At 35.5% G+C, this 56,401-nt stretch carries 62 protein-coding genes and 1 pseudogene (2 of these 63 cut by a window edge); 30 read left to right on the top strand and 33 right to left on the bottom strand.

Going from position 1 to position 56,401, the window contains the following annotated elements:
- The 7 genes in view from HY04AAS1_RS04895 to radA are tightly spaced (at most 3 nt apart) and all read left to right on the top strand, a layout consistent with a single transcriptional unit that may run on beyond the window.
- A protein-coding gene (locus HY04AAS1_RS04895; protein ID WP_012514012.1) for an alanine--glyoxylate aminotransferase family protein crosses the window boundary here: on the top strand, positions 1-503 show its 3' end. It extends 622 nt beyond the left edge of the window; 503 of the gene's 1,125 nt are visible here — the last part of the coding sequence; its start codon lies off the left edge, out of view; its stop codon occupies positions 501-503.
- Positions 491-1,129, top strand: a complete 639-nt coding sequence (locus HY04AAS1_RS04890) for a histidine phosphatase family protein (RefSeq protein WP_012514011.1) — start codon at positions 491-493, stop codon at positions 1,127-1,129. The genes HY04AAS1_RS04895 and HY04AAS1_RS04890 overlap by 13 nt, the downstream gene beginning before the upstream one ends.
- Complete coding sequence (locus tag HY04AAS1_RS04885) at positions 1,104-3,776, top strand: tetratricopeptide repeat protein (protein WP_012514010.1); 2,673 nt, start codon at positions 1,104-1,106, stop codon at positions 3,774-3,776. Before HY04AAS1_RS04890 ends, HY04AAS1_RS04885 begins: the two co-directional genes overlap by 26 nt.
- A gap of 3 nt (positions 3,777-3,779) precedes the next feature.
- Positions 3,780-4,400 (top strand): MotA/TolQ/ExbB proton channel family protein, encoded by a 621-nt coding sequence (locus HY04AAS1_RS04880; protein ID WP_012514009.1) that lies wholly within the window; start codon positions 3,780-3,782, stop codon positions 4,398-4,400.
- A gap of 1 nt (position 4,401) precedes the next feature.
- Complete coding sequence (locus HY04AAS1_RS04875) at positions 4,402-4,824, top strand: biopolymer transporter ExbD (protein ID WP_012514008.1); 423 nt, start codon at positions 4,402-4,404, stop codon at positions 4,822-4,824.
- Positions 4,821-5,555, top strand: coding sequence for a YdcF family protein (locus HY04AAS1_RS04870; protein ID WP_012514007.1), 735 nt, complete (start codon positions 4,821-4,823; stop codon positions 5,553-5,555). Before HY04AAS1_RS04875 ends, HY04AAS1_RS04870 begins: the two co-directional genes overlap by 4 nt.
- The gene (radA, locus tag HY04AAS1_RS04865) at positions 5,555-6,895 is read left to right on the top strand and encodes a DNA repair protein RadA (protein WP_012514006.1); all 1,341 of its coding nucleotides are present in this window, start codon (positions 5,555-5,557) and stop codon (positions 6,893-6,895) included. The genes HY04AAS1_RS04870 and radA overlap by 1 nt, the downstream gene beginning before the upstream one ends.
- 103 nt (positions 6,896-6,998) lie before the next feature.
- On the opposite strand, the pseudogene HY04AAS1_RS04860 reads toward radA, so the two are convergent.
- The 3 genes and pseudogenes from HY04AAS1_RS04860 to HY04AAS1_RS04850 all read right to left on the bottom strand — a co-directional run.
- Positions 6,999-7,229 (bottom strand): annotated as a pseudogene (locus tag HY04AAS1_RS04860) (AAA family ATPase); the annotation flags it as partial.
- 32 nt (positions 7,230-7,261) lie between these two features.
- Positions 7,262-7,621: a hypothetical protein gene (locus tag HY04AAS1_RS04855; RefSeq protein WP_012514004.1), complete on the bottom strand. Its 360-nt coding sequence runs from the start codon at positions 7,619-7,621 to the stop codon at positions 7,262-7,264.
- 50 nt (positions 7,622-7,671) lie between these two features.
- The gene (locus HY04AAS1_RS04850) at positions 7,672-9,009 is read right to left on the bottom strand and encodes a porin (RefSeq protein ID WP_012514003.1); all 1,338 of its coding nucleotides are present in this window, start codon (positions 9,007-9,009) and stop codon (positions 7,672-7,674) included.
- A 64-nt stretch (positions 9,010-9,073) separates the two neighbouring features.
- Here HY04AAS1_RS04850 and HY04AAS1_RS04845 point away from each other — a divergent pair, with 64 nt between their 5' ends.
- Positions 9,074-9,406, top strand: coding sequence for a TonB-dependent receptor (locus HY04AAS1_RS04845; RefSeq protein WP_012514002.1), 333 nt, complete (start codon positions 9,074-9,076; stop codon positions 9,404-9,406).
- A gap of 10 nt (positions 9,407-9,416) precedes the next feature.
- Positions 9,417-10,025, top strand: a complete 609-nt coding sequence (locus HY04AAS1_RS04840) for a C40 family peptidase (protein WP_012514001.1) — start codon at positions 9,417-9,419, stop codon at positions 10,023-10,025.
- A gap of 100 nt (positions 10,026-10,125) precedes the next feature.
- Here the strand turns inward: HY04AAS1_RS04840 and HY04AAS1_RS04835 are convergent, their stop codons facing one another.
- Both HY04AAS1_RS04835 and HY04AAS1_RS04830 read right to left on the bottom strand, forming a co-directional pair.
- Positions 10,126-11,652, bottom strand: coding sequence for an ATP-binding protein (locus HY04AAS1_RS04835; RefSeq protein WP_012514000.1), 1,527 nt, complete (start codon positions 11,650-11,652; stop codon positions 10,126-10,128).
- 19 nt (positions 11,653-11,671) lie between these two features.
- Positions 11,672-12,202, bottom strand: coding sequence for an RsmG family class I SAM-dependent methyltransferase (locus tag HY04AAS1_RS04830; protein ID WP_012513999.1), 531 nt, complete (start codon positions 12,200-12,202; stop codon positions 11,672-11,674).
- A 64-nt stretch (positions 12,203-12,266) separates the two neighbouring features.
- On the opposite strand from HY04AAS1_RS04830, the gene HY04AAS1_RS04825 reads away from it, so the two are divergent.
- From HY04AAS1_RS04825 to HY04AAS1_RS04815, 3 genes are read left to right on the top strand one after another with little or no spacing between them, the layout of a single operon-like run.
- Positions 12,267-12,860: a 50S ribosomal protein L25/general stress protein Ctc gene (locus HY04AAS1_RS04825; RefSeq protein WP_012513998.1), complete on the top strand. Its 594-nt coding sequence runs from the start codon at positions 12,267-12,269 to the stop codon at positions 12,858-12,860.
- Complete coding sequence (pth, locus tag HY04AAS1_RS04820; RefSeq protein ID WP_012513997.1) at positions 12,860-13,426, top strand: aminoacyl-tRNA hydrolase; 567 nt, start codon at positions 12,860-12,862, stop codon at positions 13,424-13,426. Before HY04AAS1_RS04825 ends, pth begins: the two co-directional genes overlap by 1 nt.
- Positions 13,405-13,977: a FlgO family outer membrane protein gene (locus HY04AAS1_RS04815; RefSeq protein ID WP_012513996.1), complete on the top strand. Its 573-nt coding sequence runs from the start codon at positions 13,405-13,407 to the stop codon at positions 13,975-13,977. The genes pth and HY04AAS1_RS04815 overlap by 22 nt, the downstream gene beginning before the upstream one ends.
- On the opposite strand, the gene HY04AAS1_RS04810 is transcribed toward HY04AAS1_RS04815, so the two are convergent.
- Both HY04AAS1_RS04810 and carA read right to left on the bottom strand, forming a co-directional pair.
- The gene (locus HY04AAS1_RS04810) at positions 13,978-15,123 is read right to left on the bottom strand and encodes an MFS transporter (RefSeq protein WP_012513995.1); all 1,146 of its coding nucleotides are present in this window, start codon (positions 15,121-15,123) and stop codon (positions 13,978-13,980) included.
- On the bottom strand, positions 15,124-16,182 hold the full coding sequence (gene carA, locus HY04AAS1_RS04805; RefSeq protein ID WP_012513994.1) for a glutamine-hydrolyzing carbamoyl-phosphate synthase small subunit: 1,059 nt from the start codon (positions 16,180-16,182) through the stop codon (positions 15,124-15,126).
- A 175-nt stretch (positions 16,183-16,357) separates the two neighbouring features.
- On the opposite strand from carA, the gene HY04AAS1_RS04800 reads away from it, so the two are divergent.
- Positions 16,358-17,053: a LysM domain-containing protein gene (locus HY04AAS1_RS04800; protein ID WP_012513993.1), complete on the top strand. Its 696-nt coding sequence runs from the start codon at positions 16,358-16,360 to the stop codon at positions 17,051-17,053.
- Positions 17,054-17,110: 57 nt separating this feature from the next.
- Complete coding sequence (modD, locus tag HY04AAS1_RS04795) at positions 17,111-17,950, top strand: ModD protein (protein ID WP_012513992.1); 840 nt, start codon at positions 17,111-17,113, stop codon at positions 17,948-17,950.
- A 50-nt stretch (positions 17,951-18,000) separates the two neighbouring features.
- On the opposite strand, the gene HY04AAS1_RS04790 is transcribed toward modD, so the two are convergent.
- The 16 genes from HY04AAS1_RS04790 to amrB all read right to left on the bottom strand — a co-directional run bounded on the left by HY04AAS1_RS04790 (position 18,001) and on the right by amrB (position 29,253).
- Positions 18,001-18,228: an AbrB/MazE/SpoVT family DNA-binding domain-containing protein gene (locus HY04AAS1_RS04790; protein WP_012513991.1), complete on the bottom strand. Its 228-nt coding sequence runs from the start codon at positions 18,226-18,228 to the stop codon at positions 18,001-18,003.
- The gene (locus HY04AAS1_RS04785) at positions 18,191-18,439 is read right to left on the bottom strand and encodes a nitrogen fixation protein NifZ (protein ID WP_012513990.1); all 249 of its coding nucleotides are present in this window, start codon (positions 18,437-18,439) and stop codon (positions 18,191-18,193) included. The genes HY04AAS1_RS04790 and HY04AAS1_RS04785 overlap by 38 nt, the downstream gene beginning before the upstream one ends.
- Positions 18,420-18,737 carry a nitrogenase-stabilizing/protective protein NifW gene (locus HY04AAS1_RS04780; protein ID WP_012513989.1) on the bottom strand — a complete coding sequence of 106 codons (318 nt, stop codon included), beginning with the start codon at positions 18,735-18,737 and terminating at the stop codon, positions 18,420-18,422. Before HY04AAS1_RS04780 ends, HY04AAS1_RS04785 begins: the two co-directional genes overlap by 20 nt.
- Positions 18,734-18,946 (bottom strand): 4Fe-4S binding protein, encoded by a 213-nt coding sequence (locus tag HY04AAS1_RS04775; RefSeq protein WP_012513988.1) that lies wholly within the window; start codon positions 18,944-18,946, stop codon positions 18,734-18,736. Before HY04AAS1_RS04775 ends, HY04AAS1_RS04780 begins: the two co-directional genes overlap by 4 nt.
- Positions 18,947-18,949: 3 nt before the next feature.
- Positions 18,950-20,359, bottom strand: coding sequence for a nitrogenase cofactor biosynthesis protein NifB (gene nifB, locus HY04AAS1_RS04770; protein WP_012513987.1), 1,410 nt, complete (start codon positions 20,357-20,359; stop codon positions 18,950-18,952).
- 152 nt (positions 20,360-20,511) lie between these two features.
- Complete coding sequence (locus HY04AAS1_RS04765; protein WP_337954059.1) at positions 20,512-21,138, bottom strand: ATP-binding cassette domain-containing protein; 627 nt, start codon at positions 21,136-21,138, stop codon at positions 20,512-20,514.
- Positions 21,138-21,794: a molybdate ABC transporter permease subunit gene (gene modB / locus HY04AAS1_RS04760; protein ID WP_012513985.1), complete on the bottom strand. Its 657-nt coding sequence runs from the start codon at positions 21,792-21,794 to the stop codon at positions 21,138-21,140. Before modB ends, HY04AAS1_RS04765 begins: the two co-directional genes overlap by 1 nt.
- The gene (gene modA, locus HY04AAS1_RS04755) at positions 21,795-22,529 is read right to left on the bottom strand and encodes a molybdate ABC transporter substrate-binding protein (protein WP_012513984.1); all 735 of its coding nucleotides are present in this window, start codon (positions 22,527-22,529) and stop codon (positions 21,795-21,797) included.
- A gap of 11 nt (positions 22,530-22,540) precedes the next feature.
- Positions 22,541-23,332, bottom strand: coding sequence for a TOBE domain-containing protein (locus tag HY04AAS1_RS04750; RefSeq protein WP_012513983.1), 792 nt, complete (start codon positions 23,330-23,332; stop codon positions 22,541-22,543).
- A 14-nt stretch (positions 23,333-23,346) separates the two neighbouring features.
- The gene (locus tag HY04AAS1_RS04745) at positions 23,347-24,696 is read right to left on the bottom strand and encodes a hypothetical protein (protein WP_012513982.1); all 1,350 of its coding nucleotides are present in this window, start codon (positions 24,694-24,696) and stop codon (positions 23,347-23,349) included.
- Between the two features lie 140 nt (positions 24,697-24,836).
- Positions 24,837-24,968 carry an EAL domain-containing protein gene (locus HY04AAS1_RS08425; protein WP_012513981.1) on the bottom strand — a complete coding sequence of 44 codons (132 nt, stop codon included), beginning with the start codon at positions 24,966-24,968 and terminating at the stop codon, positions 24,837-24,839.
- A gap of 32 nt (positions 24,969-25,000) precedes the next feature.
- Positions 25,001-26,146 carry an outer membrane beta-barrel protein gene (locus HY04AAS1_RS04740; RefSeq protein WP_012513980.1) on the bottom strand — a complete coding sequence of 382 codons (1,146 nt, stop codon included), beginning with the start codon at positions 26,144-26,146 and terminating at the stop codon, positions 25,001-25,003.
- A gap of 21 nt (positions 26,147-26,167) precedes the next feature.
- Positions 26,168-27,469, bottom strand: coding sequence for an ammonium transporter (locus HY04AAS1_RS04735; RefSeq protein ID WP_012513979.1), 1,302 nt, complete (start codon positions 27,467-27,469; stop codon positions 26,168-26,170).
- Entirely contained in the window at positions 27,466-27,804 is a 339-nt protein-coding gene (locus HY04AAS1_RS04730) for a P-II family nitrogen regulator (protein WP_012513978.1), read from the bottom strand. The genes HY04AAS1_RS04735 and HY04AAS1_RS04730 overlap by 4 nt, the downstream gene beginning before the upstream one ends.
- Before the next feature lie 184 nt (positions 27,805-27,988).
- Positions 27,989-28,468: an AAA family ATPase gene (locus tag HY04AAS1_RS04725; RefSeq protein ID WP_012513977.1), complete on the bottom strand. Its 480-nt coding sequence runs from the start codon at positions 28,466-28,468 to the stop codon at positions 27,989-27,991.
- Positions 28,465-29,253 carry an AmmeMemoRadiSam system protein B gene (gene amrB / locus HY04AAS1_RS04720; protein WP_012513976.1) on the bottom strand — a complete coding sequence of 263 codons (789 nt, stop codon included), beginning with the start codon at positions 29,251-29,253 and terminating at the stop codon, positions 28,465-28,467. Before amrB ends, HY04AAS1_RS04725 begins: the two co-directional genes overlap by 4 nt.
- Before the next feature lie 45 nt (positions 29,254-29,298).
- Here amrB and fabZ point away from each other — a divergent pair, with 45 nt between their 5' ends.
- From fabZ to HY04AAS1_RS04645, 15 genes are all read left to right on the top strand, one after another.
- Positions 29,299-29,745 carry a 3-hydroxyacyl-ACP dehydratase FabZ gene (gene fabZ, locus HY04AAS1_RS04715; protein WP_012513975.1) on the top strand — a complete coding sequence of 149 codons (447 nt, stop codon included), beginning with the start codon at positions 29,299-29,301 and terminating at the stop codon, positions 29,743-29,745.
- On the top strand, positions 29,742-30,773 hold the full coding sequence (locus HY04AAS1_RS04710) for a biotin/lipoate A/B protein ligase family protein (protein WP_012513974.1): 1,032 nt from the start codon (positions 29,742-29,744) through the stop codon (positions 30,771-30,773). Before fabZ ends, HY04AAS1_RS04710 begins: the two co-directional genes overlap by 4 nt.
- Positions 30,766-31,377: a class I SAM-dependent methyltransferase gene (locus HY04AAS1_RS04705; protein WP_012513973.1), complete on the top strand. Its 612-nt coding sequence runs from the start codon at positions 30,766-30,768 to the stop codon at positions 31,375-31,377. Before HY04AAS1_RS04710 ends, HY04AAS1_RS04705 begins: the two co-directional genes overlap by 8 nt.
- Before the next feature lie 4 nt (positions 31,378-31,381).
- Positions 31,382-32,803 carry a Do family serine endopeptidase gene (locus HY04AAS1_RS04700; RefSeq protein ID WP_012513972.1) on the top strand — a complete coding sequence of 474 codons (1,422 nt, stop codon included), beginning with the start codon at positions 31,382-31,384 and terminating at the stop codon, positions 32,801-32,803.
- A 21-nt stretch (positions 32,804-32,824) separates the two neighbouring features.
- Positions 32,825-33,760, top strand: a complete 936-nt coding sequence (locus HY04AAS1_RS04695) for an RNA polymerase sigma factor RpoD/SigA (protein WP_012513971.1) — start codon at positions 32,825-32,827, stop codon at positions 33,758-33,760.
- The gene (truB, locus tag HY04AAS1_RS04690) at positions 33,761-34,612 is read left to right on the top strand and encodes a tRNA pseudouridine(55) synthase TruB (RefSeq protein ID WP_012513970.1); all 852 of its coding nucleotides are present in this window, start codon (positions 33,761-33,763) and stop codon (positions 34,610-34,612) included.
- A 94-nt stretch (positions 34,613-34,706) separates the two neighbouring features.
- The gene (locus HY04AAS1_RS04685; protein ID WP_012513969.1) at positions 34,707-34,922 is read left to right on the top strand and encodes a cold-shock protein; all 216 of its coding nucleotides are present in this window, start codon (positions 34,707-34,709) and stop codon (positions 34,920-34,922) included.
- A gap of 197 nt (positions 34,923-35,119) precedes the next feature.
- Positions 35,120-36,268, top strand: a complete 1,149-nt coding sequence (sucC, locus tag HY04AAS1_RS04680; RefSeq protein ID WP_012513968.1) for an ADP-forming succinate--CoA ligase subunit beta — start codon at positions 35,120-35,122, stop codon at positions 36,266-36,268.
- 12 nt (positions 36,269-36,280) lie between these two features.
- On the top strand, positions 36,281-37,156 hold the full coding sequence (sucD, locus tag HY04AAS1_RS04675) for a succinate--CoA ligase subunit alpha (RefSeq protein WP_012513967.1): 876 nt from the start codon (positions 36,281-36,283) through the stop codon (positions 37,154-37,156).
- 69 nt (positions 37,157-37,225) lie between these two features.
- A complete protein-coding gene (locus HY04AAS1_RS04670) occupies positions 37,226-37,438 on the top strand; it encodes a ferredoxin (RefSeq protein ID WP_012513966.1) in 213 nt (70 codons plus the stop codon).
- A gap of 1 nt (position 37,439) precedes the next feature.
- Positions 37,440-38,216 carry an MBL fold metallo-hydrolase gene (locus HY04AAS1_RS04665; RefSeq protein ID WP_012513965.1) on the top strand — a complete coding sequence of 259 codons (777 nt, stop codon included), beginning with the start codon at positions 37,440-37,442 and terminating at the stop codon, positions 38,214-38,216.
- On the top strand, positions 38,213-38,389 hold the full coding sequence (locus HY04AAS1_RS04660) for a hypothetical protein (RefSeq protein ID WP_012513964.1): 177 nt from the start codon (positions 38,213-38,215) through the stop codon (positions 38,387-38,389). Before HY04AAS1_RS04665 ends, HY04AAS1_RS04660 begins: the two co-directional genes overlap by 4 nt.
- 11 nt (positions 38,390-38,400) lie before the next feature.
- Positions 38,401-40,260, top strand: a complete 1,860-nt coding sequence (locus HY04AAS1_RS04655; protein WP_012513963.1) for an APC family permease — start codon at positions 38,401-38,403, stop codon at positions 40,258-40,260.
- Entirely contained in the window at positions 40,257-40,997 is a 741-nt protein-coding gene (locus HY04AAS1_RS04650; RefSeq protein WP_012513962.1) for a sulfite exporter TauE/SafE family protein, read from the top strand. Before HY04AAS1_RS04655 ends, HY04AAS1_RS04650 begins: the two co-directional genes overlap by 4 nt.
- A complete protein-coding gene (locus tag HY04AAS1_RS04645; protein ID WP_012513961.1) occupies positions 40,994-41,698 on the top strand; it encodes a polysaccharide deacetylase family protein in 705 nt (234 codons plus the stop codon). The genes HY04AAS1_RS04650 and HY04AAS1_RS04645 overlap by 4 nt, the downstream gene beginning before the upstream one ends.
- Positions 41,699-41,729: 31 nt before the next feature.
- Here the strand turns inward: HY04AAS1_RS04645 and HY04AAS1_RS04640 are convergent, their stop codons facing one another.
- The 10 genes from HY04AAS1_RS04640 to HY04AAS1_RS04595 form a co-directional block, all read right to left on the bottom strand.
- The gene (locus HY04AAS1_RS04640) at positions 41,730-44,798 is read right to left on the bottom strand and encodes a molybdopterin-dependent oxidoreductase (RefSeq protein ID WP_012513960.1); all 3,069 of its coding nucleotides are present in this window, start codon (positions 44,796-44,798) and stop codon (positions 41,730-41,732) included.
- Positions 44,795-45,979, bottom strand: a complete 1,185-nt coding sequence (nrfD, locus tag HY04AAS1_RS04635) for an NrfD/PsrC family molybdoenzyme membrane anchor subunit (RefSeq protein ID WP_012513959.1) — start codon at positions 45,977-45,979, stop codon at positions 44,795-44,797. Before nrfD ends, HY04AAS1_RS04640 begins: the two co-directional genes overlap by 4 nt.
- Positions 45,969-46,808, bottom strand: a complete 840-nt coding sequence (dsrO, locus tag HY04AAS1_RS04630; RefSeq protein WP_012513958.1) for a sulfate reduction electron transfer complex DsrMKJOP subunit DsrO — start codon at positions 46,806-46,808, stop codon at positions 45,969-45,971. Before dsrO ends, nrfD begins: the two co-directional genes overlap by 11 nt.
- 223 nt (positions 46,809-47,031) lie before the next feature.
- Positions 47,032-47,226 carry a DUF2892 domain-containing protein gene (locus HY04AAS1_RS04625; RefSeq protein WP_012513957.1) on the bottom strand — a complete coding sequence of 65 codons (195 nt, stop codon included), beginning with the start codon at positions 47,224-47,226 and terminating at the stop codon, positions 47,032-47,034.
- Between the two features lie 60 nt (positions 47,227-47,286).
- The gene (locus tag HY04AAS1_RS04620; RefSeq protein ID WP_012513956.1) at positions 47,287-48,513 is read right to left on the bottom strand and encodes a hemolysin family protein; all 1,227 of its coding nucleotides are present in this window, start codon (positions 48,511-48,513) and stop codon (positions 47,287-47,289) included.
- The gene (locus tag HY04AAS1_RS04615; protein WP_012513955.1) at positions 48,513-49,451 is read right to left on the bottom strand and encodes a polyprenyl synthetase family protein; all 939 of its coding nucleotides are present in this window, start codon (positions 49,449-49,451) and stop codon (positions 48,513-48,515) included. The genes HY04AAS1_RS04620 and HY04AAS1_RS04615 overlap by 1 nt, the downstream gene beginning before the upstream one ends.
- 71 nt (positions 49,452-49,522) lie before the next feature.
- Entirely contained in the window at positions 49,523-50,314 is a 792-nt protein-coding gene (locus HY04AAS1_RS04610; RefSeq protein WP_012513954.1) for a hypothetical protein, read from the bottom strand.
- Positions 50,315-50,380: 66 nt separating this feature from the next.
- A complete protein-coding gene (locus HY04AAS1_RS04605; RefSeq protein WP_012513953.1) occupies positions 50,381-51,436 on the bottom strand; it encodes a hypothetical protein in 1,056 nt (351 codons plus the stop codon).
- A 55-nt stretch (positions 51,437-51,491) separates the two neighbouring features.
- Complete coding sequence (locus HY04AAS1_RS04600; RefSeq protein WP_012513952.1) at positions 51,492-54,533, bottom strand: glycosyltransferase family 9 protein; 3,042 nt, start codon at positions 54,531-54,533, stop codon at positions 51,492-51,494.
- A 9-nt stretch (positions 54,534-54,542) separates the two neighbouring features.
- The gene (locus tag HY04AAS1_RS04595; protein WP_012513951.1) at positions 54,543-56,249 is read right to left on the bottom strand and encodes an ATPase, T2SS/T4P/T4SS family; all 1,707 of its coding nucleotides are present in this window, start codon (positions 56,247-56,249) and stop codon (positions 54,543-54,545) included.
- A gap of 23 nt (positions 56,250-56,272) precedes the next feature.
- On the opposite strand from HY04AAS1_RS04595, the gene HY04AAS1_RS04590 reads away from it, so the two are divergent.
- Positions 56,273-56,401 carry the beginning of an ATP-binding protein gene (locus HY04AAS1_RS04590; protein ID WP_012513950.1) on the top strand. Its footprint extends 1,587 nt past the window's final position, so 129 of the gene's 1,716 nt are visible here — the first part of the coding sequence; its start codon is at positions 56,273-56,275; its stop codon lies off the right edge, out of view.

The raw sequence follows: 56,401 nt of genomic DNA, 5'->3' as shown, positions 1-56,401 counted from the left end.
CTGAAAAAGCTAGTAAAAGATTGAGTCCTAAAGGATATTATTTTAACATCTCAAAGGAACTAAAAAAGCAAATAGAAGGTCAAACCGCTTATACACCAGCTATACCAATTATACTTGGTCTAAAAAAATCTTTGGAAATGATCTTAAATGAAGGGATAAAAAACATAGAAAAGAAAACCACAGCCATATCAAAAGCCACAATAAAAGCCTTTGAAAAGATGGGTTTTAAGGCTTTTAGCAAAAATCCTTCTATATCTGTAAGCGCCATAGAAACACCCAATATGGATGCGGAAGCCTTTAGAAAAGAGCTTTTAAAACTTGGTATAAGAACAGCAGGGGGACAAGATAAGTTAAAGGGTAAGATTTTTAGAGTATCCCATATGGGTCAAATAGATGCTATATCCACTTTTTCTGTAATACAAGCCGCCTCTATTATTACGAATACCTCTAAAGATGTGCTAGAAGAGTATATAAATACAGTAAAAGCTTTATGTGTAAATTGATCCTTGTAAGACACGCCGAAAGCCAGTGGAATCCCATAGGAAGGTATCAAGGGATTTTAGATCCAGATCTCTCACAAAGAGGTGAGCTTCAGGCAAAGGCTTTGGCCATCCATATAAAAAAAGAGTTTCCACACGTAGAGGCTATATATTCATCTCCTCTTACTAGAACAAGAAAAACCGCCCAAGCCATAGGGAATGCCATCGGTAAAGATATTATCTTAGATAAAAGACTCATTGAGATAGACCACGGAGAATGGGCTGGTGAGCTTGTGGATGATATAGAAAAAAAATACAAAGAAGATTTTGAAACTTGGATGAAGGCTCCTCATAAGATAAGATTTCCAAAAGGGGAATCTTTAAAAGAGGTTTTTGATAGGACGATAGATTTTATATCTTTCATAAAAGCCACATACAAGGATAAAACCGTAGTGGCGGTATCTCACTCGGTGCCTATACGTGTATTTTACTGTATGGTGCTTGGTATTGATTTATCTCATTTTTGGGCTTTTGGATGCGATAACGCCTCTTATTCTATTTTGAGTTTGGGGGAGCAAGATATAATTCAAAAGCTAAATATAAGCTGTCATTTAGGAGAATTATATGCTGAAGCGCATAGGGCTATTTAGCTTATTTATATTTTTTATAGTAGCGTCTTTTGCTACAGACTCCACAAAGGTAAACATAAAAGAGCTAAAAGAAGAACAAGCATCTTCCAACAAAACAGGAATCCCACATCAATTAAATTTAAACGTCCAGGTGATAAGCCAATTTAACATAGACAAACCACCCTTAGAACCCCCAGCTAAGCTAAGAGCCCCCTCTTTCAAAGAGCTTGATTTAAGCGGTGAGGTGCTCCAAGCCCCTGCTTATATGGAACTTACTCCAGTCCAAAAGCTAAAAAACTCATCTATTATAAGCTGTGGTGAGCCAGATGATGTAGCAGATTACTCAAGCATGGTATCTGATTATCTAAACGGTGATTATAAAGGTGTTGAGAGGAATTTTCAAAGGCTTTTAAAATATACTTATTCACCTTACCTTCCAATGGGATACTACGTAATGGGTATGACGAGGCTAAAAGAAAACAACGAACTTTCTGCAAGGGACATGTTTTATAACTCTTGTAAATACACTTCTATATATCAGCAAAGTGCCTGTGAAGGTTATTACGCTCTTAGTTTGAAGCTCAATCAAAAACCAGTTTTTATAAATTCCCCCACTTATCATAAAAAGCTTTGGGAAACTGTATTTGCTATAAAAAATGGCGGTAGGTACTCCGCTGTAAATTGTAGTGAGTTTGTTTTTAAAAATTACTGCTCTTATATAAACGATTTTATCCAAGGTATCATAATACCTGGTTATTATCAAAACAGCCTATTTTTTAGGTCTGGTATTATAAACTATTTTTCTAAAAAATACGACATAGCAAAGCAAATTTTTGAAACCATATACACAAACTACTCTCTTCCTTACAATCTAAGATATAAAGCCCTTTATTACCTTGCTTTAATAGATTTGAAGAATAAAAAATACGAAAAAGCCTTAGAAAAAGCTGTGATGATAGAAAATCTTTATCCTGGTTCTGACTTGGCTTTAAACCTATACGCTCTTATAGGTGAAGAAAATCCTAAAGGCGCAGCCGTTGCTTCTATTCTATCAAACAACAAATACAGTATCCTTACAAAGTTAGCGGCGGTCCAAGCTTACAACAACGGTGATTACAACTATGCCAAGCTTTTATTCCTAAAGATAAAAGATTATAAGGATGCAGTTTATGCTTGTGTAAAAGCCAAAGACTATAAGGATGCTATAAATATTTTACAAATGATGCCAAACCACGATGAGTTTTATTACAAATGGCTTGCAGAGAGCTATTATTATACTAAACATCTCATAGCCCTTAGAAATCTTTTAAGAAGCGAAGGTTTCAAACGCTATACTGAGCTTCACAACTACTATGAAGGATGGTATTATTTCAAGCTTGGAGACTATCAAAAAGCTTTAACTTACTTCACAAGCAGATACTATAGAGCTATAGTCTACTTCAACATGGGAGATTATAAAGACGTTATAAGGCTTTTAGAAAACCCATCTACCTACGACGAAAGAATTCTTCTTGCCAAAGCTTACCTATCTATAGATGAACCCGCTAAAGCAAGGGAAGTGTTAAAACCAACCACTGCTGAAGCCAAATATCTTTATGGGCTTTCTTACTTTATACAAGATGATTATCAAGATGCTATAAGATATTTTAAAGAAATAGTTTCTTCCAAACGCTTTGGAGCGAGGGCGCTTCTTAAGCTTGGCGATGCTTACTACAATTTAGGCGATATCAACAAAGCCATTTACTATTATCAAAAGGTAGTGGAAAACTATCCAAACTCAAAAGAAGCTATGGAGGCTTCTTACGATATTATATCTTCTCGCATTAAAAACCCTTCTAAAAATTTGGAAGTGGCCATAAAGCAGTTTATAGAAAGATATAAAAATAACCCGCTTTCTGAAGATCTAAAGTATCAACTTGCAAACATTTATATAAAGCAGGGTAAAAAAGAAAAAGCTTACAGCCTCTTATCAAGTATAGTTGGTGGTCCTCGCTACAGGGCTATGTTAAAAATGGCTATGTTAGAACTAGATCCTCACAAAAAAGAAGAGCTTCTTATAAACGTAATAGACAACGCTCAAGGAGAAACTAAAGAAAAGGCAAAGGAACTCTTGGCAGATTTATATTTAAAAGAAGGGCATATAAATAAAGCTGCCGCTATATATTCTACCGGTGATGAAAAAGATTTGATACACGCTTACGAGATATACATATCAAACCATATGTTAAACAAAGCAAAAGATATACTAAATAGACTTATATCCCAATACCAAGATGATAAGGTGAGAGCTTTGGCTTTAGAGGCTTTTAATACCTACAAAGACCCAAGTCTTCTTAAGTTCGCATCAAATTCGCAAGATCCTTCCATAAAGGCTAAAGCTTTCTATGAGTTAGGAGACTATTATCTTTCTAATGGCGACAAAAATAAGGCTTTAAAAGAGTATGTTAGCGTTGTCATACTTACTCCAAACGAGCAGGATATATATAAGGATTCTATACTAAAAGCCTCAAAAATTTTGATAAGTATGCACGCTTACGAAGATGCTTCTTGTCTTTTGGATAAGCTAAACATGAGTTCTCTGTCCAATCAAGAGCTTTATCATGTAAAAAGCCTTAAACGTCGTTTACCGGCTTGTAAAAACAAAAATCTTTTAAATATTGGAGGTTAGAAGATGGATGATATTATGATAATAATTCAAAGAGGTGGTATAGTAATATATCCTCTTTTGGTACTTTCTATTATATCTTGGGCTATTATATTAGAAAGAGCTTTCTCTCTAAGACTAAGCAGATTTTTGCCAAAGGGTTACACTCAGATAAAAGCTCTTATACTTGGTAGAAATATAGACGCTGCTGTTAAGATGCTTGAAACTCAAAACACAAACGCTTCAAAGGCTTTTTTATCGCTTTTAAAAGCCTATCTAAAAGGAAGGAGAGACTCTTATCAGCTAAACAGAATTGCCGAAGACTCCTTTTCTTATGTGATATCGGATGCAGATAAAAACTTGGTTTTTCTTTCTACGGTAGCTTCAGTATCACCACTTTTAGGGCTCTTTGGTACTATAACAGGTCTTATAAAGGTTTTTGCAGCATTCTCTACTTCTGAGACCCAATCTGCTATGTATCTTTTGGCAAATGGTATAAGCGAAGCTCTCACAGCGGCAGCCACAGGGCTTGCGGTGGCTATACCAGCTTTATTTTTTTATTGGGTTTACAAAGCTGTAGAAAATCGTATAGTATCTAAAGTAGAGACAGAAGTAAAAGAGGTAATAGACGCCATATCGGAGGGATAATATGAATTTAAGAAAAAAAGCAAAGGTAGGTATGTCTATAGAAGAGAGGACGTATGTAGATGTAGTTCCTCTGGTGGATACTCTTTTGGCTGTGTTTTTATTCTTGGCAATCCTTGCTTTTCAATCACCAATGGTATTTTTGGCGGTTAAGCTTCCTCAAGCTCAAACAGGTAAAAAAACCGTTGTACAGACTATGAGGGTTGAAATATTACCAAATGGCCAATATATACTTAACGGCCAATATGTGACTCTTACAGATATTCAAAACGCCATTCAAAATACGAAAGTAAACAATCAACCTATAAACGACCTCATTATAGAAGCCGATGAAAACACTTTAGAAAAGTACGTAGTAGCTCTTATGGATGTAGCCAAGCAAAACGGCATTAAAAACATCCTCATAGCTACTCGTATGAAAAGATGATATTTTTTCTTTTTAAAAAAATTTTCACTTCTATTCTAATATCTCCCGGTATTTTTATAATAACGTTTTTCTTTATAAGCTTTTTTGTTAGAAATAAGAAAATAAAAATACTATCATTTGGTATGACTATACTTCTTTATCTTCTTTCTATAACCCCTGTAAAAGATGCTCTTATAACGCCTTTGGAGCGTACCTACAGTCAACCAAAAGGCTTTTTAAACGCCAACGCGATAGTTGTACTTGGTGGTGGGTATTACAAAAACGGCAACTTATCTGGTGAAACTGTTAAAAGGCTTTTGGCAGGTGTTTATCTGTCTTATAAGACAAAAATTCCTCTCATACTCTCTGGTATTGATATAAAATACCTTCCTAAAAATACACCTATAGTAAAGCTTATAAACGCTATAGATATAGGAAATATATATGAAGATGTTAAAAGCAAAGATACTATGCAAAACGCAGCCCAAAGCTATAAGGTATGTACTCGCTACATAACACCAGATTGCAACAGTATAATACTTGTAACATCTGCCTATCATATGCCAAGAGCAAAGATGCTTTTTGATAGATTTTTTAAAAACGTAATACCTTATCCTGTAGATTACAAAGAGGACCTAAGATACAACGTAAGGAGCTTTTTGCCAAATATGTCAGATTTGGAAAACTCTACGAAAGCCATTAGAGAATATCTTGGTATATTGTACTATTTTATAATTTTAAAGGTGGTCTAATGGCGAAGGAAAAAACCACTTACGTATGTCAAAACTGCGGTCAAACTTATGTAAAATGGGTTGGTAGGTGTAGTGCTTGTGGTGAATGGAATTCTGTTGTAGAAGAAAAGCTCACCATATCAGAAAATATAGTTAAATCTTTTGAAAAGCCTACAAAACTTGTGGATATAGAAAAAGAACAACTTTTTAGGACTTCCACTGGCTATAAAACCCTTGATATGGCTTTAGGCGGTGGAATTGTGAAAGGGCAGGTGATACTTTTAAGCGGTGAGCCTGGTATTGGAAAATCTACGCTTTTATTAAAAATAGCAGATTTTATGTCAAAAGAACATGTTGTGATATACGCTTCTGGGGAGGAGTCTTCCTCTCAAATATCTATAAGAGCGAGCAGAATGGATATAAACTCATCAAATCTATATGTGTTAAATTCTACAAATATAGAGCATATAATATCTTGTGCAAAAGAATACAACGCCAAAGCTCTCATAATAGACTCTATACAAACAATGTATACCAACGCTTTGGAGTCTTCGCCGGGATCTGTGGCTCAAGTGAGGGAATCTACTTTTAAACTTGTGGAATTTTGTAAAAGTAGCGCTATACCCTGTTTTATAGTGGGGCATATAAATAAAGAAGGTGCTATAGCTGGACCAAAAGTATTGGAGCATATAGTGGATACCGTATGTCAATTTGAAGGAGAGCGCTTTAACCTTTACAGAGTTTTAATGATTTTAAAAAATAGATATGGAGCTACAGGTGAAATGGCTGTCTTTAAGATGGAAGATAGAGGGCTTACAGAAGTGTTAGAGCCTTCTTTGTTTTTCTTGAGTGAAAGAAAAGAAAACGCCATAGGTTCTGTAATATTTCCCCATACCGAAGGCACAAAACCAATACTTGTAGAGATTCAAGCTCTTGTCCTAAAAGCTCTATACACCACCCCTCAGCGTAAAACTCAAGGTTTTGATGTAAATAGACTTGCCATAATTCTTGGCGTGCTTGAAAAAGAAGCAAGAATTTTTACAAGAGATTCAGATGTTTATGTAAATGTAGTTAGTGGTATTGAGATACAAGAACCAGCCTGTGATTTGGCTATCGCTATAGCTATAGCTTCTTCAAAAAAAGAAAAACCTATATCAAAAGATACAGCTATCTTTGGGGAACTTGGCTTGGGTGGTGAGATAAGAGCTGTGCATCATGTGGAGGCAAGACTAAAAGAGTTAGAGCGCTTTGGTATAAAAAAGGTTATTTTGCCTAAAAGCTCAATAAAAGATTTACCTAAGACAGATCTTGAACTCTTTGGTGTAAGCCATATAATGGAAGCTATTGATATAGCTATTTGATGCTTAATTATACTTTTCCCACTCAAAACTAACTATATTCTTCTTCTCTTTACTAAACTCTATCCCTATCAAATACACTTCTTTATCTTTTACCACCTTATCTTTTCCCCCAATTCCAATGATCGTATAGATATAACCCTTTAAAAAGCTCTTTGTTGCCAGAAAATGCTTCTTTTAATGTATCAAGAAAAAGAGATTTGCCAAACCTTCTGGGGCGAGATAAGAAATAATATTTGCTAGTTAGCTTTGGTATAAAATGTGTTTTATCTACATAGTAAAAACCACCTTCTATGATATCTCTAAAGGTTTGTATACCTATTGGTAAAAGTTTCATAATGTAATTATAACACTTTGATGATTATAAGATCAAAATGCGTTTAAAAGAAGCTTGTTGGTTTCTAAATAAGAATCTATAAAATCTCTATGCTTTCTAAATACATATTTTACAAGTCTATAATCTTCTATATAACCTAAGATAGGAAATCTTTTGCGAGGAGAGCTTATATAACAAAGGGCTTTTGCCAAGTCTTTTATAGGTTCTTCGTTTGATATATTTAAATATTTTGTAGATGTGAGTATTTTGTAAAATAAATCAGCGTAATAATAAAGATTTTTGATAAACTCTGTGGTGATGATAAGTTTTGATGTTCTAAAAGCCTTATACTTTGATATAGCTTCTTCTACAGTGCAAACTTGATTTTGCAAGATATTTTCAAACTTATTCATATATTTATAAGACCCCGCCAAAGCGGGGTATGAAAGCTATATTAGCTATATTAGAACTCTGTTTGAAGAGCGAGTGTCCAGTCTGTAAAGCTTTTGCCGTTGTACGCATTCTTCAAAGTGCTGTTTGGATCTACGATATCAGCACCAAGAGACATCTTAGCAGCTTCGCCAGCTATGTAGTAGTTTACAAATATGCTGTATCTGTTGATTTTGCCGCTTTGACCACCAAGATCAAGACCACAAACACCACTAGAACTACAAAAATTAGAGAAATCAGCATTATCCACCTTAGAATTTTCCCATCTAAAGGCTATACCTGGTTTTCCAAGACCTACCACTTGATCGTAGAGGCCTGCAAGTTGGACATAGTAGCCGTCAGATTTTACATTGCCATAACTTGTAGCCATTAAATCTTTCTTTTCTGCCCAGCCAAGTTGGATTTGTGGTACAAAAGTACCAAACTTTTGTTCCCAGTTGGCATCTACATCGTAGTATTTTGGTGTGAGACTACTGCTGCCAAAGACGGATGGGGTATCTAACTTTTGTTGTTCATAGCCAAGACCTATTGTTAGGTTGTTGAGAGCGCCCAAGAATGTATCTTGATCTACAAAACCAGATGAGTTTTTGTATCCAAGCATTGTAGGTGTAAACTCTACTCTTATACCATACTTTAAATTGCCTTTGCCGTTTAGACCACCTGGTAAAGCTTGATAGTCGTAAGCGCCGTTGGCGGCAAATAGATAGTATTTGAGCATTGTATCTGCTACATTACCCCATATAGCTATACCGGCATCTCTGTTGGCATTTTGGACATCACCACCAAGTGTAATAGGTGTAAATGGGTTTAGGAGATTATCAAGAGCATAGTTAGTGCCATTTATAGTAGAGTCTACACCATTTGCATCATTAGTGATGTGACTCCACACCGTATCAAATCCATAACCAAAACCAGTGGGTATTACATAGGTATACTCGTCTGTGTTGGAGAGTCTTGATACTGGATCTCTAAATAGACCTGCCATGAGTTGAACTTCTGGCATAAATTTGAAGTTGATGAATGCATCTGTTACTCTTGTGTAGCTTGTGCCTTGGTGATGTCTTGCTGTGCCATCAGCGGCTAAAGTTCCATTGTCTGCGAAATCCAAATCTGCGCCAAATTGGACTATTGGGTTGATTTCACCTGAAAAGTATACCCTTGCATTGTTGATGGAAAAGTTGTTGGAAGTTTGGTCGTTGTTGGTTACTTTTCCATCGTTTTGAGCCCAGATTTGAAGTTCAAGACCTACGTTTGCAAATTCGTTGTCGTTGGCCTTTAAAACTATAGCATTGGCTCCTTGCCAAGCAGCAGCTCCTAAGACTGCCATCGCCAAGAGAAGTTTCTTTTTCATAGCTTTGTCCTCCTTTTAAAGGTTTCTTAAAAATAATTTAATCACATTATCGTCCTTTTGTCAAGTGTTTTTAATCTTAAAAGCTTTATTTTTATATGATGTATATCAATATATTGCAGATAAAGACCTAACCCTTTATGCCGATAACATATATGGGTCTGGGCTTGCTACTGGGGATTATCCGCCAAACTATACTCATGGACCTTCTTACTTCCAGACCAACGCAGGGATAACCAAGGATTTGTTTTTAAAAGCTTTTGGACATACACAGATAAACTTATATGTGGTAAACTTATTTAACAACGTTTACGAGCTGAGGGACCAAGGTATAGGGGTTTTTGGACCCCAATACGCCCAAGGGCGTACTTTTTATGTAAGTATAGATAAAACATTTTAGAGGAGGCTTTATGAAAAAGGTGCTTCTTGCTTTTGGTATATTGGCTTTTGGTGTAAGTATAAGTTTGGGAGATCCTATAAAGCGCATAATAAATGAATACAGCAACGCCACTTATAGAGTAAGAAACGACGATATTATAGGCGATTACATAAGACAAAACATAGATTACGCCAACGGGGGATTTCGCCCCGCTTCTTACACTTACAAAACCTACGGAAAGTCTTATTCTTATAAAGATATAAATAGAAACTTTATAGAGAGATTAAAGGAAGTGGCTTTCCAATATCTTGGTATACCTTATAGGTTTGGTGGTAATTCAAGGTATGGTATTGACTGTTCGGCTTTTACTCAAGATGTATTTAGACAGCTTGGTATAAACTTACCACGCACTGCCAGGGAACAAGCAAGGCTTGGAAAACTCGTAAGACATCATCTAAAACCAGGAGATTTGCTGTTTTTCTCCACATACGCTCCCTATCCGTCTCATGTAGGTATATATATAGGAGATGGAAAGATGATAGAAGCTTCTTCTGTTTACGGAAGAGTGGTAGTGGATGATGTAGCCACCGATCCATATCTTATAAAACATTTTCTGTTTGCTAAGAGGATATTGCCATAATTTGATTTTTTTAAAGCTTGATTTATGTTAAAAGCCCAAAACGCAGGGGTTTTAAGCAAAGATTAATAAGCAAACTCTACCTTTGATATGGAGATAAAAATTATACCCTCTCCCATTCAAAACTAACTATATTCTTCTTCTCTTTGCTAAACTCTATACCTATTAGATAGATTTCTTGGTACTTACCCATGTACTTCTCATAATATCTTTTCTCTTTTATCTGTTTTAAAGCAATGCCCTCTTCCTTATCTTCTACCACCTTAAACTCTATTATATAAACGCTGTCCTGGTTAAAGACGCTTAGATCTATCTGACCCTTATTGGTATTGTCTTCTGCTATCACATTTAGCCCTGCTCCGTTAAAAAGAGTATATACAATAGATGCATAAAAGCCCTCATAAGAGTCTATATTGTTTTTCCTATACCAATCATGGGGTATGCTTGCAAAAAATGTGTATATAGCATCTTTTAGTTTGTCTATATCTTTTGTGAGTATAGCCTTTTTTATATTTGTTTCGGTTTTGCTTACACTTACTGGTTCTTTAAATACATATATCAAAAATGAGCTGTTAAAGCTTTTTCTTACTTCAAGGTTTGGATAAGACAGTATGTATGTTCCGTATTCTTCCATAAACTCTTTTATTGTAAGATAACCAGCTTGAAACAAAAGATTCTCAGGAAATATGTTATCCACATCAAGATTTGATAAAATCTCTTCTCCTACTTCTAAATTCTCAAGTTCTGGGATGTAATATCTATTTTTCATAAACATCTTAATAAGAAATGTAGGTGTCCCTGTCTCAAACCAAAAGGCTCTAAACCTTTTTTCTGAAAAAAGAAGGAGTATATCAAAAGGATTGTAAACTCTCTCCCCAAGCCAACTATAGCCATTGTACCACTCTTTTACCCTCTCTTTATCAAAATCTTTTAGTCTATCGAAAAACACGCTTTCAAGCTCAGATTGTGTATATCCGCAAACAGTTGAAAACTCTTCATTTAAAGTGATATCTTGAAGTTGATTCAGTCCACTAAAGATGGATACTTTTGAAAACCTTGATACACCTGTTAAGAATACAAGTTTTAGATATGGGTCAGAGGGCTTTAATATCTCAAAAAACTTTTTTAGTATATCTCTATTTCTCCTTGCCTTTTCTATGTCTTCTATTACATCAAGAATAGGTTTATCGTATTCATCTATAAGCACCACCACTTTTTGATTGTATTTTTCGTACAGTTTTTGGATGAGCTCTTTAAATTTTAGGCCTAATATCTCTTCTTCTAAGGTTATTCCATGCTCTTTTGATATTTTTCTCAAAAAAGAATTGATAGATTTTTGAAGATTTTCCTCTGTATCTGGATAAGTTTGGCTTAAATCAAGCCTTATCACTGGATACTTTTTCCCCCAATTCCAATGATCGTATAGATATAACCCTTTAAAAAGCTCTTTGTTGCCAGAAAATGCTTCTTTTAATGTATCAAGAAAAAGAGATTTACCAAACCTTCTTGGGCGGGATAGAAAATAGTATTTGCTTGTTAGCTTTGGTATAAAATGTGTTTTGTCTACATAGTAAAAACCGCCTTCTATGATATCTCTAAAGGTTTGTATGCCTATTGGTAAAAGCTTCATAATATGATTATAACATTATTTATTTTAGGCTTTTAAAAGCCAAAAAACCCTTTGATAGCTTAATTGGTGTATAGCCTAAATGTTTTAAAGGTTTAAGGTCCTCGTTTTCTCCTAAGACAAGAAACGTATATTTGTTTGATAGTTTTTCCATCGTACTTACTATATCAAGGGGTTTGCCAAAAGCCCTTTCTATAGTGGCCTCAAAGGTTTTTTCTAAACGAGTGGCATCTTTGCATAAAACCTCGTAATTTAGTCCAAGCTTAACTTTTATATGCTCTAAAAAAGCGCATTTTTTTGCCACAACTTCTATTAGACTAACTTTTAGATCCTTATCAAGGATAGAAAACACCACGCCTAAAAAACCAGCTCCAGCTCCTACATCTGCTATTTCTTTTATATCAAAATCTTTTAATTTGTAAAATATCTCTTCAGCGTCTTTTATGTGTCTTTCAAAAATCTTTGATTCATCGGCTTTTGATATAAGCTTATGTACCTTGTTCCATTTTAGGATTTCATTTATATATATTTCATAAGCTTTATCTATATCCATAAGTTAATTATAAATTATGCTATAATATATAGCTTGAAAACTTTCTATAGAAGGAGTGATTGTTATGAAAAGGGTTAGTATTGAGCTTTTAGAAAGAGAAGCTTCTACAAAAGGTGATAAAAAAAGCAAAAGGAAAGAAGGGCTTGTGCCTGTAGAGATCTACGGCAAAGGCGTTCAAAATATACACGCTTACATGAGAATAAAAGACTTAGCGGCCATGCCTCACGGTACTACGTTTTTGATAGAAGCAAAGCTTGGTAATGAAGTGCTACCTTGCCTGTTGAAAGACATTCAATACGGATGGCTTGGTGATAATCCAGTGCATGTAGATTTATACAACATATCAAACGTTACAGAGACCGATGTAGAAGTGCCCCTTGAGTTTGTTGGTACTCCAAAAGGTGTAGAGCTTGGCGGCACCCTTGAAATACACCTGCACAGTATAGAACTAAAAGTAGATCCAAGGAATATACCAGAAAAAATCACAGTAGACATATCAAACGTAGATTTAGGAGGCGTTTTACACGTTAAAGATTTAAATATACCGGCAAATTGTAGGTTGATGGAAGATCCGGAAGAAGTGGTGCTTGTAGTGGCAGAACCAGAAGAAACTAAAGAAGGCGAAGAAGAACAAGCTCAAGAAGCTGCTACCAAATAATGATAAAAGCTTTAGTGGGGCTTGGAAACCCAGGCCCCAAATACAAAGACACCAAGCACAACATAGGTTTTAAAGTAATAGACGAAGTCGCTTTTAAACTGCATTTAAAAAATCCATTAGAAAAATATATGTCTATAGTTTTTCATATAAAAGAACAAGATATATACCTTATAAAACCACAAACCTTTATGAACAACTCTGGTATAGCACTTAGGCAGTTTGTGGAAAAAACAAAGATAGCGCCGAGTGATATACTTGTAATATACGATGATATGGATTTACCTATAGGCACTATAAAGATGAAGCCAAACGGAGGCTCTGGTGGGCACAACGGGGTGGAGTCTATTATAAGGGAGTTAAGAACCCAAGAGTTTCCTAGGCTTAGAATAGGCATAGGAAGACCAGCTTCAAAAGAAGAGGTCACAAACTACGTTTTAAGTCCTTTTGAATACAAAGATACACCTATTGTAAAAAAGACGATAGAGAAAGCTAGCGAATACGCTATAAGAAGCTTAGAAGAGCCTTTAGAGTATGTTATGACTTTATGCAATACAAAAAGCTCTTAACATTTATAACTCTTACAACGATTTCTATCTTACAAATAAGTTGCTCTTCTATAACCTCTACGGTAAACTATGAAGTCTACAAGCTTGGTATAGAAAAATCTAAAGCACCTTTAAAATATCTTGCAGATAGGATGGCTTATCATACATGTCCAACATTCAAAGTATATAACAAGACCTATACTATACCCGTGGTGGCTGTAATGACTTACGTAGATTCAAGCGATATAAACTATACAAGTGCTTTGGGTAAAACCCTCACAGAGCTTTTCAAAGATGCTCTTATAAGAGAGTGCCATGTGAAAATCATAGAAATAAATCTATCCAAGTATGTGACGGTAAACTCCCATGGTGATGTGGCTCTTTCTTCCAATGTAAACGATTTGAGAACAAAATTTAGAACCTCTTACATATACCAAGGGATGTATACACTTACAAGACATCAGCTCATAGTCTACACGAGACTTATAAACCTAAGAACAGGCAACATAGACAAAGCTTATACGGATGAAATACCAGTCAACGATGAGATAAGAGAACTCCACGACGAATAGTCATTCTTTGTTTCCAAAGAATTTTTTATATAAAAATATATTAAAAGCCATAATAGACGAATATATAAAAAACGGTAAACCAACATATGAAAGCTCCCATAAAAAGCTTGTTAAAAACGTTCCAATCGATGAAGCTCCCAATCTTGATATTTGATTTAGACTAAAAGCCCTTGCCATTTCTGAAGCGTCCACCATCTCACTCATCATAGATTGCTGGAGTGGAAGCGACAGTACTCTAAAAGAAGGGTAAAGGCTATAAAGGATCAAATCTATGTATAGGTTTTTTACAAGCGGCATAAAAAATATCATTAGAGTGCCTATGGTTCTTGTAAGTATTATGCTTTTAAGATTGCCAAGATATCTATACAATATGTTTGCAAAAAGAGGTGCAAAAGAAGCCAAAACTCCGCCCACAAAAGCCCAGGAGGCCATATCTGATTTTTTTACGTGATAAACTATTATAAAAAATGGTATTAGAAATGGTGTTATAAGCCCTTGGGAAAAGCCGTTTAAAAACCCTACCACCGAAAACTGACCTATGGTTTTTTTACTGGTAAGAGTATCTATCCGACCTTTTTTGTGATAGGCGTCTATGGGTATTATGAAAAGTATGCCAACAAAAGACAGCAAAGAGGCTATCAAAAAAGCATCCTTATCGTTTGGAATATATTTTACCAAATAAGCTCCAAAAGCCCCAGATATACCTGTTAGGAAAGTGAATACAGAATAAGCAAATACTCTTTTTTCTTTTGGAATTATATCTGTGGCTAAAGCGTTTACCATAGGCATCACAGCTCCGCCAACTCCACCGCTCATCAAAGAACCAGTAGCAGAATATCCACCTAAAACAGCGCTTAAAAAAGCTACTGTATAAGAAGGTTTTAAATATAAAAACAAAGCACTCAAGGGCAAAAGTAGCGATATCAATATAGTTGAGTTTTTCCTATGCCACACATCCGCTATTACACCGCCCACCACAGATAAAAGCGCTGTTGTTATGGTAGCCAAAGCGTATATAATCCCTAAGTATCCTATGCTTTTATGAAAATCTTTTAAAATAAGGTAAGGGAAAACCACCATAATAATCCCACCAGCGATACCCCTTAAAACCCTAAATATAGAAATATAAGCTATGTTTTTATACATTTAAGCCATATCTTTGAACTCTTTAAATATATAAAGAGCATCGTGAGGTCCAGGTGAGGCCTCTGGGTGAAATTGCACAGAGTAATATGGGATATTTTTGTGGATCATACCCTCTATGGTGTTGTCTAAAAGGTTTATATGTGTGACTTCCATGAAATCCGGTAAATCTTCTACGGCGTAATTGTGATTTTGAGAAGTTATTACTACTCTATTGTTTCTCATATCCTTAACAGGATGATTGGCTCCGTGATGCCCAAATTTTAACTTGTAAGTTTTGGCTCCAATTGCCAAAGACATGATTTGATGACCAAGACATATACCAAATATGGGCTTTTTACCAAAAAAATGTTTGGCTATGGCGATACCGTTTAGCACGTTTGCTGGGTCTCCAGGCCCATTTGACAAAAACACTGCATCTGGATTCATAGCTTCTATATCTTCTTTTGGTGTGTTTGCTGGTACTACGGTGCAGGTGATGTCATTTTCTACAAGATATCTTATTATACTTTGTTTTATACCAAAATCTACCAATACAAAGTGTTTTGAGCTTTTATAAGCGTGAACTTTATAAATCTTATCCGTAGTTACCTCAGATACCAAATCAAGAGAAGATATATCTTTTACCATCCTTACCTTTTCGTATATAGCTTTTGGCTTTAAATCTATAGTAGATATAAATCCTCTGGTAACGCCTCTTTCTCGTAGTATTTTTACCAAAGCCCTCGTGTCTATGTTTGATATCCCTACTATGTTGTGCTTTTCAAGGTAAGAGGATAGAGTGTCTATAGACGTATGATTGCTATCTATCTTTGATATTTCCCTTACCACGAAACCTGCGACTTTGGGGGAATCTGACTCTACATTGTTGTTTACACCGTAATTCCCTATCTGGGGGGTTGTCATCACCACTATTTGGCCTTTGTAAGAGGGGTCTGTTATAATCTCTTGATAACCTGTTATTGCGGTGTTAAATACCACTTCTCCAAAACATTCCCCAGTTTTGCCAAAAGATTTGCCTATAAAGTATGTACCATCTTCAAGACATAAGATTGCTTTCATTAAAAGCTTATTATAACATAGTATTTTTTTTCTAAAAGCTTTAAAACAGTATAATATATATCATTAAGTATATTTGTAAAAAGTTTATACTTTTTTTATAAAATTACGATATAATATACATAGCTTGACAAAAGCAGTATTAGATGCTATACTTTAGTTAAAGGAGGAGAAAGCTATGAATAGGTTTCTTGCAATGCTGGCGCCAGCCATAGGTCTGGGGTTCATGCTTTATGCAGCAAGCGCGCACGGAAATGAAGGTGCAGGTGTGTACGCAAACCCAGAGCCAGACACCTGTAACAATGGCGCTTATTGGATAACTTGTATTGACATCAACAAGATCAAGGCTCTTGGTAAAGAAGAGCACAAACCAGCTCCACCTCCACCTCCACCACCACCTCCACCACCACCTCCACCACCACCACCCCCTCCACCAGAAACGCCACCACCACCTCCACCTCCAGTAAGTAAGCCAATAGTAAAACCGCACGCTATGTACGGTTATTACAGAGTAAAACCATGCGATACTCTTTCTACAATAGCTCAAAGGATTTACGGTACCCAAGTATACTGGCCATCAATCTATGACCTAAACAGAAGAGCCATTGGTAGAGACCCATGGATATTGAGAGTAGGTATGAGGCTAAGATACTTAGTACATCTCACACCAGCCGAAAGAGCAAAAGCAAGACGTGAGTTCAACTACTGGACACTCAAATACAAAGACAGAAAACGTAACCCACTCTGTATACTCCACGGCAAACCAGTAGAAGTAAAATCTCACGCCAAACACATGGCAAAAACCGCCAAAAAAGCCCACACAAAAGCTAAAGCTGCAGCTAAGAAAGCTACAGAAAAAGCCAAGAAGAAATAATTGTAAGTTTTAATAAAGCCCTATGGCCGGTTTAACCACCGGTCTTGGGTTTTTTATATGATATATATAACGGATGAGGAATTGGATAAGTTTATTCAGGATGATATTCCTTATTGGGATATAACAACAGAACTTCTAGATATAAAATCTCTCGCCACTATAAGTATATCTAACAGAAAAGAATGTATTCTTTGTGGTACAGAAGAAGCTACAAGAATAGCCAATAAGTTAAACTTACAAATAAAATTTTTCAAGCCATCTGGCACCATTTTAAAACCCAAAGAAATGATCTTTGAAGCATCAGGAGACGCAAAAGATATACATAAAGCTTGGAGAATATGTCTAAATATATTAGAGTACATGTCTGGTATAGCTACAAAAACCTACGAAATGGTAAGAAAAGCTAAAAGCGTAAGAGAAGACATAGAAATAGCCACTACTAGAAAATTGATAGGTTTTAATAAAGGTTTAACTATAAAATCTATTTTAACGGGTGGAGCAATCCCTCATAGGCTTGGTTTATCTGAAAGTATATTGATTTTCGATCAACATAAGGTATTTTTTAAAACCCATGAAGATTTGTTAAAAGCTGTTAAAAACTTAAAGCAAAGGGCAAAAGAACATAAGATATGCGTAGAAGTTTCTTCCTTGGAAGAGATTTTAGGCTTTATAGATATAGTTGATATGATACAATTTGATAAACTTAACCCTGAGCTTTTAGAAAAGGCTGTAAAACACATAAAATCTCTAAAACCAGAAATGGTTGTTTTGGCGGCTGGCGGCATAAATATGTCAAATGTAGAGCAATATGCTAGTACTGGTGTAGATGTACTAGTCACTTCAAGCTTATACCAAGCACCTATGATGGATTTTAAGGCGGATATAAGACCTTTATAATAGTTCTTGTAATGATGAGCTTTTTTTTGAGCTTTTATAAACTATCTTTATTATGTAAATTTGTTTTTGTATATATATATACCGCCCCCTTCTTCTATATGGACCATCACTTTATCGCCAACTTTTAGTCCCCATTCTGTAGCCATCTTCTTTGGTATAACGGCTGAAAGTTCTAAGTTTTTGAACTTTACCATTATAGAAGCTCTAAACTCACCGACATCCAAATCTGTTATAACACCCTTAAATAGAGTATATCTCGTTACAGGCTTCAAGCTCATGCTCCAAACACCCCACTATTTTACCATGCTCTAAAAAATTTACCACATACACCACTTGTGTTTGCAAGAATCTACCTATGTCTATTACCACTCCTTCAGCGCCTTTTGGTAGAAGTAGCTCATCCCAGGGTAACCCTGGGAATGTACCGTCATTTCTTATTTTTCTCTTGGTTTTTACAATATCACCTACTTTAAACTTTGGTTCTATCATTTAAACCAACCTCAAATACAACATTTGGTTTTACTACATCTTGATGTACTTTAAACAGCCTTTCTTTGAACGGACTATCAGTGCTTTGAAAATCCGAATAAGCTTTTACTAAGAAATCCCTCATCTTTTGATAGGCTTCTTCTTCAGAGGACACTGATAAAGAATCTATATAAATTTTAAACTTTTGTAAAATATGTAGTCTAAAAGGTTTTAATATATGCTCTTCATAGGGTATTTTGAAGTAATCAAAAAATTCTTCCGCGCTACTTAGCTTTTTTATATCTTCGAACAAACTCATACACTCACCTCCTTTAGCTTGGTGATACATAAATCTATAGGGCATATAGCTACACATTGTGGTTCATCATAAAAGCCCTCACACTCAACGCATACTTTGGGATCTATAAAGAAAGTTTCGTTATCATCGTGATATATTGCTTTTGTAGGGCACAAATCCTCGCATGCGTAACAAGATACGCAGGCGTTTTTATCTATAGAGTAAGCCATATGTCATACCTCCACTTTTTCATTCATCTTTTCAAGAACGTACTCTTTATAGTATTTTGCCAAGGCTTCGTCTATAGTGAGGAAAGCGTATTCATCAACGCAATCTATATTCCTTTCTTTCAATACATCTCTTGGCTCAAACCCTATTTTAGCGGCTATTATAGCTTTGCAATCTGAAAGTTTTGAGATAGTATCTTCTAAGATATTTTCGCCTTCTAAGCATGATATAGAACCATGGCAATAAGGTGTTACTTTTCTATGATGTATAAACTTAGCACCGATAGCACTTACTTCGTATATTAAAAATTCATTAGCGGTTCCAAAATGTTCATTTACAGTCATCTGTCCTTTTGAAGCCACAGCTACCAGCACTTTTGGGTTATTGTCTTCTTTTGCACTGTATAAGAGCTCCCTAGCTTTGTGTAATTTTTCTCTTTCTTTTTCTATCTCCTCGTGGACTTGCTTGCGCCAACTGGGATCGTAGTTTATGTTTAACTTATCTAACTTGTCTTTAGTAAACTCTTGCCCCCTGTCTTCGCCCAAAAGTCCTACTGCATCAGCTCTACACTGCCTACAGTGCCTCATTAGATTCATATCGCCTTCGCATTTTTCTTGTATCTCTTTCAACACTTGAGGAGAAGGGGATTTTATGCCGGCTTTTTGGAAAGCAGTTCCATCACCTTCCACATAAGGCATTATGTTGTGCAAGAATGCTTCTATTGATTTTACTTTTTTGCTGAGATCTAAAATTTCATCTCCATTTATCTCAGGTACGAAAACGGTATTTACCTTAACTAAAATTCCATTTTCTACACAAGCTTGTAAACCTTCATATTGTTTTTCTAACAATATAGCAGCGGCTTCTTTACCCTTGTATCTTTTGTGGTTGTAGAATACCCAAGGGTATATCCTTGATGCAGTATCGACGCTAACAGCGTTTACAGTCACTGTAACATGGTCTACATCAAGCTCTTTTATCTTATCTACATACTTATCCAATACAAGACCGTTTGTAGAAAGACACAGCTTTATATCTGGAGCTTTTTCTTTTATGAGCTCAAAAGTTCTAAATGTCCTTTCTGGATTTGCTAATGGGTCTCCAGGACCTGCTATGCCAACTACAGATAGTTGTGGTATTTCCATCGCCACAGCTAAAACTTTTTTGGCAGCTTCTTCTGGAGTAAGAAGCTCGCTCACTACGCCGGGCCTTGATTCATTGGCACAGTCGTATTTTCTATTGCAATAATTGCATTGAATGTTGCAAGCTGGTGCCACAGCCACATGCATTCTAGCATAAAAGTGATGTGCTTCTTGAGAGTAGCAAGGGTGATTTTTCACCTTTTCCTTTATATGATCTGGAAGAAAATCTTCTGTGTTTGAGCCTATTCCACAAGCTTTAGAATTGCAACCCATGATTCTTAACCTCCTTTCATATGTTATTTGGCAATTATCATGCCATTATCAAATTCAGAAAATGCATTGGTATATAAGGTTTTGATAAGATTGTAATGAAATTTACAACCATATAACAATTGTTATAGTTATTACAATTTTTGTAATATTTTTTACATTAAAGAATATTCTTCAAACTCTTCTTTGGATAAAAGCTTTTGATCTTCCACTGAAAAAACTAAATCAGATAATTTTACAACATCCGTAAGATCATGAGCTACAAATATTGTATAAAACTTATACATCTTTGAAAATTCCAATATTTTATCTTGAATAAAATGCTTTGTTTTTCTATCAAGGGCTGAAAAAGGCTCATCCATAAGTAAAACTTTTGGAGCTCTTGCTATAGCCCTTGCTATTGCCACCCTTTGACGCTCGCCACCAGATAGTTTGTTTGGGCGTTTATCTTTTAGATGTTCTATGTTAAAAGCTTTTAAAATCTCTAAAGCATGTTCTTTTGAAGAGGCATAAGCTACATTCTCAAACACGCTCATATTTGGGAAAAGTGCAAAATCTTGAAATACAAATCCTATAGAACGCTTCTGAGGAGCTAAAGATAAATTTTCATCAAGCCATACTTCATTATCAACTACAATCTTACCCTTAGGTTCTTCTAAACCGGCTATTGCTCTTAAGGTCGTGGTTTTACCAATGCCAGAAGGACCCACTATACCAAGTATTTGGCTTTTAGAAAGGTTGATTTCAAATTTAAAAAACTTTGTTTCAATACTTATTTCCATCATCTTTCTTGAAGTCTTTTTAAAATTTGTAAAAAAATGAGAGTACTCATAGCTATTGCAAAGAGTATCAAAGCTGTGATGTTTGCTTGTTTATAGTTTAGTTCTTGCACATAATCAAATATAGCTATAGAAGCGGTTCTAGTTTTACCAGGAATATCGCCCCCTACCATAAGCACAACGCCAAACTCACCTATTGTATGAGAAAATACAAGCACCAAAGCACTTATTATAGAGTATTTGGAGTTTGGTATTATAACTTTTAAAAGCGTATAAAACTTTGATTTTCCAAGGGTATAAGAGGCTTCTATGATAGATTTTGGCACAGATCTAAAACCAGATACCACTGGGGATACAGCGAAAGGCAAGCTGTATATGATAGAACCCAAAAGAAGACCGTTAAAGTTAAAAAGAAGATGTATACCAATGTTGTTTAAAAACCTTCCCAATGGGCTTTGAAGCCCAAATATATATATGATATAAAACCCAAGCACAGTGGGAGGAAGCACCAATGGACTCATGATAAAAGGCTCTATCATATCAATCCATATACTTTTATTAAAAGCTAAAAAATAAGATATGAAAATTCCCACCACGCCGAGGACTAGCGTAGTGGATATAGCTAACTCAAAACTTATTAGAAAAACTTTGTAATCCATTTATTTTGGTATGCCGTATCCAAAAGATTTCCAGATGGCTATTGCTTCCTGGGAATATAAAAAGTTAAAAAATCTCATGGCAGCATTTTTATCTTTTGTTGCTTTTATTACAGCAGCGCCTTGTACGATAGGTTTATAGCAAGCTTGAGGTATAAGGTAAAATTTACCCTTACTATGAAGCTGTGGTGCCAAGATAAGAGAATAAGAAACAAGTCCCACATCGGCATTTTTAGAAGCTACAAATTGAGTAGTTTGGATTATATTTTCACCGAAAATTATTTTATCTTTAACGTCGTTGTACACATGATAACAATGAAGTGTAGATATACCAGCTATACCATAAGGGGCTACTCTTGGGTTTGCTATGGCCACTTTTTGAGCTTTTAAGAAAGCAAGTTTTGGATTATCCACATCTATATTTTTTGTGGTAAAAAGAGCAAGTTTGCCTATGGCGTAAGCTCTTGGTTTGTAAGATAAACCTTGTTTATAAAGAAGCTCAGGAAAATGTGTATCCGCAGACATAAATACATCTATAGGATAACCAGCTCTTATTTGATTGTAAAAGTTACCAGAAGCTCCGTATATAAACTTTAGTTTGTCTTTAGGATATTCTTTCTCATAAAGTGCTGTTAAATCTTGCAATACAAACCTAAGATCAGCAGCAGCTGCCACTGTGATTGTAGCACCAAAGACTATTTTACTTGCTAAAAGCCCAAAAACTATAAACTTTTTCATAAAATCATCTCCTAAATTACATAAATCATCACATTTGAGGCTTTTATTATGACATAAACCGAAGAGCCCTCTTTTATACCAAGCTCTTTCAAAGACTCTGTAGTGATTACAGAGCTAATGGTAAGCTCAGCTCCTATATCTACTTTTACCATGCTATTTACATCAGATTCCACTATCTGTTTGACGGTACCTTTTAGGATGTTTCTTACGCTCAATGGATATAGTTTTTCAACCTCCTTCCCTACTCCCAGTATAACATCAGAGGACTTTACAATAGCCACCACGTCTTTACCAGGTTTTAAATCTAGGGTATCTACTGCTTCTGTAGTTATTACAGACTTTATTGTAGCGCCGTTTCTTATTGAGATCACAACCTCTGAAACCGCTTGGCCTCTTTCTACAGTGCTTACTTTTCCAAGAAGCTGATTCCTTGCTGACAATTTCATATCTAATCTCCTTATAACGTATAAACTTTCTAACTCTTCTTCTTTTAAAAGCTCCAAAAACTTTTGATATTCTTCTTGAATACGCTCATAATGCTTAAGGAGCCTTTTGCCGTATGGTGTAAGTATAGTTTGCCCACCATCTTTACCACCAGCTTTTGTATAAACAACAGGCTCTTCTGATAGGTTATTGATAGACTGTATATGGTCCCAAGCTGCTTTATAGCTCATCTTCATCTCTTTTGCAGCTTTTGATATAGAACCGTATTTGTCTATAAGCTTTAAAAGCTTATATCTTCCTTGTCCAAAAAAGCCTTCACCGTCTTTGTTTATAAAGATATCACCTTTAATTTCTATCATAGCAATATTTTATATTAAAATACCGTCCTCAAAGCTACCGTATAGTCCCAAAAAGATTTTAAAGAATAACTACCTGCAGTAGCACCTATTAAGTTGGCATCTGGGACTACCCTTGTGGCCTCTAAGCCTACATTTGCATTTAAACCAGATATGTAATAATCAAAAGCAGCACTAAAAAGCCCTATCTTTGCATCTGTAAAACCTGTGTTATTTGAATTTACATAGTAGTTTTTATCTTCGTCTTGTTCGTATCTAAGAGCTATGGCTGGTTTACCTATACTTACATATCTGTCGTATAAAAGCTGTGTTTGAAGATAATATCCTTTTACTTCTGGTTGAGCTACTGCGCTACCTGCTTTTGCATATCCCAAATCCTTTTGATCAAGCCATGCTGCTTGGAAGTTTGGTACAAAATCACTAAACTTTTGTTCCCAAAGCACATCAAATGTATAAGCTTTTGCTATTGTGGAAGAGGTTTGACCATCACATATATTGTTTTGCTGGGGCCATGTACCTGAGCAATCTATCTTTTGTTGTTGATAGCCAAAACCAAAGGTAAGCGTATTTCTTTTTCCAAGGTAAGTATCTTGGTCTACATAGCCTGGTTCTCCTTTATATCCAAGCATTGTGGGTGTAAATTCCAATCTAAATCCATACTTTAAATTGCTTTTGCTGTTGTATCCATCTTGATAGTCATATTTACCGTTTCCTATAAAAGCATAATACTTTAGCATTGCATCTTTACCAACACTTCCCCAATATACAACTCCCATATCTCTAAGGGCGCTTAAAAACTCACTATCTCCTCCTATATTGAAGCTTGCCAAAGGTGTAATAAACATTTTTTTGTTCTGGCTTATTGCTGGGGCAAGCTTGCTGGTTATATCGTTGCTTATTGTTCCTATCTCTGGTATGAAGTTTTCCGTAGGTATATAAAAACTCCATGTGTATTCAAGCTCATATCTTGACCATGGATTTAGAAATAAGCCTGTCATGATATTAGCGCTTTTGTTAAAATGAAAGTTTATAAAAGCATCCCTTACCATTGTGTAGAGTACACCTTGATGAGTCCTGGCTGTACCATCGGCTTTTAAAGTGTTGTTGTCGGCAAAATCTAAATCTGCACCAAACTGTACTATTGGGTTTATCTGGCCTGTAAAGTAAACACGTGTTTGAGCTACTGAGAAATTTGTGGAACTATGATCGTTTGTGTAGGTAGCACCATCTTGCTGAGCCCATATTTCCATTTTCAAGCCCACTTGTGCAAACTCATAGTTTGAAGCTTTTAGCAAGATCGCATCGGCGTTATGGCTTAATATACATAACCCACTAAAAAGCAAAATACTACCTACTTTGTACTTCATTGTTTTTTCCTCCTAAATCTACTTTAAAGTACTTTAATCTTCCGTTATATATAATTTAACATAACGCTTTAAAAAATACAATAATATATATCATAAATTTGATGATATAAATAATCAAGAAATATTATCTTTTTGCAAGTTTAAACAACGATTATCATGTTGTCATTTTTAAAGCCTCTACAAAGAGCTTCAAAACCAACCAAATCTTGGGTTTTAAAAGAAAAGATGGGCTGAAGGTAAGACTTAATTTCCATACCTTCAAAAAAGTCCATCTTTTACTCCCTCACTCATTTACCCATGTTTTTTAAAATACAAATCCAGCTTCTAAACCAAGTCTTATTTGAGTATTTTTTGTAGGTGTAGTATCAGATGGTGAGGTGTAATAGTAAGCTGAGGCTACGTTTGTAATGTGGACATAAGATACTTCAGGTCTTATGAAAAATTGCTTATACTTGTATTCTGGTGTTATAGTGATAGAATAAGCGTGAGCTCCAAGACCAAAGCCCATTATATCGGTGCCAGAAGTCCCTTCCTCGTCATACTCGGCCCTTGCATTCAAAGACCATGCATCGTTTATATTGTAAGTGGCATAACCAGCTATACCAAAAGCGTGGTTTGATTGAGTACTTACCGATGGATCTGTCTCGGTAGGCACATGTACATACATAGAATCAAAGGCAAATGTAAATTTAGATACTGTATAAGAGCCAGTTAGCTCATACTCTTGTTTGTTGGCAGGACTGGCTGTTGGGTTTGGTTTTGTGCTTTTATCTGGATATATAAAGTTAAAGCTTATAGAGGAGTTTTGATTTGGAGCCAAACTAAAAGAGCCTTCTACAGCTAGTTTTTTCTCAGAGTAAAAACCATCGTTTAGTTCAATATTACCTGTAAAGATACCTTTTGTGTAAGTAAACCTAATACCTCTACTTACTACAGGTTGCATACCCCAAAGTATGCTTCTTTGGATATCTATGTTTTGATAGGTAAACGCTGACTCGTAGCCTATCATCGTAGGAAGCTTACCAGCTTTTATAGATACGCTTGAATTTGGATCAAACTCCAAGTAAGCTATGGGCAAAGCAGAGTATAGATCTGTGTTATATCCGCTTTGGGTAGTTTTGGCTGTGGTTTCACCTACTGTAGGAAAAGCGTAAGCACCAGCTACTATAGTAAACCTTACTACACCGTCTGGTTTTGATATATTTACAAGGGCATTTGATATATCGTAACGATTTTTCTTATCTCCATTAGGAGGAGGAGTAGAATTTGGAGGTACGTTATTTGAGTAAAGGTAGTAGCCACTTACAGCACCATCTATATTTAGCTTACCAAAAGCCCCTTCATCTAGTTGGAAGGCATAAGCCCCCCTGAAGGAGAGGGGGAGGGATAGGATGGCCAAGGTCATGAAAAAGCGTTTGTAATTTTGTTTGTAAGTTTTAAAGTTTTTCATATAATAAACTTCCTTAAAATGTTAGTTGTAAGCTGTTTCACCATGAGCTACTGAGTCTAAGCCTTCTATCTCCTCTTCTTTTCTTATCCTTATACCCATCGTTATATCTACTATTTTAAAGATAACAAAGCTTACCACAAAAGCGTAAATCATAGTAGATATAGATGCTATTATTTGGGCTATAAGAAGATGAGAATTTCCGTACAAAATACCTTTTTCAGAAGGGTTTATAGATGGATCTGCAAACACACCAGTTAAAATAACACCGAAGAAACTTGCTACACCATGCACTCCAAATACATCAAGAGCGTCATCGTAACCAAGCTTTGGTTTTAGCCAAGATACCGCAAGCACAGGCAATACACCAGCCAATATACCTATAACCATAGCACCCATGATGTTTACATAACCAGAAGCAGGGGTTATACCAGCCAAACCTGCTATGGCACCAGAGGCTATACCGAGCGTTGTGGGTTTTCCGTGGATCTTCCATTCTGTTATCATCCAGGATATAGCCGCTATGGCTCCGGCTGTGTTTGTTACAAGCCATGCACTTGAAGCTATGCCATCAGCTGCCACTTCTGAACCAGCGTTAAAACCAAACCATCCAAACCAAAGAAGACCAGCCCCAAGCACAGTATAAGCTACGTTGTTTGGCACAAGCTGTGTATTTTTACGTTTACCAAGCACAAGAGCACCGGCAAGACCACCAAAACCAGCAGTTATATGGATAACGATACCACCTGCAAAATCAACAGCTCCAAGCTTAGCTAACCATCCACCTCCCCATACCCAGTGAGCCACAGGAACATACACAAATGAAATACAAAGAGGCACTATCACAAGCCATGCACTAAACTTTAGCCTTTCTATCAAAGAACCACTTATCAAAGCCACAGCTATAGCAGCAAAAGCTAATTGAAATCCAGCGTATATAAACTCAGGTATATTGGTAGATGGATGAATCGTGTTAGATGTCACTCCGTTCATAAAAAGATATTGCAAATTACCGATGATACCGTGCACATCTGCACCGAAGGCAAGAGAGTAAGCGTAAAGTACCCATATGACACTTGTTATAGCATAAGCCATAAAACTAAGGGCTATGGTGTTTAAAAGATCTTTTTTCTTTGCCATACCACCGTAGAAAAACGCCAAGCCTGGTATGGTCATAAGCATAACCAAAGAGCTTGCTACCAGCATCCACGCTGTATCACCGTGGTTTAGCTTTGGCGCCGTATCGGCAAAAGCGCTTCCTGTAAGAAGCAGAAAACCTAACCCGACTTTTTTAAGCATATCTATACCTCCTTTAAAAGTTTTCATATGGCGCTTTCTCCTCTTTCACCGGTCCTTATTCTTACCGTTTCCTCTACGTTGTAGATAAAAATCTTTCCATCGCCCACCTTACCAGTCTGGGCAGATTTTAGGATGGTCTGTACCACCTTTTCCACTTCGGAATCTTTGACCACCGTTTCTATCTTGATCTTTGGTAGAAAATCAATAACGTACTCGGTGGCCCTGTAGATTTCCGTTTTGCCTTTTTGCTGGCCAAAGCCCTTCACCTCGGTGATAGTCATACCACCGATGCCTATCTCCACCAGTGCATCCTTGACTTCATCAAGCTTAAAAGGCTTGATGATAGCCTCAACCTTCTTCATAAGCTACCTCCTAAAAAGTTTTCTAAATATGGTATAGCAAATTTTATACCATCTACAAAATTGTTGATATTTCTGGGAATTACTGAAATGCTATTTTGCACTGATTGTAAATATGTTTACAAAAATGTTAACAATTGACAAGTTATAAATATTACGAACGGATGCATTGAAAGATTTAATATATTCAAGCTTTTATTTTATTTATTAAGCTTTTTAAAAGTAAGCTTATGTCTTCTTTTCCATTGTTTTCAACGCTTATTAGTCTATCTGGTGGAATCTCGTCTGGGGGTTCAAAAGAGGCTTTTTGCATAAGATAGATATTAAAATCTGCATCAGATATATCTTTTCTCGTTTGAAGCCTTTGTTTTATGATGTTTTCATCGGCTTTTATTAAAATAAAATAATACTCATCGGGGAAGTTATCTACAACGAGTTTTCTTTGCCATTTTTTAAGAAACGTTGCATCCAAAATGGCATCTTTGTGCTCTTTTGCCCTTTTTATAAGCTCTTCGTAGACTTTTTTGGTGGTTTCTTCATCGTAAAAGCTTCCAAACAAAGATTTTCTAATGGCGTCTGAGCGCAGCCAATAAAAGCCAAGACCTTCTAAAATGGATGCAATGTAGGATTTACCACTTCCAGAAAAGCCTATGGTGGCTATTTTCATTCAAAGATAACACCAAGGTATGCCACTACTTTTTCAAAATCTTTTGTGACCATACCAGAATTTGTATATTCCACCGCATAAGCTTTTTTCACTTTATCCTTTAGGGCTTCTATGGCCACTGCTGCCGGTATAAACCCGCACATTGTGATGTTGTATTGGATAGCTCTTCTGTAGAGCTCTTTGGAATCTAACCTTGATATAGTATCGTAAAGAAAGCTATCTTTTTTCTGGGCCTCTTCTTGGGATATATAGTGAGACATATCAGAGCTAACTAATATGAGGGTATCATCATCTACAAAAGACGATAAGAATTTACCAAATTTTACTATAGTCTCATAATCTAAAAACCCCAATATCATAGGTACTATAGTAAAATCTTTAAAATACACCTGTAAAAAAGGAAGTTGTACTTCTAAAGAATGCTCTTTTATATGGGCTTTGGGTTCTATCTCTATACCAAAAGAGGCTATCTTGTCTCGTAGTTCTTTGTTTATAGGTACTTCCCCAAGGGGCGTTTTCCAGGCATCCGAGCTGTCTATTGATATTACTGGGCCTTGGCCGGTGTGGTTTGGCCCCATCATTATGATGTTTTTCTTTGGTTTTAGTCTTTTATAAACACTACAAGCCGTATGCCCAGAGTATATATAACCAGCATGTGGTACTATGACACCTTTTGCATCTACATCTTGGATAACCTCGTTTTCACATACCAAGTTTATGGCTTGTAAAAGTATATCCTTATCCCCCGGATAAAAAAGTCCAGCTACAGCTTCTTCTCTAACCATAAAAATATTATATAATAAAATATCTAATTTAATTGGAGGCAAGATATGGATGTCTTAGAAATTATGAAGATAATACCACACAGATATCCGCTTCTATTGGTGGATAAGATATTGGAGATGGAGCTTGGAAAACGTATAGTTGGACTTAAAAACGTGAGTGTGAACGAACCTTTTTTCCAAGGGCATTTTCCAGGTTATCCTTTGATGCCGGGAGTTCTTATGCTTGAGGCTATGGCCCAAGTGGGCGGAATATTGATGATAAAAAGTCTTGGGCTTGAAATAGGAAAATATGCGGTGGTGTTTGCCGGTATAGATGAAGCGAGGTTTAAAAGGCCAGTATACCCAGGAGACCAGCTTATAATGGAACTTGAAACCATATCTCTTAAAAAAACCATATCAAAAATGAAAGGTACTGCCACAGTAAACAACCAGGTAGTGGCGGAGGCGATTTTAATGGCAGCTGCCAGAGAGCTTGAATCTATCAAGAAATGAGGGTTTTGTACACTTTTAATAAACCTTGGTATTACCATATGGCTCTTGACTCTGTTTTACTTTCTTTAAAAGCCCAAAACAAAATACCAAATACGCTTAGATTTTTAAGCTTTGATCCAGAATGTGTACTCATAGGTTATCATCAAAATCCCTATGATGAGGTAAATTTAGAGCTTTGTGAGTCTCTAAACATAGATATAGGAAGAAGAAGAACAGGGGGCGGTGCTATATATTTTAACAAAGCTCAAATAGGATGGGAAATAGTAGCCTCTTTAAAGGACTTTAATATAAAAAATTACGAAGAGCTTTCTCAATACATGTGTGAAAAAGTGGCAAAGGCTTTGTCAAGTTTTGGTCTAAACGCCAAATATAGACCAAGAAACGACATCGAGATAAACTCCAAAAAAATATCTGGTACTGGCGGTGTTCTACAAGATGGGGCTTTTTTGTATCAAGGTACTATACTTATAGATTTTGATCCAGACAAAATGGCCTCTTTGTTAAAAATACCTTACGAAAAGCTCCAAGACAAAAATATATCTTCTGCCAAAGAAAGAGTTACATCTTTAAAGCAAGAACTTGGTTATGCTCCATCTTTTGAAGATATTGCAAAAGCCATAGAAAAAGAATTTGAAGAGTTTGGTTTAGAACAAGAAGATTTAACACAAGAAGAGATTAAACTTTTAGATGAGATTTCTAACAAATTAAACTCAAAAGAATGGATATTTGAAAATGAGATTGCAGATAAGCTTATAAGCACAAAAACCATACGTACCAAAGCAGGGACTTTTAAAATAAGTTTTAAAATAGATAAATCTAAAAGGCTTTTAGAATATATAATTATAAATGGAGACTTTTTTGCCACACCACCAAGTGCCATCAAGGATTTAGAAAGCTACCTTAAATTTTCTTACTTTGATGAGATAAAACAAAAGATAAAAACATTTTTTGATAATACAAACCTAAAAATTTCTTTTATGACAGATGAAGAGTTGTCGGATATTATTTTAAAAATTATAAATGAATAAAACCTTATACGAAAAATATGCCGTTGTACAAAAACAAGCGGCAGATAACCTTTTAGAAATTATAAAACATTTAGAATACGAAAATGCTCTTGATGTAGGAGCTGGGACTGGATTTTTGACTAAACACCTAAATAGATGTATGGCTATTGATATTGATAAAAGCCTAAAAACTTGTCATAAAAACTTCTTTGTAGGAAGCGCTGAAGAACTACCTTTTAAAGATGAGAGCTTTGATATGGTAATTAGCAATTTTGCTTTGCATTTATGCAACACAGAGCTATCTATAAAAGAGATGATTAGGGTATCAAAAAAATATGTAGCTTGCTCTTTGCCGGTAAGGGGGAGTTTAGAAAATTGGATATACGAATTTCCAGATGAGAATAGAGTTTTTGAGCTTTTAAAATCAAAAAATATAAAAGTATTTGAAAAAAGAGTATACTATCTTGATTTTACAAAGCTTGAATTACTTAAGTTTATTAATAAGACTGGCAAACCAAAGAAAAAATATAGCAATTATTTCATTAGTAAATCACAGATAAAGGATACATTATTAAAAATAGAAAATCCTTCTTTTGTTGTGTTATCATTTTTAATAGAGGTGTGAAGACATGAGAAAAATTTTTGCAATATTATCTGTATTTGCCCTTTTGTTTTTCACAAACTCCTGTGTGAAGAAAAGTAGAGTAGAACAAGCTACCTCGACTCAGCAACCGTCTAGCCAGTACCAACTCAAATTAAATGTACCAGTATTGGCACAGATGCAAGATGAACTTGTGCAGATTGTAAAAAGAGTCTCTCCTTCTGTGGTAACGATATTTTCTACCCAAGAGGTAAACGTACCGCTTTTTCCACAAATACCTGGTTTTGACCTTCCAACACCTTCGATACCACAAGAAACAAAGGCTCTTGGGTCCGGTGTTATATTTGAATACAACAAGCAAAACGATACGTTTTTTATACTTACAAACAACCATGTTATAGCTCATAGCAAAAGCGTAGTGGTGAATTTTGGAAAAAATGAACAGCATCAAGCTAAAGTATTAGGTGCAGATCCAAAAACAGATTTGGCAGTATTAGAAGTTAGTGCAAAGGGGATAAAAGATCCAGATTCAAGAGTGGCAACGCTTGGTAATTCAGATACACTCCAAGTGGGCCAAATCGTGCTAGCTATAGGTAATCCTTATGGCCTAGATAGGACTGTGACGATGGGGGTTATATCTGCTTTACATAGGAGTATAGGTTTAACTCAATATGAAAATTACATACAAACGGATGCTGCTATAAACCCAGGCAACAGCGGCGGGCCTCTTGTAAATATACAAGGCCAGGTAATAGGTATAAACTCTGCTATGGTAGAAGGCGGTCAAGGTCTTGGCTTTGCCATCCCTATAAATTTAGCAAAATGGGTATCTTCTCAAATTATAAAACATGGTTCTGTTACAAGGGGATGGATAGGTGTGATGATACAACAAGTTACGCCAAGCTTAGCAAAAGCTCTAAAAGTTCAAAACGGTGCTGTGGTAGTTCAAGTTATGCCAAATGGCCCTGCAGATAAAGCTGGTATAAAAGTGGGTGATGTTATAGTAGGTATAGACAACGAAAATATAAGCACTATACAACAGCTGCAATTTAAAGTGATGGAGACAAAACCTGGTACTACTCTCACATTTCACATAATAAGAAATGGAAAGCCCATGGACTTAAAAGTAACTATAGGGAAAATGCCTACAAACCCAACGTCTGTTAGTGAAACTCAAACTACCACAGACCTTGGCATATCTGTAGCAAACCTAACTCCACAACAGATGCAAACTTACGGCGGTGGTGTTTATGTGGTAAGCGTAGGCCCAAACAGTCCAGCAGCTAGTTCTCTTCAGCCTGGAGACGTGATACTAATGGTAAACAACCATCCTGTGAACTCTGTAAATGATTTTAAATCGCTTGTATCTCAATATGTAAAATCTGGATATGTGTTGTTTTTGGTGGCAAGGGATGGGCAAAGATTTTACGTAAGTATACAAACAAGGTGAAACATACATAAGGGGTTTATTATGTATTCTGATAGTGAACAAGAGATTATCAATCAATATATGAAGCGAGTCTCTAGTGTAAAGCTTTTAACGCCTCAAGAAGAAAAAGAATTTGCCAAAAGAGCGAAAGCTGGTGATAAGGAAGCCTTAAAAGCTTTAGTAGAAGCAAACCTAAGATTTGTGGTAAGCGTAGCAAAGCAGTATATGGGGTATGGCATACCTTTGTCTGAGTTAATAGCGGCTGGAAACTTGGGTCTTTTAGAAGCGGCTACGAGGTTTGATCCAGATAAAAACGTAAAATTTATATCTTATGCTGTATGGTGGGTAAGACAAGCTATAATGCAAGCTTTGTCTCAACAAACCGGAGCTGTGAGAATACCTGTAAAGCACTCTCATCTTATAAGTGCAGTGGGTCTTGCTTACAATGAGCTTTTAAAAGAGCTTGAAAGAGAACCTACTTATAAAGAAATAGCAGATTATATAAACAAAAAGAATATTATTAGAGAGTTTAAAAAAGAAACCGGTTTTGCGCCTACGGAAGAGGAGCTAGAGCAATCGATGACCCAAGAGCATAAATATACCGTAACTGAAGAGGATGTAAAAAAATGTCTTCAGATATGTAAAACACCTCTTTCTTTGGATACGCCTGTGGGGGATAATCCAGATACTCTTTTTGTTGACCTTCTTAGCATATCTGACACAGACGAGATAGAAGAGGGTGTTATAAAAGATGTATTGGAAAAGGAATTGCACGATATAATCAGTAAACTTCCGGAGAAGGAAAGAAAAGTCCTTGAGCTAAGGTATGGTCTAAACGGCAATGAACCTCTAACGCTGAGAGAGATAGGAGATGCTTTGGGTATTTCAAGGGAAAGGGTAAGGCAGTTAGAAACAAGAGCTATTAAAAAACTAAGAAGTTTTGCTTTAAAAAGACATTTAAAAGATTTCTTAAGTTAGATGGATGGTTTTTATATAGGCTATAAGCCGGTTGGTATATCATCTTCAAAATTTGTGCTTGATATATCTAAAAGCCTAAATACAAAAGCAGGACATACTGGTACGCTTGATTTAGAAGCAGAAGGTATAATGATAATAGCTCTTGGGCAAGCCACCAAGTATACGCAATACTTCAATGTGCTCCCAAAAATTTACGAGACAAAAGGTATGCTTGGTATAAAAACAGACACCCAGGATATCTCAGGAAATGTTATTCAGAAAATAGAAGATGTAAATATAACCTGTGAAGAGCTAAAAAGCACCATTGAAAAATTCAAAGGCAAAATAACCCAAATACCCCCCATCTACTCCGCTAAAAAGATAAACGGTAAAAAAGCTTACAAATTAGCAAGAAAAAACCAAGTCCAAAGCATAGAGCTAAAACCTATAACGGTGAATGTTTACAGTATTGAGCTTTTAGAATGCAACATACCTGAGTTTTATACAAAAGCTGTTGTTTCAACGGGGACTTACATAAGGACGTTGATAAACGATATAGGAGATACTCTAAAAGTGGGTGCTACTACGCTTATTATAAAGCGTACCGCCGTAGGTAAATTTGGCAATGAAAGCGTAGGTAAGATTTATTCTATTGAAGATGGTCTTTATTTTATACCGTCTTTACTATTAAAAGATGATATCGTTAGGCGTTTAAAGCATGGTAAAGTAATAAAATATGAAGCAAAAGACGGCGTATATAAACTTTTATCGGAAGATGGAATGTTTCACGGCGTTGTAGAGGTAAAAGATAATGTTCTAAAAGCTTTAAGAATGCAAAGCCAAGAAGATAAAAATCATATTGACAAAATATAAAAATATGTTATTATTAAAAGCAAGAGATTAAGGTATATTTGAATATAACAATTCAAGTATCCCAGAGTCTCAAACTTTAGGAGGTTTTAGTTCCATGGGCATCACAGGCACAGTTAAGTGGTTCAGCAAAGAAAAAGGTTATGGATTCCTCACAAGGGATGATAACCAAGGCGACGTTTTCGTTCATTTCTCAGCAATCGACCCAAATAGACAAGGTTTCAAAACTTTGGTTCAGGGGCAAAGAGTTGAATTTGAGGTAGACCAAGATTCAAAAGGTCCAAGGGCAAAAAACGTTCGCGTTTTATCTTAAGTGATATAAAATCCTATGCCCTTGCTTTTAGCGGGGGCATACGGATCTTTCAACTTTATATAAAGAATAAATAATTTATTCAAAATCGATATTTAAAGTATATAAAAACTTCTTTAATCAAATTAAATCAAAACTTTGTTAAAATCAAAATATAACCTCTGATATAATATTAGTTTAATCTTAGCTGGAGGTTTTCTATGAAATTACATGAGCATCAATCTAAGGAATTGCTCAAGAAATATGGCTTACCAGTGCCAGAAGGGTATGCTGCTTTTAACGTTAAAGAAGCAAAAGAAGCAGCTCAGGCTTTGGGAGGTTATCCATTGGTGGTAAAAGCCCAGATTCATTGTGGCGCCAGAGGAAAAGCTGGTGGAGTAAAGATAGTAAAATCCGATGAAGAACTGGAAGCGTTTTCAGAAGCTATACTTGGTAAAATCTTAAAAACGGTTCAATGTCCAAATGGAAAAGTGGTTTCAAGGCTTTTAATAGAAAAAGCAACCCCTATAGAAAAAGAGTTTTATCTTAGCATTACATTAGATAGGTCGAATTCAAAGATACTTATAATGGCTTCTAAAGAAGGTGGTATGGAGATAGAGGAGTTATCTAAAGAAAAACCAGATGCAATAATAAAAGAGTATGTGGACCCAGTTCTTGGTATAATGCCTTATCAGACTAGAAAACTCTCTTTTGCACTTGGTTTAAATCCATCTTTGTTTGGTAAAATAGTTTCAAAGCTATATCAAGCTTATATGGATTTGGATGCTTCTTTGTTAGAGATAAATCCTCTTGTACTTACAAAAGACGGAGATATAGTGCTTTTGGATGCAAAGGTAGAAATAGATGATAATGCAGCTTTTAGACACAAAGATATAGAAGAGCTTGAAGATATCACTCAAATAGACCCGCTTGAAGTGGAAGCCAAAAAATACGGTTTAAATTATATAAAGCTTGAGGGTAATATAGGATGTATGGTAAATGGAGCTGGGCTTGCCATGACTACTATGGATATTATTAAATTGGCTGGTGGGGCACCTGCAAACTTCCTTGATGTAGGAGGTGGTGCTTCTGTGGAGCAAATAGCCAACGCTTTTAGGATACTCACATCCGATGAAAATGTAAAAGCAGTTTTTATAAATATATTTGGCGGGATACTAAGATGTGATAGATTGGCCAATGGACTTATAGAAGCGGCAAAGATCGTCAATATAAAAATCCCTGTAGTGGTAAGGTTAGAGGGCACAAACGTAGAAGAAGGAAGAAAACTCTTAAAAGAATCTGGCTTAAACTTTGAGAGTGCTGTAGATATGTGGGACGGCGCTCAGAAAGCTATAAAACTTGCACAATAAAGGAGGTTTTGTATGTCTATATTGGTGAATAAAAATACAAAAGTGGTAGTTCAAGGTATAACTGGTAAAGAAGGTTCTTTCCATGCTATACAATGTAAAAACTATGGCACACAAGTAGTAGCTGGAGTAACCCCAGGCAAAGAAGGTATAGAGGTAGAAGGTATACCAGTTTTTAACACGGTAGAAAATGCGGTGAAAAACACCGGAGCTAACTGCTCTTTGATCTTTGTCCCACCACCTTTTGCAGCAGATGCTATAGTAGAAGCAGCAGATGCTGGTATTGAGCTTATAATATGTATAACAGAAGGTATACCAGTAAAAGATATGATACCTGTAAAATACTATCTTAAGAAAAATTATCCCAATACAAAGCTAATAGGTCCAAATTGTCCTGGGGCTATTACACCCCAAGAGGCAAAAGTAGGGATTATGCCAGGGCATATTTTCAAAAAAGGTAACGTTGGTATAGTCTCAAGAAGTGGTACCTTGACTTACGAAGCGGCTTTTCAGCTTTCAAACCTAAATATAGGCCAATCAAGCGCCATAGGTATAGGAGGAGATCCAGTACATGGTTTATCGCACAAAGATGTGGTGGCTATGTTTAACGAAGACCAAGAGACAAAAGCTATACTCATGATAGGCGAGATAGGCGGCACATCAGAAGAAGAGGCAGCCGAATATATAGCCTCTAACGTTAAAAAACCGGTATTTGCTTATATAGCCGGTATTACGGCTCCGCCAGGTAAACGCATGGGGCATGCTGGCGCTATTATAAGCGGTGGCAAGGGAACAGCTGAATCTAAAATGAAGGCTTTGAAGGAAGCTAATGTGACTGTGATAGAAAATCCAGCTTTTATAGGTAAAGTTATTGCTGATGCATTATCATGATTAAAAAGGTAGCAAAAATTAACAGATTGTTATATTATAATAAGACTATTTTTAAGGAGGTATTTCGTTATGGAAAAAATTGTCAAAACCATAGTTGACCCTGATCTATGCACAGCCTGTGAGGTGTGCTATGATAGGGTTCCAGAGATATATAAAAACCGCGGAGACGGTATAGCTGAAGTTGTTAAATCAGATGTACCGCCAGAGCTTCAAGATGCGGTTTTAGAAGTAACGGATGAGTGCCCAAGCGGTGCTATATCTACAGAAGTAATAGAAGAATGATATCTCAGAAAGGAGATTTTTTATAGAAATATATTTTGTAGGCACGGCCGGGGGCCGTGTTTCTACTTTTAAATATATAAGAAAATCAGGTGGTTTTATCATAAAAGCCAGAAACACAACAGCTCACATAGACCCTGGTCCTGGAGCCTTCTTAAATATTTTATCTCTTGGTTTTAAACCTTGGGATATGGATATATTTATCCTTTCTCATATTCACTTAGACCATTCGGCGGATATAAATACGATGGTTGAGTCTGCTAAAGTAGGTACAAAAGAATCCAATAAACAATTAGCAATAGGTGCACCAGAAGATGCTTTTTATGGAAACACAAAAGTTATATTAGATTTTATACTCAAAAAAATTGATAAACATTTTATTTTCAAAGAGAAGGCTAGCTATATGTGGAAAGACTTAAAAGTGGATATATTGAAAAAGCATACTCACCATGGTGCCATAACGTATGGTATCGTTTTTAACGATATAATAGCATATCATCCATGTGCAAAGTTTGAACCGCATATAGTAGAGTATTATCCAAAAAATGTAGAAGTGCTTATTTTAAATACGACTTTTTATAGACAAAAGCAAAATATAGACCATCTTTGTAAAGATGATGTCATTGAGATAATAAATATAGTAAAACCAAAAATGGCTATTATCACTCATTTTGCTTCAGACATGATTGAGGCTGGTCCAGAGAATGTGGCAAAAGAAATAGAAGATAAAACAAATGTAAAAACTATAGCTGCCTTTGACGGTGCTAAAATAATATTATGAATTTTTTAAAAAAACTTTCAAATCCAAGAGTAGTTACTATAATAGCTATAGTTTATGGGCTTTTAATAGTAATATTAAAACCATACATAAGCAGTTCTCAGTTTATTTTTGGTGTTATAACGGAGACGATACTTATAGGCTTACTAATATTTATGGATGTGTTTAAGAAATAGAAGGGGCAAATATGAGGATAGTGGCGGTATCGTTGGCAGTTTTATTTGTCAGTTTGGTCTTGTTTTTTCTTACAAGAAAAAGAGAATATCTTTATTACACTAAAAAAGGTAAATTATGGTTAGGTTTCGCCGGAGTTGCGGTTATTACCATGATGGACGAGCTCACCAGCATATTTTATGCACCTGGTGAGGCTTTTAGATTTATAGGTTATAAGTCCATTACATATCTTTCGCTCACATCGCTATTGATATTTTTATACTCTCTTACCATGACCGAAATAGCTGAGATACTTGAAAACAACAAGATAAAAGGAGGAGGGGTCTATAGCTTTTCCTATTTTGTATTTGGTGCTACAGCGTCTTTTATAGCGGCAGGCTCTATTATAGTAGACTATGTAAATACAGCTGTTATTTCTTCAATAAGTGCTGTGGAGAATTTAAACTTTTTTTTTCATTGGCCACTTATATTTAAGCTTGGTTTAGAGCTTCTGATAATATGGTTGATAGCGGGTTTAAATCTCGTAGGGGCAAGAGAAAATGCAAAAGTAACATACGTTTTGTTTGGGATAACAGCTTACGTGCTTTCAATTTTGGCTTTTTTAGGTATATCTCAGTTAGACCATACTCAAATTCATAGAGCTGTAACATCTTATAAAACAACACTTTCGGAAGATTTCTTAACTTTAGATCCTGTAAAGACTATAGAACTTATATCCATTGGATTTGGATCAACGATTTTGGCTTACTCTGGTATAGAATCCGTGCTTCAAACCCACAAGTTGGTGGAAAATTGGAAAACTATATATAAAGCTTATATTATGCTTGGGTTAACAGTAGGGATATTTACACCTTTAATAGGCACATTAGCTTTGGCAAAGGTAGAAAATCCATTGGATCATGTGGATGATCTTATAACTTACTACTCTAAACTAGTGGGAACAAATATAATGGCTATAGCGGTTGTTATACTTGCTTCCTTGACCCTTGCTTTTGCTGTAAATACTGCCTTGGTAGGTGCTACAGAATTAATATCTACAATGGCTGATAATCATAAAGCTTATTGGATATCTACCACCAACAAGTTTCACGCTCATCACCGCATCATAATCTTTATGAGCGTATTTTTCTCATTTATAGTGCTAATCACTCAGGGAAACCAAGATATAGTTGCCGATATGTACGCCATAGGGCTTATAGCAACGTTTGTTATAAACACAGGTACTATAATACTTTATAAAGTTATAAGAGGAAGCGCACAAACCAAAGAATACAGAACTGGTATATTTAGAAATTTAATACTATTTATAGTGTTTTTATCAACATTTATTTATATAGTCATTCACAAGCCTTACGGTACTCTTATGTGGACGTCTGTGGTGTTATTTTTCATCATAGCTGGAAATATTGTAACTCGTATTAAAACCACCGAAGAAGAAGAAAAGATGGCCCAGATAGATAAATATGCTGATGTATTAGATTATATAGGTTCTTTGTCGAAAGATAAGCCAATTCATATATATTTTAGAAGACCTTCTGAAAATGTATACGAGATAGGTGAAAATATGATATATATAACATTTTTCTTTCTGAGACAAAAAAGGCCACCTAAAAAACTTTTTAAAAGCCATTTTATATTGCCAGTAAATGCTTTTTGGGGGATAGGCTATAGCTCTAAAAAACTTTTAGAGGATATAAACAATCAGTATAAAGATAAAGTTTTCAACATACATTTTGGATGGCCTTTGTCTTCTTGGTTTGAGCGTATATTTACAGGCGTTATGGTATACAACATATTACAATTGCCAAAACAATTTCCAAATTGGAACTTTTTTATAGAATATAGAGCCGGTACTTATAAACCGAAAAAATGATACATTACGCTTTAGCATTTTTTTCATCTTTGTTTGCCGGTGGTATCAATGCTGTAGCAGGTGGGGGTACTTTAATAAGCTTTCCTACGCTTATAGAACTTGGCTTATCTTCAAAGCTATCAAACACAACAAACACCGTTGCTCTGTGGACTGGTTCACTGCTTGGAGCGATAGGTTATAAAAGCTATTTTAAAGATGCCTTGCCTAATATCAAAAAGCTTTTCATACCGTCTTTGATAGGTGGTATATTGGGTGGTTTTTTGCTTTTGTATACACCTCAAAAAACTTTTAACTTCATAGTCCCTTTTCTTATACTGTTTGCTGCGATATTGTTTAGTTTTGGGCCAAAAATATCAAGATTTACTTCTCGTATAAAAGCTAGATACGTATTTTTAATACAGCTTATAACTGCTATTTACGGCGGATACTTTGGTGCCGGTATGGGTATAGTGATGCTTGGAAGTATTACAGCTATTGGCATTGATGATATACATATAGCAAATACGATAAAAAATACGTTGGCTTTTTTGATAAACTTAAGCGCTGCGTTTTTGTTTATTGCATACGGGAAAGTAGAATGGCACTATGCTATACTTATGATGATAGGCTTTGCCGTTGGTGGATTGATGTCTTCTTTGATATCTCAAAAAATAGAGAGAAAGTATATCAGGCTTTTCATAAATATAGTAGGGTATTTTTTGGCAATATATTACTTTTTAAAGATATATATTATATGAGTATAAAAGCGTTGATGTATCACAGCGTAGGAATACCACCAAAGGAAGCTTTGCTGAAAAGCTTGTATACAAACCCAAGGCTTTTTGAAAAACAAATTAAAATCTTAAAAGTTTTAGGTTTTAAAAGTATCACTTCCGATGAAATTGTAGATTTTGTAAAAGGTAAAGATTTAAAGAAAAACGTATGTATAACCTTTGATGATGCTTACAAAGATATTTTTGAAAACGCCTTACCTATACTTAAAAAATATGATTTTAAAGCGATTGTATTTGTGCCGGTTGGTCTTGTAGGGGAATACAACAAATGGGATGCAGATAGATTAAATGTCAAAAAACCGATAGCCTCGTGGGAAGATATAAAGTCTGCCCTAAAAGAGGGTTTTGAGATTGGTTCTCATACGATCACTCATATGCCTCTTACTCATCTTGATACTAAAAGCCTAAAACAAGAAGTAGAGCTATCTAAAAAAATACTAGAAGATAAGCTTGACGTAGAGATAAAAACTTTTTGCTATCCATACGGGGATTACGATGAAAGGATAATGGATGCTGTGAAAGAGGCTGGATATAAGTTAGCTTTTAGCGTGGATTCTGGTCATATAAAAAGAGGTGATAACCTTTACAATCTAAAAAGACTTCACATGAGATACAACACCAACGTTTTTAGGCTTTTATTAAAATTATCAAGTTTGTATAAATAAACCCTCCCTCCGTTTCCACATCTTTAAAACTTTAGGCTAAACTTCTTATCTTTTCTATCTTTACAGGTATGGTGTTTCTTGCGGTAGCTCCGGTGACAAAATCTGTGAGTACATGTCCTTTTGGACGTACCGGATCTTGAATGCCAATCATATTTATATTAACTCCGGTTTGGCGTAGCGGTATAGCCGGTAGTTTTTTATTGTTTATGTATATAGTATCTGCGCCTTCTGCCAACCTTCCAAGGCCATGTTCTATACCTATTGTACCTGGTGTTATGCCCTCTTTTACTCTAACTATACCTATTATGTATTGGCCAAAGGGATTTGAGACTTTTACCAAATCACCATACTTTATACCAAACTCTTTGGCGGTTTTAGAATTTATATCTATGTAGGTAGAAAGTTTTATATCCCTTAGCTTATCAGAAGAGGCGTTTGGTGATGATAACACGTTTGATTTATAACCAAAGGCTATAAGAGAGTATTGGTTTCTATCAACTTTTGTCCATAAGCTTGAACCATCCGCACATATTGGTCCTTCTATATACTTTGGTACTCCATGATAATATTCGCCTGTGATGGCATCTTTAGTGTTTCCTAGTTCTTCGTTATAAATATTTAGTATTTTCTTGTATTTATGATTTACATACATACCGTCATATGCTGTATCATAAGGTGCATATCTGCCGCCTCTACTCATGATTGTGGCTACTTTTCGCCAATTGTTGCCGTTTATGGATTTTAGAAGAGGTACCCAGTTTGTAAGACCCGCTAATTCTATATCTTCATCTGTAGCGTCTGGTACAGGTGTATCTTGCATAGCTAAGTTCTCAAAAGCTCTTAAATAAAAATCATGAGGCCTATGTAAAGGATATGTTTTGCCGTCTTTTCCTTTTATAGCGTTGTCTCCAAAACCTGGTAGGTTTAGAGCTTTGCCAAGTTCTATAAAAAAGCTCTCGGCGTAAACAGCTTCACCGTTTTGAAACTTTGCATTCGGACTCTCTATAGCGGGATATCTTATGGTGGTTATTTTTGTAAGATAAGCACCCCAAGGAGCCATGGCACCCCATTCTTCGTACAACACGTTATCTGGTACAATATAATCTGCGTATGTGCTTGTTTCATTTATAAATGGGTCTATGGCTATAAAAAGAGGTATCTTTTTCGGATCTTTCAGATATTCTATAACATTTGAAAAGCCACTTTGAGCGTAAGCTGGGTTTGAGTTTACTGTTATAAGAGCTTTTAAAGGATATGGGTATCCATGAGCAGACGAGGCTATCCAATCAGATTCAATGGCATTTGAGAATGGATACCATTTGTCTTTTGCAGGGTATGGATTTAATCCTTGAGCTTTTTTATTTTTATATTCTGTAGTATCTTGATACTTAAAGCCAGCTCTATCTATTCTGACTCCGTGGGTTTTTACCTTTCCATCGTAATCAAGAAGATCGTAAACAGGACCCTTGTAAGCGTCGTAGGCCCCACCTTTTACAGCCATACCACCTTTGTAGTTCATATTGCCTACCATAGCTCCAAGCATAGCCACAGCGTAAGCGGTGTACATACCAACGGTGTTCATAGCCCCGCCGTGTATATCTGTAGTGGCTTTTCTACCATAAGAGGTAAACTCTTTAGCTATTCTTACGATGGTTTCTTTTGGTACACCGCACATTTGAGAATACTCATCTAACGAATATTCAAAAGCCGCTTCTTTTAAAAGCTCAAAAGCACTTTTTACATGATAGGTTTTTCCATTTAAACTTACTTGCTGATTTACAAACAAAACTCCAGTTCTTACGTTTTTGGCGTTTTGTAGGGAGTTTGTGGCAGCGTCCATGACGTATGGATCACCATTTTGATCTCTTAGTATTTTACCGTAGTCTTCTCCTTCGTCTTGGATAACGAGATGCGTGGCATTGGTATAACTTACTTCGTTAGCAGCTTTCATGGCTTCTTCGCTTGGTATAGATAGATATGGAGCGTTATAAAGGTTGTTTTCAATAATATATCTAAAAAGCCCCATTACAAAAGCCAAGTCTTGACCCGGATAAATAGGTACCCATTCGTATTTTGCACCTATTGACATATTATCGGTATTTACCGCGGTTGGGGTTACCACCACTATCTTTTTTAAAGGTCCTTCGGTTCTAGCCCTGGCTAAAAGTTTACCTTGACGTTTGAAGGGGTTTCCTGCCTGAGCTGGTGCTGTGCCTATAGATAGTATATACTCTGTGTTGTCAAAATCTGGTTTGGCGTGAGGGAGTTTTTTAAAATCGCCAAAATAAGCTGCCTGACCTATCCTCATTGCAAGACCGCACATAGAAGTATGTCCGGAAAAGTTTACTGTACCAAAAGCTTTGACAAATCTATGGACTATAAAGGTTTTTCTTCCATCGTCGTTGGTACCAAGTACACCAAGTTGATTTGATTTTGGACCGTATTCTGGGTTGTTGGGGTCTATAGGCGTATTTATGTCTCTGATGCTTTTAAGACCTTCCACAAAACCTTCACCGAACAAATTACCACCGTTTACAATCTCTTGGATAAGCTGTTCTGGCTCTATCTCTACCCATTTGTGAGAACCTCTTGGTCCTACTCTTTTAAGTGGTTTTGTAACTCTGTATCTAGTGTAAAGCTTGTCAAATACCACATTGCCCCTGGCGCAAACCGTAGAGCGGTTTGTGAGGCCAGATTCATTTATACCAGATACCCAAAAAATACTCTCTTTTACAGGCTTATCGTAATCAAGCCATGGGTCTGATGAAAGCAAGTTGTAAGGATTTCCAAATACCCTCACCACTTTACCAGTTTTTTTGTCAACCTTAATACGTACTCCACATTGGGTAGTGCAGCCTATACAAACGGTATTGGCATAATAATAATCTTTGTTCACAATGTAGTTGCCATTTTCGTTTGTTGGGGTTTTGGCTTTTAACAATTCTGGTAAATGTACGTTACCGTATATAGGAAATCTTGGTTTTGGACCTCTTCTTCCAAATGTAAAAAGGTATTTAAATGTTTTTAAATATCCTAAAGCCATCGTACCAAGGCCGGCGGCTGAGACACCAAGAAGAAACTTTCTACGAGTAGTATTCATCCTTTAACCTCCTTGCCAAAACCTTTGTAAAGATCATCGGTATGTGGTAACAAAGCTATAGTAGCTGCCAAAAGCCCTATTATACCAGCCCAGTTTGCTATCAAAGATTGTAAGCTATTATGTCCAAATATTGGCATTGTATAGGTGAGAAAACCGCCTATTATCTTTGGAAAACTTTGCCCACCTATTACAAGGCTGTATTTGAAATACCAAGCTCCAAAAGCTGCCAAAGCACCAGCTATAAACATGAAGAAAGCAGATTTTTTAAATCTACTAAAAGCCAAAATCATAGGCACAAACAAAAATAGCCCTAAATCAAATACAAGTATACCAACAAGGTCTTCTTTAAAGTAAGCTCTCATAAAGTATTTTGTAATACCACTAAAAGCAAGACCAAAAGAGTACCAGAATAGATCCAGAATTAATTCACCTACAATGGCCCAAGCCATTATATTAGCTACTGCGGCTATATCGTCTCTATCTATTTCTTTACCCATAAGCTTTTGATATATAGGATAAAAAAACAATACAAACCCAGAACCAGACGCTAAAGCGGATGTGAGCATAACAAGGGGTAACGCTGGAAAATGTACGAGTGGGAAAGCCACTAATATTCCTACAATATAACCTGTATAAAATTCAACACCTATACCAAACAAAAGACCTATTGCACCAAGATAAAACAATATCTTTCTATCTTTTTTGATTGCTTCTTCTGTTAATTCTAATCTATTTAGCGTTAGAAGCTTAAAAACTAGCTTCAACCTATTGTCTTCAACACTATTGTATAAGCTTACAAAAAACGGTCTATAGTAAGCTACCAAGCTAAGCAAAGTAAGTATCGTATAAGTGGTTAACAATATAACACCCCACTTCATGGGAGATGTTGGGAAGTGAGACCATCCGTATAAAAATACGTGGATCATTCTACCTGGTTGTTTTAGATCGTCTACTAAGTTTAGAGGAGCTATGGCTATAAAAGAAAATGCTATTAAAAGGCACATGCTTGCCAATCTTTTAAATTTTTCTATACCAAACACCGTGTAAAGACTGTATATAAAGAAAGCCCCTACACTTATACCACCTGTCCAAAAATAGTTTGGTATATTTACACCCCAAGGTCTTGAAGGGGTTATAGAAGATGCAAACACCAAAATCTCATGGTAAGTATCAAGCATCATGTTTATAATCCTCCACATTTACTATATCTTGAAGTGGCTTTAAAATCATCCACTCGGACTCTTCAGATTTTATTTTGTAATATTCTCTGGCAAGGTCATCCAAGCTCTCAAAGTTAGTGGGCGGTGTATCTTGAAGCTCTCCGTAGAGGTTTATGTAAAATACGTTTGGTATAGTGCCTTGCTCAGGTCTTAAAACGTTTACCGGATATGTTCTTATAAGCCTTGAAACTTCACTGTTTGGATCGTTTAAATCTCCAAATATTCTCGCTCCGCCTACGCACGATTCTACGCAAGCTGGTAACATGCCGTTATCTACCCTGTGAGCGCAAAAAGTACACTTGTCTGCCACATGGTACCTGTCGTTCATAAATCTTTTATCGTAAGGGCAAGCGTTTACACAGTATCCACAGCCCCAGCATATAGTGTTGTCAACTACCACTATACCATCTTGTCTTTTGTAAGTGGCACCGGTTGGACATACCGGAACGCAAGGGGGGTTTTCGCAGTGATTGCAAAGCTGAGGTAAAAACACCTTTCTTACAGTTGGGAAAGTGCCAACTTCATATTCAGGTACGTATGTTCTGTATTGGTCTGTAGGCACATCGTTTTCTATAACACAAGCAGATGCGCAAGCTTGGCATCCTATGCATTTCCTTAGGTCCATAACCATAGCAAATTTTTTGCCTTTTTGGCCTACCCACTGAGGATTGTTTTCCTCTCTTCCTGGTATTGTAAGCATATGAGGTATTTCCATAGCTTCTGCGGCTTTTTTAGATGCTACAACGCCAATAGCGGTGCCTATGGCCTTGAGAAAACCTCTTCTATCCATATATTAAACCTCCAAAACAATCTAAAGCTATATAAATAAGATATAACAAACGAATAGTTTAAGCTTATAAGAGTTCTTTATTATATTATAGATTGTTGTTATAAGTTGATAATTTTTATATGAGGTTTAATAGTTTTATTATTGATTTTATTATTGACTATATGATTATAATTTCTTTTTTAAAAAGCCAGATACAAAGAGTACCCGGCTTTTGGAATGAATATCAATTACCTCCTGTCTTAAAACCAAGCACAGCATAAAGAGGGCAAAAGCCTATAGCGGCGGTTACTAAAAATACAAGACCTACAAGACCAAGGATATAAAATAGTAAGCTATGATGCGTAAAAGCCAAGATTATGAGCACAATACCCAATATAACTCTTCCTACTCTGTCCCATGTTGCCATATTCTTTTGCATATTTCACCTCCAAATAGATATAAGCTAAATATAAAAATATATTAAAAATTGTCAATGATTTTACATTTCTACTATAACTTTCAATATCCTTCTTCTATCGCTATCTATAATTTTAAATTTGAATTTGCCTATGTTTACTATTTCGTTTCTTTGCGGTATCCTACCAAGATAATAAGTTATATAGCCAGACACTGTGGTATAAGGCCCAACCGTTAGATCTATGCCAAGTATTCTGGAGAACTCGCTCATCTCAAGCCTTCCATCTACAAGCCATTTATTCTTTGCTATTTCTCTTAAAAGTTGATCTTCTTTTCTAACATCGTCGGATATCTGTCCTACAATTTCTTTTAAAACATCTTCCAATGTGATAATGCCAAGTATAACTCCTCTTTCATCTACCACAGCCCCTATATGTTCTTTTTTTCTTTTAAACTCATGTAATACATCTTTTAAAAATGAAAACTCTGAAAAAAGTTGTATAGGCCTTATGGATATGCCTATAGGTGTGTTTGGGTCTTTGTCTATTATATCAAAAGCTCTGATATAGCCAAGTATATCGTTTACAGTATTTCTAAACACTGGTAATCTTGAATATCCACTGGACTTCATCTGATATATAGCTTGCTCTACAAGTGCACCTTCTTCTATCATGGCCACTTCATAAATAGGTCTTACTATCTCACCGGCTCTTCTTTCCTTAAAAGATACTATGTTTGATAAAATCAAAGATTCAAATTTATCTACATCAAGCTCTTTCGAGATAATTTTTAAAATTGTGCTTCTGCTGACATGAGAGTGTGGTTTTGACATGTATTTGAAAAATATATGTTTTATGGCTTTTGATAAAAAAGAAGAAAAACCAAATAAGAATCTTAGTTTATACAAAATAAATATAATAGGTAAAATGACTTTATCGGCATGCTTTTGAAATATTATTTTGGGTATTATTTCTCCAAATATTATTGTTATTAGAACAAGGGTTTCTGAAAAAAATATGTAAGTGTGTTTTAAAATAGGTACATCTTTAGATATTTCAAAAAGCATTATGGTGTAAAGGCTTGCTGCAAACACTATGCTTATGGTGTATCCAAATAGCGTAAACGTTAGAAACTCTTCTTGGTTTTTCAAAAACTTTGAAACCATGTCTTTGTAAGAGTTATTTGACTTTTTGACAAAAGCTTCAAGCCTTGACTTATTTGAAGATAGGATAGCCATTTCTGAGCCTGAGAAGAAACCCTCAAGCAGTATAAAAAATATGATTCCTAATATATAGCCTATAAGTTCCATCAAAAATCTCTTTTGACGGTTTTCTCTATAAGCTCCATAAGTTTTTCTGTGATAGGATAATAAGATAACTCTTGTTTTACCTCTTCTAAAAGCCTAAAAGCAAGTTCTTTTGTACGCATAACCCCACCTTTTTCAATAACTGTATCAATTATACTATCTAGTTCTTCTTGAGAAGGATTTTGAGAGACCAGTATATTTTTGAGAAGTTCTTTATCTAATTTGTCTAGCATAGAAATAACTGGGTATGTTACTTTGCCCTCTTTCAAGTCGTTTCTTGAGGGTTTTCCTAGTTTTTGGCTATCTACCTCATAATCAAGGGCATCATCTATAAGTTGAAAAGCTCTACCAAGCTTTAAACCAATATCAAAAAATTTTTCGTACTCTTCATAGTTTGATATCAAAGCTCCAACTCCAAAACAGGCCCCTATAAGGTAAGCAGTTTTACCGTCTATGATGTCAAAATATGTTTTTTCGTCTATTATAGAACCTATGCTTTTAAGCTCTAAAAGTTGCCCTTCTGCCATGTTCATAACAGCTTTTGATAAAATGTCTATCATCTTTGCATTGCCGTAGTTAGCGTATAAAAATAGAGCTTTAGCGTAAAGATAATCTCCGGTAAGCACTGCCGCTTCTTGGCCAAACACTTTGTTTACAGAAGGTTTCCCTCTTCGGGAATCAGCTTTATCAACCACATCATCGTGAAGCAAAGAAGCTATGTGTATGTACTCTATACCACATCCAAGAATGATGGCTTTGTCAACATCACCGCCCAAGCTTTCCACCAAATATACCAACAGCAGTGGCCTAATTCTCTTGCCACCAGCTTCTATAGTAGAATTACCAGCTTTTAATATGGTATCTACAGAACTATCTAAATTTTCACTAAGAGCAAGCTCTATTCTTTTTCTAATGCTATCTAAACCACTTTGCTGAGCCATACTTTTATTAGTTTATCATATTTTTATAAAATATTACTCAAGTTAAAATCCTATAAACAATTCTTATATTTTTAGCTTTTTATACTATCAAAATTCAACAAATCCATATACTCCCATTCTCTAAAAGCCATAGCGTATATCTTGTGCTTGGTAAGATAGTTGATAATGTTATCTTGAAGCCTCAAAGAGGCAAATATAGGTACAAGCTTGTAGTCTTTATACTCATCAAAAAGCTTTCTAAACCTTTCTATCTTGTTTTTTCTAAAATCATCTATATAATCTATCTTTGGTGTTGATTTTACCTCTATAAGAAATACAGTTTTACACTCATCGCTTACTGCTATTACGTCAAACTCATCTTGTAAATCATCTTTTATTTTTTCTCTGTTCAAAGATAAGTCTGTTATTTTACACTTAAAATAGCTTTCTAAAACAGGTCTTGTAGCTGGAAATATGATATCTTCTACTATGGTCCCAAGTTTGTTTGATAAAGCTCCCCATTCCTTGTTAAAGCGTTTTCTATCTTCTTCTCTTTCTTTCTTAGCCTTTTCCCATTGCTCATTCCAATATTTCCTATCTTCTTCTCTTTCTTTCTTAGCCTTTTCCCATTGCTCATTCCAATATTTCCTATCTTCTTCTCTTTCTTTCTTAGCCTTTTCCCATTGCTCATTCCAATATTTCCTATCTTCTTCTCGCTGTCTATTGACCTCATCTATGCTATCTTTTAGTTTATTTATTTCATGTCCTATTCTTTCTATTTCATGTCCAAGTCTTTCTGTGGTATGTTCTAACCTTAAAAGGCCAATAGCAAAATCTTTTAATATATCTCTAATTTCTTCTATTTTATTTTCTAAAGTTTCCATATACTAAATATAAAATCTTGAAGCGATATGTCAACAATAATAATCTTATAGTATTTAGCCTCTTGATTACCAAGAGATTATGACTTGTCCATTACTTCCTGGATTGCCGTTTGTGCCACCGTTGTGGGCCCCTCCAGGAGAACCCCCGCAGCTTTGGACTATAGATGCACAGTATCCAGAACCTCCAGCACCAGAGCCCCAATTTGGTGAATTATTATCACCCCCACCTCCATAATATCCACTCCCACCACCAGCTCCATCGTATCCACCAGCTCCAGAACCCCCACCTCCATAACCACCGTTATCGTTGTTGCCATTGGGATCTATACCGCCAGTACCAAAAGGAGTACCTTGCCCACCACCGTAGTTTCCACCAGCCCCACCAGCTCCGGCTATACCGTTGTTATAAGGTTGCACTCGTGTTTGACAAGCACCGCCTCTACCACCGGCTCTCAAGGTTCCTCCTTGCGGTACAGAACCACACCCAACGTTTCCGTTTTGGCCATTTTGGTTGCCACCTCCACCGTTTCCACCGTTGTAATTTTGGTTTGCCCCTCCACCACCACCAGCTGCTAATATTGCTGTTGATAAGCTACATTGTGTACCTAAACAAACAAACGATCCACCACCACCACTATCGTATTGTCCTCCGCCAGCTACTATTATGGTTAATGTACTACTTGAAAGAGTACTGGTTGAAATTATACCAGTGGTAATTCCTCCCGAACCACCTGCTCCATTGCCATATGCTGATCCACCACCTCCACCCCCATAAAGTGTGAAGCTTATACTACCACATGCGGTGATGCTTGAGGTAATATAAAAATATTGTGGCGAGCCGTCCCAACCATATTGTCCATCGTATTGATAAGTAGTGCTACTATGAACACAGCTAACGCTTCCACCTCCACCGCCCACACCTACACCACCACCATTTAATGCACCACCAAATATAGTTACTGGTGTAGCACTAGAAGGAGGAGTGTTTGATATTACAGGAGTTGGAGTTGTACCTGTATTTGAAAAAACTGCTCCATTAGAAAAATGATAAACAGTTGCTATGCCTGTAAATGTTATTATGCTAAGGCCCACTATAAGCTCTCCAATATTGATTTTTTTCATAAAACACCTCTCTTATAATGAATTAATTGTAATCATAATATAAAAATTTTAAATTTCAATGATTGAAAAGATTAGCTATTATTCTTAATAGCTCTTCTATATTTTTTGGGAGTATGATATTTGGTATTTTCATATCTTCTAAGAATTTTTGATATTTTGTAATACATGTAATGCCAGATTTTGAAGCTTTTAAACAAAAGTAAGGAATTTTTTGGAAGTTCTCAAGACCATCAAGATAAACAATAAGTTTAGAGCTTTTAATCATAAAATCAAAATCTTCTTTTGCAATTAAAATATCTGGAAGGTATCTACTGCTTTTTAAATGCTCAAATGCCAGTTCTTTTAAAGAAGTTGGTTTTAAAAAGTTTAGATTGCCTATATGAATTATGTTTTTTGTAAATTTAGAGGCCATGTTTTTTACTTCTTGGGCTATAAAGTAGTTTAAACTAGCGCTGTTATTCACAATGTCTTTGTAAAAATCTAAAAACACTTTATCCTCATAGTAAAGATCTCTTTTACCAAGCTTTTCTTTGATAAAATCAAGCACAGTTCTTTGAAGGTTCTTGGAGAAGCCGTTTATATAAGAGCTGTAAAACTCTTCTGTATCAAGTTCGCTGCTGTGCTTGATGTTTTTGATAAAATTTGAAGAGCTTACTATAAGGATATCTATTGTTTTTTTATCTTCGATGCCCGAAGGCTCAATATCGTTGAGGCTTATCTCAAAATATTTTAGGTTTTGATGCTTTTTGCTAAGAATATCGTATACACCTTTATGAGTAGTATAAAAATTTATGTTGGGAAAATCTCTTAAAAAGCTTACAAACGTATTTAGATAATTCTCATCTAAAAACGGATTTTTGTCTATCAATATGTTTAAGTATGGTCCAAAAAGCATATTTTTAAGAAAATTTAAGTCTTGTTTGAAATAATCTATAAAATTGTCTCCTAAAAACCATATGTTTTCAATATCTGTATATTTTTCTATATATTTTTCTACAATATTTTTATCAAAAATAGGCATTTTAATTGTAAGCGTGTTTTCAAAGTAAGTCTTTATGTGATCTTTTATATATTTTGATAAACCTTTATCTAAAAAACATAACGTTTTAATGTTATCATTGGATACGTTTGTATAAGCTGAATATTCGGCTTTTAGGTGCGTTTTTTCAATAAAAGAGTAAAGTCTTGTAATATCTTCGTAGTTATCCTCGTGTTCTAAGTTTGATATAGCAAATATTTGGCAATAACTTTTGTAGAGATTGTCATTTTTTGTTAAAAGTCTAAAAGCTTGATTGTGTGGAGATATTTCTTTAAATATAGAGTAATCTCCAAAAGTGTTTGTAAAATCCGCAGGATTTATAGAAATATAGTTTATGTAATAATTTTTAAAATCCAATAGTTCCTGATAAGATATGTCTTTTATATAATTATCAAAAGGAGGTTGGTAGACATCTTGTCCTTTTTGCATGGTGTTTTTTAATCTGTCTTTGTTGAATATAAAAGAAAAGAAAACAGTATCTTCTTTTAGTTTTTTTGATAATTTATCAATATGCTTTTTGTAGTCAAAGGGTTCTTCAGAAGATAGCGATAAATCTATTACAAGAGCTTGATGAGGTATGTGAAGAGTTTTGTAGTCGAGGATATTTGAGTCTATATCAAGATAATGTAATATCTTTTTGTAGTGTTCATTTTCCACATATATAAGATAATCCCTATCTTTCCAAAGCTCTTTTACAAACAGTGAAGCTCCAATGCTTTCAAATCCTCTTACTATCAAAATCGGTGTGAAATCTTTCCAATTGAGGGATTTAACAAATAAGGAATTTATTACAAAGCTCATTATACTTTTTAGGTAAGGAATACCTGAAATAAAAGGAAGCCCCTCTTCATAAAAAAAGCTAACAGGTAATGTAGATATTAGCCTAAAGATAACTTTATTAATATTTTCTTCTGTTGTTATTTTGGGTTCTATTTGTTTTAGTAAATCTTTTTTGTTTGTAGCTTTTAAAAGCTCTAAAAACTTATTTGTAAGAGAAAAAGAGTTTAAATTTGAGAAACAGGGAGAAAGGTTGGTTTGTTTTACAACAGCTTCTGGACATTTTATAGATATGTGAAGCTGACATGGACTTGAGCAAACTTGTCCCTTATAATTCATTTCTAAGGCTTTTATGAAGTTTATTCCATAATCGTATATATTTTTAAAACTGCCTGGTCCAAGCACCACAAGGGTAGGAGTGCCCACAGCAGCAGCTATATGAGGCATTACTGTTTCTACTGATATAAGAAAGTCAAGATTTTTTACATAAGAAGGCAAATGTAGCACGCTTTTTATGTGAGGTGATATATCTATGGCTTTTGGTAAATAGCTTGGTATTTCTTTTGCATAATCTTTATGCTGAGAAGGGTAAGAATATACTATTGTAAAATCGTTTTGCAACGGGTCTATAGCCTCGCAAAATATATCTACAGGAGGCATGCGATGAGGTGATGAAGCGGAAAAATGAAAACCTAAAATAGGTTTTTTATATATATTTCTATAATCATCAAAAAGTTTTCTAATCTCTTTATCTATCTCTTCATCTATGTATACATAAGGTATAAGCTTTTCTTTGGTTGGTGGTATCTTAAAGCCAAAGAGTTTGAAATAATAAGAGGCTACTAAATTTAAATCAAACATAGGAGAGCCCACAAGCATATAAAGGTCTAATACAATATCAAAGCTTTTAACAAAAGAAAACTCAATAGGGGAGTATACAAATTCGTCTACATAAGGGCAGTCTTTTAAAAGGTTAAAGTGTTCTTTTGCTTCAAAGGCAATATAAATATTTTGAAAATTTTCTTTTAAAAATCTTAAAAATGGTGTCAACATAAGCCCATCGCCAAGAGCTTGCATTGTTAGTATTAAGATTTTTTTATTGTTAAAATCGTTAGTTTTATCAAATACAGTCTTTAGGCTATCTACATAGGCTATAGGTATTCCAGATTTTATGTAAGATTCGTAAACATCTTTTGGCAAAACATATAGTTTGTTTGGAAAAAAAGTTTTCTTCAAGTCTTCTATGTAAAGTTCTTTTGATACTTTTACTATAACACTCATGACATCTTACTATCTCAAAGCATTTAAAACTGGTGGGCTTAACTCTACTATACCAGTTTTTAGCTTTTCCATGTATACATCTAATTTGTTTTTACCAAGACGCTCTCTTCTTATATGGTCTTCTATTTCATAAGAAGACGGTCTGTCTTTTCTTATCCATTCTTTTGTGTTTACGTCTGGATACATGTATTCGTATATCGGCGTAAGACCTGCATATCCTGTAAAGCCGCATTTTGGACAGCCGGCTTCGTTTCTTACTTTTATTGGGAAATCTTGGTTTATAAAATCTCTAAATTCATCTTTGTTGATATATGGGAGTGTCTTTAGCGTTATATCAGAGATTGTCCGTGATGCATCTTTTATAGGCATCTCTATAGCACAATGAGGACAAACGCTTTTGACTAAAACCTGGTTTAGGCTGAGTATAAGCATTCTTACGGAGCTTTCGTAATCTACGTGAAATATTGAGCTAACGGCGTCGTAAAATACAAAGGCGGAATTTATATGAAGCGTGGTAAAAACAAGCTGACCTGCAAAAGCTAGCTCTTCTATAGCCTTTGAAAGTTCTTGTTCGTTTCTCCACTCGCCTACAAAAACTATGTCTGGGTCCGCTCTTTTGAAGGCTTTTGTAAAATCTACAAACGTTGATTTTAATTCTTCCACTTGAGCTTCAAATATTTGAAACTGCGTTATATTTTTGTTTATAATCTGGTATTCAACAGGGTCTTCTACTGTGAGCACATTCTTATCTTGTACTGTAGATAGCATGCTAGCTATAGCCATGCTTTTACCGGAGTTTGTGATGCCGCTTATGACAAAAAGCCCACCTTTTCTGCTTATGGCATCTTGTAGAATTGCTATGTCGTTTTCAAGATATCCGAGCCTCGAAAGATTACCTTGGATGCCCCTTTTCCTTAGCAATCTTCCTACCACCATCTCGTCTTCTAGATTTGGCATTGGGGCAAACACAAGCCTAACATCGGTGGATAGATCTTCGTAAGAAATACGAGCGTCTTGAACTTGGGAAGATATGGATGGGTTAAAGGAGCCTTTTGTATATCTTGAAGCTTGGGTTTTTAAGCTTCTAACAAGCTGAATACCTTGAGATTTTGGCATAGTCATATTTGGCATCATTACAAAATCTTTGTTTATCCTGAAAAATACATAGTAAAAGTTGTCTTTTGGTTTTATGTGAAGGTCTGAAGCATTTTTAGCAAGGGCTACTTTTACTATATCCTTAAAATCTGTGATAAATTGTGATTCTTGAGATATAGCTGCGTAATCCCTTTTTATAGCCTCAAATTTTGATATAGAAACAAGATAATTTTTCTTGTCTTTAGTATATATTGGGATATAGGTTATTATACCCTCGTCAGCTATTATTCTATCCGCTTCTATGCTTTTTATAGTAAAGTTTACATTATAACCATCTTCTGGCTCAAGCGCATAGTATGAAGCTATCTCTATAAAAAGTTTAACTTGTTCTTGAAATGTGATGAGGCCAAGTATATTTAATACCTTTAAATCATGCTCTCCAAGTTCTCTTCTTTTTTGTAGAAAAATTTCATATCTTTCTTTTAAAAGCCCTTTTGCTCTCTCTAAAAAATCTCTATATAAAAATTTATGAAGCTGGTTTCCATACTCTTCGAAGTATTTGTTTTTTGATTCTTCCGTATCTGGCAATCCCTTTGCTTCCAAATATTCTTTGTACTTCATAAAATCTATTATAATATATTCCTATGAAAGCCGATAAAAGCTTGGATAACTTGTCCAATAAACCAGTTGGAATAGTAGTGAAGACGGCTTCTCCTTTGTCTTTTGATGTGCTTTTAGATGAAAGCTCTTTTGTACAGCTTGATGATGTATTG

The sequence above is a fragment of the Hydrogenobaculum sp. Y04AAS1 genome, assembly GCF_000020785.1.
Lineage (GTDB): Bacteria > Aquificota > Aquificia > Aquificales > Aquificaceae > Hydrogenobaculum.
This window is presented reverse-complemented; position numbering and strand designations above follow the sequence as displayed.

What these genes read in the sequence shown, in the direction of transcription:
- sucD (WP_012513967.1), top strand. Translation starts at nt 36,281, where the DNA reads ATGTCTATATTGGTGAATAAAAATACAAAAGTGGTAGTTCAAGGTATA.
- HY04AAS1_RS04650 (WP_012513962.1), top strand. Translation starts at nt 40,257, where the DNA reads ATGATACATTACGCTTTAGCATTTTTTTCATCTTTGTTTGCCGGTGGT.
- HY04AAS1_RS04785 (WP_012513990.1), bottom strand. Translation starts at nt 18,439, where the DNA reads ATGATAGAACCAAAGTTTAAAGTAGGTGATATTGTAAAAACCAAGAGA.
- HY04AAS1_RS04705 (WP_012513973.1), top strand. Translation starts at nt 30,766, where the DNA reads ATGAATAAAACCTTATACGAAAAATATGCCGTTGTACAAAAACAAGCG.
- sucC (WP_012513968.1), top strand. Translation starts at nt 35,120, where the DNA reads ATGAAATTACATGAGCATCAATCTAAGGAATTGCTCAAGAAATATGGC.
- HY04AAS1_RS04745 (WP_012513982.1), bottom strand. Translation starts at nt 24,696, where the DNA reads ATGAAGTACAAAGTAGGTAGTATTTTGCTTTTTAGTGGGTTATGTATA.
- truB (WP_012513970.1), top strand. Translation starts at nt 33,761, where the DNA reads ATGGATGGTTTTTATATAGGCTATAAGCCGGTTGGTATATCATCTTCA.
- HY04AAS1_RS04700 (WP_012513972.1), top strand. Translation starts at nt 31,382, where the DNA reads ATGAGAAAAATTTTTGCAATATTATCTGTATTTGCCCTTTTGTTTTTC.
- HY04AAS1_RS04875 (WP_012514008.1), top strand. Translation starts at nt 4,402, where the DNA reads ATGAATTTAAGAAAAAAAGCAAAGGTAGGTATGTCTATAGAAGAGAGG.
- HY04AAS1_RS04725 (WP_012513977.1), bottom strand. Translation starts at nt 28,468, where the DNA reads ATGAAAATAGCCACCATAGGCTTTTCTGGAAGTGGTAAATCCTACATT.
- HY04AAS1_RS04640 (WP_012513960.1), bottom strand. Translation starts at nt 44,798, where the DNA reads ATGAATACTACTCGTAGAAAGTTTCTTCTTGGTGTCTCAGCCGCCGGC.
- carA (WP_012513994.1), bottom strand. Translation starts at nt 16,182, where the DNA reads ATGAAAGCAATCTTATGTCTTGAAGATGGTACATACTTTATAGGCAAA.
- fabZ (WP_012513975.1), top strand. Translation starts at nt 29,299, where the DNA reads ATGGATGTCTTAGAAATTATGAAGATAATACCACACAGATATCCGCTT.
- HY04AAS1_RS04835 (WP_012514000.1), bottom strand. Translation starts at nt 11,652, where the DNA reads ATGAAGCTTTTACCAATAGGCATACAAACCTTTAGAGATATCATAGAA.
- HY04AAS1_RS04870 (WP_012514007.1), top strand. Translation starts at nt 4,821, where the DNA reads ATGATATTTTTTCTTTTTAAAAAAATTTTCACTTCTATTCTAATATCT.
- HY04AAS1_RS04605 (WP_012513953.1), bottom strand. Translation starts at nt 51,436, where the DNA reads ATGAAAAAAATCAATATTGGAGAGCTTATAGTGGGCCTTAGCATAATA.
- HY04AAS1_RS04765 (WP_337954059.1), bottom strand. Translation starts at nt 21,138, where the DNA reads ATGGAAATAAGTATTGAAACAAAGTTTTTTAAATTTGAAATCAACCTT.
- HY04AAS1_RS04830 (WP_012513999.1), bottom strand. Translation starts at nt 12,202, where the DNA reads ATGGATATAGATAAAGCTTATGAAATATATATAAATGAAATCCTAAAA.
- HY04AAS1_RS04645 (WP_012513961.1), top strand. Translation starts at nt 40,994, where the DNA reads ATGAGTATAAAAGCGTTGATGTATCACAGCGTAGGAATACCACCAAAG.
- HY04AAS1_RS04620 (WP_012513956.1), bottom strand. Translation starts at nt 48,513, where the DNA reads ATGGAACTTATAGGCTATATATTAGGAATCATATTTTTTATACTGCTT.
- amrB (WP_012513976.1), bottom strand. Translation starts at nt 29,253, where the DNA reads ATGGTTAGAGAAGAAGCTGTAGCTGGACTTTTTTATCCGGGGGATAAG.
- HY04AAS1_RS04780 (WP_012513989.1), bottom strand. Translation starts at nt 18,737, where the DNA reads ATGAGTTTGTTCGAAGATATAAAAAAGCTAAGTAGCGCGGAAGAATTT.
- HY04AAS1_RS04695 (WP_012513971.1), top strand. Translation starts at nt 32,825, where the DNA reads ATGTATTCTGATAGTGAACAAGAGATTATCAATCAATATATGAAGCGA.
- dsrO (WP_012513958.1), bottom strand. Translation starts at nt 46,808, where the DNA reads ATGGATAGAAGAGGTTTTCTCAAGGCCATAGGCACCGCTATTGGCGTT.
- HY04AAS1_RS04800 (WP_012513993.1), top strand. Translation starts at nt 16,358, where the DNA reads ATGAATAGGTTTCTTGCAATGCTGGCGCCAGCCATAGGTCTGGGGTTC.
- HY04AAS1_RS04810 (WP_012513995.1), bottom strand. Translation starts at nt 15,123, where the DNA reads ATGTATAAAAACATAGCTTATATTTCTATATTTAGGGTTTTAAGGGGT.
- HY04AAS1_RS04825 (WP_012513998.1), top strand. Translation starts at nt 12,267, where the DNA reads ATGAAAAGGGTTAGTATTGAGCTTTTAGAAAGAGAAGCTTCTACAAAA.
- HY04AAS1_RS04885 (WP_012514010.1), top strand. Translation starts at nt 1,104, where the DNA reads ATGCTGAAGCGCATAGGGCTATTTAGCTTATTTATATTTTTTATAGTA.
- HY04AAS1_RS04880 (WP_012514009.1), top strand. Translation starts at nt 3,780, where the DNA reads ATGGATGATATTATGATAATAATTCAAAGAGGTGGTATAGTAATATAT.
- HY04AAS1_RS04670 (WP_012513966.1), top strand. Translation starts at nt 37,226, where the DNA reads ATGGAAAAAATTGTCAAAACCATAGTTGACCCTGATCTATGCACAGCC.
- pth (WP_012513997.1), top strand. Translation starts at nt 12,860, where the DNA reads ATGATAAAAGCTTTAGTGGGGCTTGGAAACCCAGGCCCCAAATACAAA.
- HY04AAS1_RS04740 (WP_012513980.1), bottom strand. Translation starts at nt 26,146, where the DNA reads ATGAAAAACTTTAAAACTTACAAACAAAATTACAAACGCTTTTTCATG.
- modD (WP_012513992.1), top strand. Translation starts at nt 17,111, where the DNA reads ATGATATATATAACGGATGAGGAATTGGATAAGTTTATTCAGGATGAT.
- HY04AAS1_RS04655 (WP_012513963.1), top strand. Translation starts at nt 38,401, where the DNA reads ATGAGGATAGTGGCGGTATCGTTGGCAGTTTTATTTGTCAGTTTGGTC.
- modB (WP_012513985.1), bottom strand. Translation starts at nt 21,794, where the DNA reads ATGGATTACAAAGTTTTTCTAATAAGTTTTGAGTTAGCTATATCCACT.
- HY04AAS1_RS04615 (WP_012513955.1), bottom strand. Translation starts at nt 49,451, where the DNA reads ATGGCTCAGCAAAGTGGTTTAGATAGCATTAGAAAAAGAATAGAGCTT.
- nifB (WP_012513987.1), bottom strand. Translation starts at nt 20,359, where the DNA reads ATGGGTTGCAATTCTAAAGCTTGTGGAATAGGCTCAAACACAGAAGAT.
- HY04AAS1_RS04850 (WP_012514003.1), bottom strand. Translation starts at nt 9,009, where the DNA reads ATGAAAAAGAAACTTCTCTTGGCGATGGCAGTCTTAGGAGCTGCTGCT.
- nrfD (WP_012513959.1), bottom strand. Translation starts at nt 45,979, where the DNA reads ATGATGCTTGATACTTACCATGAGATTTTGGTGTTTGCATCTTCTATA.
- HY04AAS1_RS04685 (WP_012513969.1), top strand. Translation starts at nt 34,707, where the DNA reads ATGGGCATCACAGGCACAGTTAAGTGGTTCAGCAAAGAAAAAGGTTAT.
- radA (WP_012514006.1), top strand. Translation starts at nt 5,555, where the DNA reads ATGGCGAAGGAAAAAACCACTTACGTATGTCAAAACTGCGGTCAAACT.
- HY04AAS1_RS04730 (WP_012513978.1), bottom strand. Translation starts at nt 27,804, where the DNA reads ATGAAGAAGGTTGAGGCTATCATCAAGCCTTTTAAGCTTGATGAAGTC.
- HY04AAS1_RS04840 (WP_012514001.1), top strand. Translation starts at nt 9,417, where the DNA reads ATGAAAAAGGTGCTTCTTGCTTTTGGTATATTGGCTTTTGGTGTAAGT.
- HY04AAS1_RS04750 (WP_012513983.1), bottom strand. Translation starts at nt 23,332, where the DNA reads ATGATAGAAATTAAAGGTGATATCTTTATAAACAAAGACGGTGAAGGC.
- HY04AAS1_RS04660 (WP_012513964.1), top strand. Translation starts at nt 38,213, where the DNA reads ATGAATTTTTTAAAAAAACTTTCAAATCCAAGAGTAGTTACTATAATA.
- HY04AAS1_RS04890 (WP_012514011.1), top strand. Translation starts at nt 491, where the DNA reads ATGTGTAAATTGATCCTTGTAAGACACGCCGAAAGCCAGTGGAATCCC.
- HY04AAS1_RS04775 (WP_012513988.1), bottom strand. Translation starts at nt 18,946, where the DNA reads ATGGCTTACTCTATAGATAAAAACGCCTGCGTATCTTGTTACGCATGC.
- modA (WP_012513984.1), bottom strand. Translation starts at nt 22,529, where the DNA reads ATGAAAAAGTTTATAGTTTTTGGGCTTTTAGCAAGTAAAATAGTCTTT.
- HY04AAS1_RS04855 (WP_012514004.1), bottom strand. Translation starts at nt 7,621, where the DNA reads ATGAATAAGTTTGAAAATATCTTGCAAAATCAAGTTTGCACTGTAGAA.
- HY04AAS1_RS04595 (WP_012513951.1), bottom strand. Translation starts at nt 56,249, where the DNA reads ATGAAGTACAAAGAATATTTGGAAGCAAAGGGATTGCCAGATACGGAA.
- HY04AAS1_RS04790 (WP_012513991.1), bottom strand. Translation starts at nt 18,228, where the DNA reads ATGAGCTTGAAGCCTGTAACGAGATATACTCTATTTAAGGGTGTTATA.
- HY04AAS1_RS04710 (WP_012513974.1), top strand. Translation starts at nt 29,742, where the DNA reads ATGAGGGTTTTGTACACTTTTAATAAACCTTGGTATTACCATATGGCT.
- HY04AAS1_RS08425 (WP_012513981.1), bottom strand. Translation starts at nt 24,968, where the DNA reads ATGGACTTTTTTGAAGGTATGGAAATTAAGTCTTACCTTCAGCCCATC.
- HY04AAS1_RS04735 (WP_012513979.1), bottom strand. Translation starts at nt 27,469, where the DNA reads ATGAAAACTTTTAAAGGAGGTATAGATATGCTTAAAAAAGTCGGGTTA.
- HY04AAS1_RS04815 (WP_012513996.1), top strand. Translation starts at nt 13,405, where the DNA reads ATGCAATACAAAAAGCTCTTAACATTTATAACTCTTACAACGATTTCT.
- HY04AAS1_RS04625 (WP_012513957.1), bottom strand. Translation starts at nt 47,226, where the DNA reads ATGCAAAAGAATATGGCAACATGGGACAGAGTAGGAAGAGTTATATTG.
- HY04AAS1_RS04610 (WP_012513954.1), bottom strand. Translation starts at nt 50,314, where the DNA reads ATGGAAACTTTAGAAAATAAAATAGAAGAAATTAGAGATATATTAAAA.
- HY04AAS1_RS04600 (WP_012513952.1), bottom strand. Translation starts at nt 54,533, where the DNA reads ATGAGTGTTATAGTAAAAGTATCAAAAGAACTTTACATAGAAGACTTG.